General features: G+C 65.4%; 58 protein-coding genes and 1 pseudogene (2 of these 59 cut by a window edge). 11 read left to right on the top strand and 48 right to left on the bottom strand.

Annotated elements, in window-relative coordinates; translation table 11 throughout:
• From NG701_RS05535 to NG701_RS05525, 3 genes are all read right to left on the bottom strand, one after another.
• Positions 1-676 carry the start of an AAA family ATPase gene (locus NG701_RS05535; protein ID WP_252565190.1) on the bottom strand. 2,402 nt of this gene lie to the left of the window's left edge, so 676 of the gene's 3,078 nt are visible here — the first part of the coding sequence; it begins with the start codon at positions 674-676; the stop codon falls past the left edge of the window.
• Positions 673-1,854 carry an exonuclease SbcCD subunit D gene (locus tag NG701_RS05530; RefSeq protein ID WP_252565188.1) on the bottom strand — a complete coding sequence of 394 codons (1,182 nt, stop codon included), beginning with the start codon at positions 1,852-1,854 and terminating at the stop codon, positions 673-675. The genes NG701_RS05535 and NG701_RS05530 overlap by 4 nt, the downstream gene beginning before the upstream one ends.
• Before the next feature lie 71 nt (positions 1,855-1,925).
• Positions 1,926-2,891 carry an aquaporin gene (locus NG701_RS05525; protein ID WP_252565186.1) on the bottom strand — a complete coding sequence of 322 codons (966 nt, stop codon included), beginning with the start codon at positions 2,889-2,891 and terminating at the stop codon, positions 1,926-1,928.
• A gap of 142 nt (positions 2,892-3,033) precedes the next feature.
• Here NG701_RS05525 and NG701_RS05520 point away from each other — a divergent pair, with 142 nt between their 5' ends.
• Positions 3,034-4,116 carry an ADP-ribosylglycohydrolase family protein gene (locus NG701_RS05520; protein ID WP_252565184.1) on the top strand — a complete coding sequence of 361 codons (1,083 nt, stop codon included), beginning with the start codon at positions 3,034-3,036 and terminating at the stop codon, positions 4,114-4,116.
• Here NG701_RS05520 and NG701_RS05515 read toward each other — a convergent pair.
• Positions 4,103-4,621, bottom strand: a complete 519-nt coding sequence (locus tag NG701_RS05515; protein WP_252565182.1) for a DUF4395 domain-containing protein — start codon at positions 4,619-4,621, stop codon at positions 4,103-4,105. The genes NG701_RS05520 and NG701_RS05515 overlap by 14 nt on opposite strands.
• Positions 4,622-4,730: 109 nt before the next feature.
• Positions 4,731-5,723, bottom strand: coding sequence for a 3'-5' exonuclease (locus NG701_RS05510; RefSeq protein WP_252565180.1), 993 nt, complete (start codon positions 5,721-5,723; stop codon positions 4,731-4,733).
• 127 nt (positions 5,724-5,850) lie between these two features.
• Between NG701_RS05510 and NG701_RS05505 the strand changes: the two genes are divergently transcribed.
• Positions 5,851-6,627 carry a VTT domain-containing protein gene (locus tag NG701_RS05505; protein ID WP_252565258.1) on the top strand — a complete coding sequence of 259 codons (777 nt, stop codon included), beginning with the start codon at positions 5,851-5,853 and terminating at the stop codon, positions 6,625-6,627.
• A gap of 120 nt (positions 6,628-6,747) precedes the next feature.
• On the opposite strand, the gene NG701_RS20940 is transcribed toward NG701_RS05505, so the two are convergent.
• From NG701_RS20940 to clpS, 9 genes and pseudogenes are all read right to left on the bottom strand, one after another.
• Complete coding sequence (locus NG701_RS20940) at positions 6,748-6,870, bottom strand: hypothetical protein (RefSeq protein ID WP_256475553.1); 123 nt, start codon at positions 6,868-6,870, stop codon at positions 6,748-6,750.
• An 87-nt stretch (positions 6,871-6,957) separates the two neighbouring features.
• Positions 6,958-7,101: pseudogene (locus NG701_RS21345) on the bottom strand (VOC family protein); the annotation flags it as partial.
• Positions 7,032-7,427, bottom strand: a complete 396-nt coding sequence (locus NG701_RS05500) for a VOC family protein (protein WP_252565178.1) — start codon at positions 7,425-7,427, stop codon at positions 7,032-7,034. The pseudogene NG701_RS21345 and the gene NG701_RS05500, both read right to left, overlap by 70 nt.
• Before the next feature lie 154 nt (positions 7,428-7,581).
• The gene (gene rdgB / locus NG701_RS05495) at positions 7,582-8,238 is read right to left on the bottom strand and encodes an RdgB/HAM1 family non-canonical purine NTP pyrophosphatase (RefSeq protein ID WP_252565256.1); all 657 of its coding nucleotides are present in this window, start codon (positions 8,236-8,238) and stop codon (positions 7,582-7,584) included.
• Between the two features lie 26 nt (positions 8,239-8,264).
• Positions 8,265-9,023 carry a ribonuclease PH gene (gene rph / locus NG701_RS05490; RefSeq protein ID WP_058932038.1) on the bottom strand — a complete coding sequence of 253 codons (759 nt, stop codon included), beginning with the start codon at positions 9,021-9,023 and terminating at the stop codon, positions 8,265-8,267.
• 87 nt (positions 9,024-9,110) lie between these two features.
• Positions 9,111-9,908, bottom strand: coding sequence for an MBL fold metallo-hydrolase (locus NG701_RS05485; RefSeq protein WP_252565177.1), 798 nt, complete (start codon positions 9,906-9,908; stop codon positions 9,111-9,113).
• Positions 9,905-10,972 carry a glutamate racemase gene (murI, locus tag NG701_RS05480; RefSeq protein WP_252565176.1) on the bottom strand — a complete coding sequence of 356 codons (1,068 nt, stop codon included), beginning with the start codon at positions 10,970-10,972 and terminating at the stop codon, positions 9,905-9,907. The genes NG701_RS05485 and murI overlap by 4 nt, the downstream gene beginning before the upstream one ends.
• 69 nt (positions 10,973-11,041) lie before the next feature.
• Entirely contained in the window at positions 11,042-11,608 is a 567-nt protein-coding gene (locus NG701_RS05475) for a DUF2017 domain-containing protein (protein ID WP_252565175.1), read from the bottom strand.
• Entirely contained in the window at positions 11,601-11,993 is a 393-nt protein-coding gene (clpS, locus tag NG701_RS05470) for an ATP-dependent Clp protease adapter ClpS (protein ID WP_252565173.1), read from the bottom strand. The genes NG701_RS05475 and clpS overlap by 8 nt, the downstream gene beginning before the upstream one ends.
• Positions 11,994-12,089: 96 nt before the next feature.
• Between clpS and NG701_RS05465 the strand changes: the two genes are divergently transcribed.
• Both NG701_RS05465 and NG701_RS05460 read left to right on the top strand, forming a co-directional pair.
• A complete protein-coding gene (locus tag NG701_RS05465; protein ID WP_252565171.1) occupies positions 12,090-13,418 on the top strand; it encodes a nicotinate phosphoribosyltransferase in 1,329 nt (442 codons plus the stop codon).
• Positions 13,418-14,050, top strand: coding sequence for an isochorismatase family protein (locus NG701_RS05460; RefSeq protein WP_252565169.1), 633 nt, complete (start codon positions 13,418-13,420; stop codon positions 14,048-14,050). The genes NG701_RS05465 and NG701_RS05460 overlap by 1 nt, the downstream gene beginning before the upstream one ends.
• 3 nt (positions 14,051-14,053) lie before the next feature.
• Here the strand turns inward: NG701_RS05460 and NG701_RS05455 are convergent, their stop codons facing one another.
• From NG701_RS05455 to NG701_RS05420, 8 genes are all read right to left on the bottom strand, one after another.
• Complete coding sequence (locus NG701_RS05455) at positions 14,054-15,838, bottom strand: DEAD/DEAH box helicase (RefSeq protein WP_252565167.1); 1,785 nt, start codon at positions 15,836-15,838, stop codon at positions 14,054-14,056.
• Entirely contained in the window at positions 15,838-16,179 is a 342-nt protein-coding gene (locus NG701_RS05450; protein WP_056349372.1) for a DUF3039 domain-containing protein, read from the bottom strand. Before NG701_RS05450 ends, NG701_RS05455 begins: the two co-directional genes overlap by 1 nt.
• A gap of 122 nt (positions 16,180-16,301) precedes the next feature.
• On the bottom strand, positions 16,302-17,084 hold the full coding sequence (gene nagB / locus NG701_RS05445) for a glucosamine-6-phosphate deaminase (protein ID WP_252565165.1): 783 nt from the start codon (positions 17,082-17,084) through the stop codon (positions 16,302-16,304).
• 30 nt (positions 17,085-17,114) lie between these two features.
• Positions 17,115-18,686 (bottom strand): transporter, encoded by a 1,572-nt coding sequence (locus NG701_RS05440; RefSeq protein ID WP_252565163.1) that lies wholly within the window; start codon positions 18,684-18,686, stop codon positions 17,115-17,117.
• Positions 18,668-19,474: an ABC transporter ATP-binding protein gene (locus NG701_RS05435; protein WP_252565161.1), complete on the bottom strand. Its 807-nt coding sequence runs from the start codon at positions 19,472-19,474 to the stop codon at positions 18,668-18,670. Before NG701_RS05435 ends, NG701_RS05440 begins: the two co-directional genes overlap by 19 nt.
• A gap of 71 nt (positions 19,475-19,545) precedes the next feature.
• Positions 19,546-20,643, bottom strand: a complete 1,098-nt coding sequence (locus NG701_RS05430) for an NADH:flavin oxidoreductase/NADH oxidase (protein ID WP_252565159.1) — start codon at positions 20,641-20,643, stop codon at positions 19,546-19,548.
• On the bottom strand, positions 20,643-21,650 hold the full coding sequence (locus NG701_RS05425) for a tetratricopeptide repeat protein (protein ID WP_252565157.1): 1,008 nt from the start codon (positions 21,648-21,650) through the stop codon (positions 20,643-20,645). Before NG701_RS05425 ends, NG701_RS05430 begins: the two co-directional genes overlap by 1 nt.
• A gap of 65 nt (positions 21,651-21,715) precedes the next feature.
• Complete coding sequence (locus tag NG701_RS05420) at positions 21,716-23,413, bottom strand: DUF8094 domain-containing protein (protein ID WP_252565155.1); 1,698 nt, start codon at positions 23,411-23,413, stop codon at positions 21,716-21,718.
• A gap of 294 nt (positions 23,414-23,707) precedes the next feature.
• Between NG701_RS05420 and NG701_RS05415 the strand changes: the two genes are divergently transcribed.
• The gene (locus tag NG701_RS05415) at positions 23,708-24,949 is read left to right on the top strand and encodes an AI-2E family transporter (protein ID WP_252565254.1); all 1,242 of its coding nucleotides are present in this window, start codon (positions 23,708-23,710) and stop codon (positions 24,947-24,949) included.
• Positions 24,950-24,975: 26 nt separating this feature from the next.
• Here the strand turns inward: NG701_RS05415 and NG701_RS05410 are convergent, their stop codons facing one another.
• Both NG701_RS05410 and NG701_RS05405 read right to left on the bottom strand, forming a co-directional pair.
• On the bottom strand, positions 24,976-25,776 hold the full coding sequence (locus NG701_RS05410) for an alpha/beta hydrolase (RefSeq protein WP_252565153.1): 801 nt from the start codon (positions 25,774-25,776) through the stop codon (positions 24,976-24,978).
• A 79-nt stretch (positions 25,777-25,855) separates the two neighbouring features.
• The gene (locus NG701_RS05405; RefSeq protein ID WP_058932022.1) at positions 25,856-26,212 is read right to left on the bottom strand and encodes an Rv1322 family protein; all 357 of its coding nucleotides are present in this window, start codon (positions 26,210-26,212) and stop codon (positions 25,856-25,858) included.
• Between the two features lie 37 nt (positions 26,213-26,249).
• Here NG701_RS05405 and nucS point away from each other — a divergent pair, with 37 nt between their 5' ends.
• Both nucS and NG701_RS05395 read left to right on the top strand, forming a co-directional pair.
• Entirely contained in the window at positions 26,250-26,945 is a 696-nt protein-coding gene (nucS, locus tag NG701_RS05400) for an endonuclease NucS (RefSeq protein ID WP_058933052.1), read from the top strand.
• Positions 26,946-27,239: 294 nt separating this feature from the next.
• The gene (locus tag NG701_RS05395; RefSeq protein ID WP_011692441.1) at positions 27,240-27,443 is read left to right on the top strand and encodes a cold-shock protein; all 204 of its coding nucleotides are present in this window, start codon (positions 27,240-27,242) and stop codon (positions 27,441-27,443) included.
• A gap of 142 nt (positions 27,444-27,585) precedes the next feature.
• Here NG701_RS05395 and NG701_RS05390 read toward each other — a convergent pair whose 3' ends face one another.
• The 14 genes from NG701_RS05390 to NG701_RS05325 form a co-directional block, all read right to left on the bottom strand.
• The gene (locus NG701_RS05390) at positions 27,586-30,135 is read right to left on the bottom strand and encodes a bifunctional lysylphosphatidylglycerol flippase/synthetase MprF (RefSeq protein WP_374208653.1); all 2,550 of its coding nucleotides are present in this window, start codon (positions 30,133-30,135) and stop codon (positions 27,586-27,588) included.
• Entirely contained in the window at positions 30,132-31,439 is a 1,308-nt protein-coding gene (locus NG701_RS05385; RefSeq protein ID WP_252565151.1) for an alpha/beta hydrolase, read from the bottom strand. The genes NG701_RS05390 and NG701_RS05385 overlap by 4 nt, the downstream gene beginning before the upstream one ends.
• Positions 31,440-31,443: 4 nt before the next feature.
• Positions 31,444-31,875, bottom strand: a complete 432-nt coding sequence (locus NG701_RS05380) for a DUF2550 domain-containing protein (RefSeq protein ID WP_252565149.1) — start codon at positions 31,873-31,875, stop codon at positions 31,444-31,446.
• A gap of 10 nt (positions 31,876-31,885) precedes the next feature.
• Complete coding sequence (locus NG701_RS05375) at positions 31,886-32,170, bottom strand: F0F1 ATP synthase subunit epsilon (RefSeq protein WP_056349400.1); 285 nt, start codon at positions 32,168-32,170, stop codon at positions 31,886-31,888.
• Position 32,171: 1 nt separating this feature from the next.
• Complete coding sequence (atpD, locus tag NG701_RS05370) at positions 32,172-33,626, bottom strand: F0F1 ATP synthase subunit beta (RefSeq protein ID WP_252565147.1); 1,455 nt, start codon at positions 33,624-33,626, stop codon at positions 32,172-32,174.
• An 80-nt stretch (positions 33,627-33,706) separates the two neighbouring features.
• Entirely contained in the window at positions 33,707-34,600 is an 894-nt protein-coding gene (locus NG701_RS05365) for a F0F1 ATP synthase subunit gamma (protein WP_248759992.1), read from the bottom strand.
• A 74-nt stretch (positions 34,601-34,674) separates the two neighbouring features.
• Positions 34,675-36,312, bottom strand: coding sequence for a F0F1 ATP synthase subunit alpha (gene atpA / locus NG701_RS05360; RefSeq protein WP_252565251.1), 1,638 nt, complete (start codon positions 36,310-36,312; stop codon positions 34,675-34,677).
• Positions 36,313-36,395: 83 nt separating this feature from the next.
• Positions 36,396-37,223, bottom strand: a complete 828-nt coding sequence (locus tag NG701_RS05355) for a F0F1 ATP synthase subunit delta (protein WP_252565145.1) — start codon at positions 37,221-37,223, stop codon at positions 36,396-36,398.
• Positions 37,223-37,780 (bottom strand): F0F1 ATP synthase subunit B, encoded by a 558-nt coding sequence (locus NG701_RS05350; RefSeq protein ID WP_185260923.1) that lies wholly within the window; start codon positions 37,778-37,780, stop codon positions 37,223-37,225. The genes NG701_RS05355 and NG701_RS05350 overlap by 1 nt, the downstream gene beginning before the upstream one ends.
• Positions 37,781-37,836: 56 nt before the next feature.
• The gene (atpE, locus tag NG701_RS05345; RefSeq protein WP_056349415.1) at positions 37,837-38,052 is read right to left on the bottom strand and encodes an ATP synthase F0 subunit C; all 216 of its coding nucleotides are present in this window, start codon (positions 38,050-38,052) and stop codon (positions 37,837-37,839) included.
• 79 nt (positions 38,053-38,131) lie between these two features.
• Positions 38,132-38,932: a F0F1 ATP synthase subunit A gene (gene atpB, locus NG701_RS05340; protein WP_056349417.1), complete on the bottom strand. Its 801-nt coding sequence runs from the start codon at positions 38,930-38,932 to the stop codon at positions 38,132-38,134.
• 81 nt (positions 38,933-39,013) lie between these two features.
• Positions 39,014-39,352, bottom strand: coding sequence for a hypothetical protein (locus NG701_RS05335; RefSeq protein WP_252565143.1), 339 nt, complete (start codon positions 39,350-39,352; stop codon positions 39,014-39,016).
• Positions 39,345-39,827: a Cg1360 family ATP-synthase-associated protein gene (locus NG701_RS05330; protein ID WP_252565141.1), complete on the bottom strand. Its 483-nt coding sequence runs from the start codon at positions 39,825-39,827 to the stop codon at positions 39,345-39,347. The genes NG701_RS05335 and NG701_RS05330 overlap by 8 nt, the downstream gene beginning before the upstream one ends.
• Before the next feature lie 93 nt (positions 39,828-39,920).
• Positions 39,921-41,033 (bottom strand): MraY family glycosyltransferase, encoded by a 1,113-nt coding sequence (locus tag NG701_RS05325; RefSeq protein ID WP_252565138.1) that lies wholly within the window; start codon positions 41,031-41,033, stop codon positions 39,921-39,923.
• A gap of 293 nt (positions 41,034-41,326) precedes the next feature.
• Here NG701_RS05325 and NG701_RS05320 point away from each other — a divergent pair, with 293 nt between their 5' ends.
• A complete protein-coding gene (locus NG701_RS05320) occupies positions 41,327-42,223 on the top strand; it encodes a glycosyltransferase (protein ID WP_252565136.1) in 897 nt (298 codons plus the stop codon).
• On the opposite strand, the gene NG701_RS05315 is transcribed toward NG701_RS05320, so the two are convergent.
• The 10 genes from NG701_RS05315 to argS form a co-directional block, all read right to left on the bottom strand.
• A complete protein-coding gene (locus NG701_RS05315; RefSeq protein WP_252565134.1) occupies positions 42,220-42,978 on the bottom strand; it encodes a WecB/TagA/CpsF family glycosyltransferase in 759 nt (252 codons plus the stop codon). The two genes, NG701_RS05320 and NG701_RS05315, sit on opposite strands and share 4 nt — an antisense overlap.
• Positions 42,975-43,763 carry an L-threonylcarbamoyladenylate synthase gene (locus NG701_RS05310; RefSeq protein ID WP_252565132.1) on the bottom strand — a complete coding sequence of 263 codons (789 nt, stop codon included), beginning with the start codon at positions 43,761-43,763 and terminating at the stop codon, positions 42,975-42,977. Before NG701_RS05310 ends, NG701_RS05315 begins: the two co-directional genes overlap by 4 nt.
• A complete protein-coding gene (gene prmC / locus NG701_RS05305) occupies positions 43,760-44,647 on the bottom strand; it encodes a peptide chain release factor N(5)-glutamine methyltransferase (protein ID WP_252565130.1) in 888 nt (295 codons plus the stop codon). Before prmC ends, NG701_RS05310 begins: the two co-directional genes overlap by 4 nt.
• A 12-nt stretch (positions 44,648-44,659) precedes the next feature.
• A complete protein-coding gene (gene prfA / locus NG701_RS05300; protein WP_252565128.1) occupies positions 44,660-45,733 on the bottom strand; it encodes a peptide chain release factor 1 in 1,074 nt (357 codons plus the stop codon).
• A 107-nt stretch (positions 45,734-45,840) separates the two neighbouring features.
• Positions 45,841-48,042 (bottom strand): transcription termination factor Rho, encoded by a 2,202-nt coding sequence (rho, locus tag NG701_RS05295; RefSeq protein WP_252565126.1) that lies wholly within the window; start codon positions 48,040-48,042, stop codon positions 45,841-45,843.
• Positions 48,043-48,338: 296 nt separating this feature from the next.
• Positions 48,339-49,313 (bottom strand): homoserine kinase, encoded by a 975-nt coding sequence (thrB, locus tag NG701_RS05290; protein WP_252565124.1) that lies wholly within the window; start codon positions 49,311-49,313, stop codon positions 48,339-48,341.
• Between the two features lie 2 nt (positions 49,314-49,315).
• The gene (thrC, locus tag NG701_RS05285; RefSeq protein WP_252565122.1) at positions 49,316-50,422 is read right to left on the bottom strand and encodes a threonine synthase; all 1,107 of its coding nucleotides are present in this window, start codon (positions 50,420-50,422) and stop codon (positions 49,316-49,318) included.
• Positions 50,423-51,739: a homoserine dehydrogenase gene (locus NG701_RS05280; protein WP_252565120.1), complete on the bottom strand. Its 1,317-nt coding sequence runs from the start codon at positions 51,737-51,739 to the stop codon at positions 50,423-50,425.
• Positions 51,732-53,237, bottom strand: a complete 1,506-nt coding sequence (gene lysA, locus NG701_RS05275) for a diaminopimelate decarboxylase (protein ID WP_252565118.1) — start codon at positions 53,235-53,237, stop codon at positions 51,732-51,734. The genes NG701_RS05280 and lysA overlap by 8 nt, the downstream gene beginning before the upstream one ends.
• Before the next feature lie 5 nt (positions 53,238-53,242).
• Positions 53,243-54,892, bottom strand: coding sequence for an arginine--tRNA ligase (argS, locus tag NG701_RS05270; RefSeq protein ID WP_252565116.1), 1,650 nt, complete (start codon positions 54,890-54,892; stop codon positions 53,243-53,245).
• Between the two features lie 170 nt (positions 54,893-55,062).
• On the opposite strand from argS, the gene NG701_RS05265 reads away from it, so the two are divergent.
• The 3 genes in view from NG701_RS05265 to NG701_RS05255 are tightly spaced (at most 3 nt apart) and all read left to right on the top strand, a layout consistent with a single transcriptional unit that may run on beyond the window.
• A complete protein-coding gene (locus tag NG701_RS05265) occupies positions 55,063-55,536 on the top strand; it encodes an FMN-binding protein (RefSeq protein ID WP_252565114.1) in 474 nt (157 codons plus the stop codon).
• A gap of 3 nt (positions 55,537-55,539) precedes the next feature.
• A complete protein-coding gene (locus NG701_RS05260; RefSeq protein ID WP_252565113.1) occupies positions 55,540-56,406 on the top strand; it encodes an FAD:protein FMN transferase in 867 nt (288 codons plus the stop codon).
• A protein-coding gene (locus NG701_RS05255; protein ID WP_252565112.1) for a ferredoxin--NADP reductase crosses the window boundary here: on the top strand, positions 56,403-56,780 show its 5' portion. Its footprint extends 1,185 nt past the window's final position; only the first 378 of its 1,563 coding nucleotides appear in the window; the start codon lies at positions 56,403-56,405; the stop codon falls past the right edge of the window. Before NG701_RS05260 ends, NG701_RS05255 begins: the two co-directional genes overlap by 4 nt.

Below are 56,780 nucleotides of genomic sequence, written 5' to 3'. Positions count from 1 at the left end.
CCAGCGCGGTGGCCTCGGCTTCGGCCCGCGCCGCCAGCAACTCAAGCTCGCTGTTCAGCCGGGCAACATCGTTCCGCGCGGCCTGCGCCTGCGCCGCCAATTCCTGTTCCAGGGCCTCGAACCGCTGGGTGCCGAAGAGCTTCTGCAGCAGTTCCAGGCGGTCGGCTGCCTTGGACCGCAGGAAGGCCGCAAAATCGCCCTGCGGCAGCATCACCACGCGGGTGAACTGTTCCCGGTCCATTCCCAGCAGGGCGGTGATTTCAGCGCCGGCTTCGTCATTGCGTCCGGATCTCTCCGTCCACGTCCCGCTGATGCGTTCCCGGAGGAGCGTTTTGGCCTGCTGTGTGGTGAAGCCGTTCTTCCCCCGGGCACTGGGTTTATCCCAGGCCGGCGACCTGGTGACTTCGAAGTGGCGGCCCTGAGCGGAAAACTCGCAGGTTACCGCCGGTTCGAGCGACGGCTCGGCATGATCGCTGCGCAGGCGCTTACCCTCCTGGCGCGCCCCGGGCACGGATCCGTACAGCGCAAAGCAGACAGCGTCCAGCACGCTGGTCTTGCCTGCTCCGGTAGGGCCGTTGAGGAGGAAGAGCCCGTGGGCGCTCAACCTGTCGAAGTCGATTTCCTCGGTGCCCGCAAAGGGTCCGAAGGCTGAGATGGCAAGGCGGTGGATCCTCATAGCGATGCCTCCGTCAGGCGTACGTTATCCAGCGCCGCAGCGATAGCCGACCGCTCGGCGTCGTCCGCGTCCCGCCCCCGCACATGATCGAGGAATCCGCAGCAGAGCGAGAGATCATCCTGGGCTTCGGCGAGCCGGCTGCTGTAGCTCTTGGACGCCTTGACGGCGCCGCCCTGCGGATCAAACCCGAGTACCAGCGTGTCCGGAAACCGGGCCCGCAGCCGCTCCATGGCCTGCGCGGGCCGCTGCTCATCCGTCAGGGTGATCTGGCAGTACGCCCCTTCGGCCCAGGAATGTTCTGCGGACTCCAGGAGCTCCAAGATATCGCCGCGGAGCACGGCCAGCTTCCGCGGGGCTTCCCACGACAGTTCCGATACGCCGGTCACACCGTCCGGGCCGACGTCGATCAGCCAGCTTCCCTTGGTGTGCTTGGCTTCGGAGAACGAGTAGGCCAGGGGCGAACCCGAGTACCTGACCTGCGGCGACAGGGTCTGGCGGCCGTGCAGGTGCCCCAGCGCGGTGTAGCTGAATCCGTCGAAGAGGTCCAGGGGCACGGCTCCGACTCCCCCGATGCTGAGGTCCCGTTCGCTGTCTGAGCTGATCCCTCCGCTGGCGAACGTGTGGGCGAGGACCACCGAATGGACGGTTCCCGCTGCGCTGCGCTCCGCGAGGTCTGCCCGGATGCGGTCAGTGGCGGCGCGGGTGACTTCGAAGTGGCTGGCGGTTTCTACACCGAGCTGTTCGGCGACGAGGCGCGGTTCCAGCCAGGGGATTCCATAGATGGCCAGGACGGCGCCCGGCGTCCCGCCGTCACCCGTCTCCAGGGGCAGGACGACTGGCTGGTCCAGGTCCGACAGCCGGGTCCGCAAGTGGACGCCGCCACGTTCCAGCAGCCGGGAGGCGAAGCCCAGCCGGATGGCGGAGTCGTGGTTGCCGGATGTCAGCACCACAGTGGCGCCGGCCGCCGTGAGCCGCACCAGGGCATCGTCCAACAGCCCCACGACGTCGACGCCGGGCAGGGCGCGGTCGTAGACATCGCCGGCGATCAGGACAACGTCAACGGCGTTTCCGGTGACGGCGCTGACGAGCTGATCAACAAATGACCGCTGGGCGTCCAGCATCCCGACGCCATGGAAGGACCTGCCCAAGTGCCAGTCCGAAGTGTGCAATAACCGCATATTCTTACGCTAGCGGCTGCCACCGACAGTTTAGGAAACCGCCGCAACAGGCCGTTGCCCAGTCAGGCAGCCTAGCCGCGCTTTCCGTTGAAGAATTCCTGGGCCTCGTCGCTGCTGTCCGGCTCGTCCGCGGCGGCATGAACCGGCGCGGGCTTGGCCGGGGCAGCGACGTCGGCATCCTCGTCGTCGAAATCCTCAATGTCGTCGACAGCACTGTCGTCAAATACTGATCCGTCAGCGGCTGATCCAGCGCCTGAAGCAGTTACGGAAACAACCGGCTCGGCGAACCCACGGAAGACCATCCCGGCGATGGCTGCGCCCGCCAAGGGAGCAACCCAGAAGAGCCACAGCTGCTCAAGGGACCAGCTGGAGCTGAAGACGGCCGAGGCCGTAGCGCGGGCGGGGTTGAACGGCGCATTGCCCACGGACAGGCCCAGCTGCAGCAGGACGGCGAATGCGAGGCCCACGGCTACGGCGGCTGCCGTCTTGTTGACGTTGTTGCGCGCAGTGGTGCCCAGGAAGACGGCAACCAGGATGGCGGCCCCAAGTACTTCCAGCAGGAGCACGCCGGCGAGGGGCGCCTGGATGATGGAATGCTCGCCGAATCCGGCGGTCACGGTGTCGAACGCCGTGCGGCTGTCCTGGATGCCCGGCAGTGTGCGCAGGATGCCGAAGAGTGCGAGGGCGCCCAGGAGCCCGCCCACCAACTGCGCGCCGATGTAAGCAGCGGCGTCACCGAGCCGGATCCTGCCGGCAACGGCGTGGCCAACGGTCACCGCCGGGTTGAAGTGTCCGCCGGAAACGTAGCCGAAGGCCAGCATCGCCGCGGTCACTGCCAGGCCTGCTGCGAGCGCGGCGGGCAACGGGCTGGACTGCGGGATGGAGAACAGCGGCACGCCCAGGCCTGCCACCACGATGAAAAGGCTGCCAAAGGCTTCGGCAGACAGCCTGGACACCAGCCCGTGCCGGATTTCGGCACCGCTGCCGGCAGTCAGCCCGGGGGCGGGATCACGGTGGACGGGCACAGGCGTGGTCATGGTGGGGCAATCCTTTTCGTTGGGGTGTGGTGCCTTTGCATTCTGCCAAGGGATTCTGGGCGTTGGCTGAGTCCGAGCTTAGTGGACGGACGGCGTGGCGCCCCGGCGCGTTCCACCTCCGCCCCACGGTAAATTTACTGTCATGAGCATTGAACCGGGCGCCGTTGCCGCGCCCCCGCTGAAGTCCCGCATCCACGGCTGCCTCCTGGGCGGCGCGCTGGGGGACTCGCTGGGCTACGCGGTGGAGTTCGACCCGATCGAGGCCATCCGCCGGCGCTTCGGGCCCGAGGGCCTGACGGACTTCGCAGCGCTTGACGGCGGCAGTCACTTTTCGGACGATACGCAGCTGACGCTGTACACCGTGGACGGGCTGGTGGAGGTGCTCGAATGGGCCAATGACGGCGTGGGTGCCGATGCGAACGCCTGCGTGTGGCTGGCATATCTGCGCTGGCTGGACACCCAGGGCGAGTCCGTACCGCCGCAGGCCCCGTCGCAGCCGCCGCGGTGGATAGACGGCAACGAGGTCCTGAGGCACCGCCGCGCGCCGGGAAAGGCGTGCATCAGCGGGCTGTCCACCGGCGAAATGGGGACTGTCTACCGGCCGGTAAACCCTGAGTCGAAAGGCCGCGGAACGGTGATGAGGTCGGCACCGTTCGGCCTGATTCCCCTCATAGCGTCCGACGCCGTCTATAAGTTGAGTGCCGACGCCGCCTCCCTGACGCACGGCCATCCGTCCGCACGGCAAAGTGCCGGCAGCTTCAGCCTGCTGATCCACCGCCTGGTGGCCGGTGACACCCTGGCGGACGCGGCGGCGGCGGTCCTGGCCGAAGTCCGTGGCCTGAAGGATGTGGCAGCGGAACTTCCCGAGCGGCTTGAAGCGGCCATCCGCTGTGCGGGAACAGGCATCCTGTCGCCGGAGGAACTGGTTCGGCAGCTCGGCGAGGGCTGGGTCGCGGAGGAGGCGTTCGCCGTCGGGCTTTACGCTGTCCTGGCCACAGCGCCGGATGCGGACTCCACACTGTCGCCGCAAGACCATTTCCGGGCGGCCATGGCGCTGGCCGTCAACCACAGCGGCGCCAGCGATTCCACGGGATCCATCGGCGGAAACATCCTGGGCGCCTACTACGGCGAAGAGTGCCTGCCCCCGGAATGGCTCGACGCACTCGAAGGGCCGGACGTCATCCGCGGCATGGCCGACCTTCTGGTGGGCGTTACGACCGCTTGAGCGCGACGTTGTTGCAGGCCTCGCAGATGTCCTCCGGGATCAGGCCCCGGCGCTGCAGCACTCCGAAGATGACGCAGCCCAGGCAGAATCCGGCGAAGGCCTCCAGCGAGGCAGCCGCGATGAGTATTGCCAGCGCAATCCACGCTGCCGGGGCGGCACCGGCAAGGAACAGGATCAGCGCCGTGGTGGAGACTACAGTCCCCATGCCCTGGGCAAAACGCTTGGGCGGTCCGGGAACCAGGCGAACGCGGCCCAGACGGGGTGCCAGGACCTTGACGGAGAGCAGGGCCAGCGGCGAAATCCGTGGGCCGAAGAGCACCCGCAGCCAGAAGCCCGCGGCGATCAGCACGAGTCCCCAAAAGGACCCGCTCAGCAGTGTGGCGCCCGCGAGGAGCACCACCAGGCCGGCGGTGATCCGGGCCGCGTACTCGTTGACGGGGTTGGGGAAGGCGAACACGGCGGACCAGTTGATTCCGGTTGTTTGGCCGTCCGTTAGTTTGCTCATCCTGCAAGGCTAGGAGCCGGGCACGCCGCAGGGAAGATTTGTTGCGCCGGATGAACACCGGGCCGGATCCGTGCAGCCGGAATCACCGCAGCCGGACAAACCGTGAGGCTCAGCCGCCCACCATCTGCAGGAACTCGCCTTCGGAGAGTACTTCGATGGGCTGGCCGCGGTCGTGGAGCTCCAGGACGCGCCGGGCCTTGCCGGTCAGCCTGCCGGACCGCAGGTCCGCGGCCACAAAGCCGTCACCCACAACCAGCACCGTGGTGCGGGCGGTTACCCGGCTTTCCGGCCGGGCACCCAGCTCGGCCGAACGCACCTTCGCTTCCGGCCGCGCCATGGAGAGCTCGCCGGTGAAGACAACGGTCTGGCCGTACAGCGGGTGGGAGGGTTCGGCGTCGGCATTGGGTACGGGGTTGTCGCCCTCCTCCGGCCACCCGGACAGGAACGGGCGCACCAGCGCGGCGCTGCCTCCGCCAGCAGCACCGGCAAGGGCGGTAAGGCTGGCTTTGGACAGGACATCGTGCGCAGGGTCAAACGCCTCCTGATGCGGCAGGACCAGGCCCAGCGACAGGTAGAGCTCGGCAATGCTGTTGGCGTTGTTCCGCGCAGCGATGTCGATCAGGATGCCGGCGCAGGCGCGGGCGTCTTCTGCGGCGTCGTGGTGGTTGACCAGCGGCACGCCGGCTTCCTCTGCGGCGAACGGCAAGGAATTGGAGACGAGGGAGTAGCACCGCCGGGCCAGCATCACCGTGCAGACGTAGTCGTAGGCAGGGCCGGGCAGGCCGGAGACCTCAAGCCCTGACCGGATCACTCCAAGGTCAAAGGCCGCGTTATGCGCCGCCAGGATGTCGTCCCCGATAAAGGCACCAATCTCCGGGAACAGCTCACCGAAGCGGGGACGGCCGGCCACGTCCGTGGCCTTGATGCCGTGGACCCTGACGTTGTGGTACTCGAAGTGGTCGTGGTTGACCGGCGGCCGCATCAGCCACGACGCCTCATCCACCACGCGCCCGCCCCGCACCTTCGTCAGGCCAACCGCGCACGGTGAACCCCGGAAGCCATTGGCCGTCTCGAAGTCGATCGCCGTAAAGTCCAAACCCACGGCCCATACTTTACCGCCGGACAGGGCCGTTCCCGCGTCACCAAGGCGGCCCTGTCGCGCATATCACGCGGACGACGCCGGGTAGCGAGGGTGCGTCAAGTACCCTGAGTAGGTGAACTTTCTTGCGATCAGCGACCTTGCCGTGCCCATGCTGGGTGGTGCAGGACCGGTCCAGCCGCAGCTGGCATCCTTCCTGCCCGACTGGCTGAACCCCCAGATTTTCTTGGCCGATCCAGCACTTGCACCCTGGGTGGTGCTGCTGGTCTGCGGAATTGTCTTCGCCGAAACGGGCCTGCTGGTGGGATTCTTCCTTCCCGGCGATTCGATGCTGTTCACGGCGGGGCTGCTGGTGGCAACGGACACCATCCAGTTCAATGTCTGGCTCCTGGCGCTACTGATCACCATATCCGCCATCATCGGCAACCAGACCGGCTACCTGATCGGTTCCAAGGCCGGCCCCGCCATCTTCAACAAGCCGAACTCCCGCCTCTTCAAGCGCGAAAACGTGGAGAACGCACACGCCTTCTTCGAAAAGCACGGCGGCAAGGCACTGATCCTCGCCCGCTTCGTGCCGATCATCCGGACCTTCGTGCCCGTGATCGTTGGCGTGGCCCAGATGGACAAAAGGAAGTTCTTCCTCTTCAACGTGATCGGCGCGGTCCTGTGGGGCAGCGGCGTCACGCTGTTGGGCTACCTGCTCGGTGACAGGGTCCCGTGGGTCCGGGAGAACCTGGACATCATCTTCATCGTCATCGTGCTGGTCTCCGTGATTCCGATCGGCATCGAAGTACTCCGCGGAATTTCCGCCAAGCGCCAGGCCGCCAAGTTCGGCACGGACGCCGTCGAGGAATTCATCGAGGAACACGAACCCGAAGCCGAGCGGAAAACCCACCGGGACCACTGAGCCCTCACCACGCAGCCTGTCACTACTCCCCGGCCACTCCCCCGGTGTTGTCAAGATATCGGCATTTTGAACGGCTTTTTCGCGCGATATCTGGATAAAACTCCGTGGCACTCCGACGGTTCAGTCCTCGGCGTGCCAGGCATCGATCATCACGGTGCCGCGCGGCGAGTTCAGTGTGGCGCTGAGCGGCGCGGCGTGGGCAAGCCCCACGGGGGTCGCTCCCACTTCTGGCAGCTTCGACACGTCAAAGCGCCTGCTGCGGCACCCCAGCAATACCAACTCCTGCAACGCCAAGAGCTTCGGCGGGAGGTGATCACAGGGATGTGCTCCCGTCCATTCGATCAAAGTCGGCAACGCGCCAGCGCATTCGGTGCGGCCATCGTCGCGTACTGTAATGCGCCACTTCAACAGGCCTTGCGGCGTATCGCGCTGCGCTGCCAGTGGTACGCCGGGGTCGAGGTCGACGTTGGCCAGGCGCTGCACAGCATTTCCATCATGCCCGTCTGCGCGACTGCGTGCACCAGTAGAGGACATTGGCGCACCGCCTCGCGCAACGTTGGCTGGTCCAGCCCGAACCAACGCGGCCGACCCGGGGCCGGCGCTTCAGGGTCAATCGCGATGATCTCCAGATAGCACTGCGGGTAGCGCACCGTGCTGATGTCCAACACTCGATTGTGCGTGCCCATCAAGGCGTGTTTGCCTCCACCGGAGGGCTGAACGCCGAATGTGGCCCCGCACCAGGCGACGCCCTGTTCGAGCGGATCTGCGGCGATGACCAGGTGATCGATGCGCGCGTTCACAGCGACATTATGTCGGCCCGCCCCAAATGCTGCCTCCGCGGCCCTGCCGAAGGATGCCGGCGGAATGACGAATGTCTCCCCAGGCGTTTTTGTCCAGATATCGCCCGTTCGAGCCTCACTTAGTCGCGATATCTGGACAACAACTCCCGTAAGGTCACTGGCGGGCGAGCGCGCCGACAATGGCCGGCACGAGCGCACGGAAGGCCTGCCCGCGGTGGCTGATGGCGTTCTTTTCCGCCGCTGACAATTCAGCGCAGCTGCGGTCCTCGCCGGCGGGCTGCAGCACGGGATCGTAGCCGAAGCCACCCTCACCGCGGGGTTCGCGCAGGAGGGTCCCCTCAAGCTGGCCGTACTCCACCACTTCGCGGCTCCCGGCACCCGGCCCCGGGACCGCCAAGGCCGCAGCGCAGACAAATGCGGCCCCCCGGTGCCCGTCCGGGACATCGGCGAGCTGGTCAAGCAGGAGCCTCAGGTTGGCGGCGTCGTCACCGTGCCGGCCGGACCAGCGCGCGGAAAAGATTCCCGGCGCCCCGCCGAGCACGTCCACGGCGAGCCCCGAATCGTCGGCAATGGCCACCAGGCCTGTGGCTTCGGCCACGGCCCGCGCCTTCAACAGCGCATTCTCGGCGAACGTGACACCGGTTTCGACGACGTCTGGCGCACCTACCGCCGCGGCGTCCACCACCTGCGTGTCGACGTCGAGCCCGGGGACCTGCCCGCGCAGCAGCTCCCGGAGCTCCCTGAGCTTGCCCTTGTTGTGCGTGGCCAGGACGAGGCGCGCTACAGGCGCGCCGCCATGTTCCGCGTTCATGGCGTTGCTGTTCACGGTGTTCAGGTTCACAGTGCGTCGGCGAGGGTTTCGCGCTGGATCGCCGCCAGGGCGGTGGTGCCCAGGAGGGCCAGGTCCAGCAGCTGGTTCAGCTCGTCCCGGTCGAAGGGAGCACCCTCTGCGGTGCCCTGGACTTCCACGAACTTCCCGGATCCGGTGACCACCACGTTCATGTCGGTTTCGGCGCGGACATCCTCAACGTAGGGCAGGTCCAGCATGGGCACGCCGTCGATGATGCCCACCGAAACCGCTGCGATCGTGTCGATGAGGGGCTGGGCGTTCTTGGCGATCAGCTTGTTGTCGCGGGCGAAGCGGATGGCGTCCGCCAGTGCCACGTAGGCGCCGGTGATGGCCGCGGTGCGCGTTCCGCCGTCGGCCTGGAGGACGTCGCAGTCCAGTACGATCGTGTTTTCGCCCAGGGCCTTGGTGTCAATGATGGAACGCAGCGAGCGTCCGATCAGCCGGGAAATCTCGTGGGTCCGCCCGCCGATTTTCCCCTTGACCGATTCGCGGTCGGAACGGGTATTGGTGGCCCGGGGAAGCATGGCGTACTCCGCCGTGACCCAGCCGCGGCCTTCGCCCTTGAGCCAGCGCGGCACGCCTGCCGTCAGGGACGCCGTGCACAGGACCCTGGTGTTGCCGAACTCGATGAGGGCCGATCCCTCGGCCTGCTTGGACCATCCGCGGGTGATGCTGATGGGGCGGAGCTGGTCGGGGGCGCGGCCATCGGCGCGCACTACGGGCACTGCGGTTGCTTCAGAAGTCATGCCTTTAGCTTATCGACTCACGGCGAGCCGTCCCGCCGCAGAGCGCGCAGCGGACCAGCCAGCGCCGTGTGCCAGAGGGGCAGCGGGTCAGACGGTGTAGTGCACACCGGCCACGGCAACGGCCACGTCGCCGCCGAACACGGGGCGCGCTTCGGCCATAACAGTGGTGGGCGATGTCCAGACGGGGATGTGCGTGAGCAGCAGCCGGCGTGCGCCCGCGCTCTCTGCCGCCTCGCCAGCGCGTTTTCCGGTCAGGTGGACATCCTTGATGTCGTCGTCGCGGCCTTCCTCAAAGGCGGCCTCGCACAGGAACAGGTCAGCGTCCTTTGCCGCTTCCTCCAGCCCGGCACAGGAATCGGTGTCCCCGGAATAGGTCAGGACCCGGCTGACCGGGTTGCCCTGCTTGTCCGGTTCGGTCACTTCCACCCGCAGGGCGTAGGCCTCCTCCACGGGGTGGTTCACCGCGAACGGCGTCACCGTGAACGGCCCCACCGTGACGGATTCCCGTTCGGTCCAGTTGGTGAAGTCGAATTCCTCGTGCATCCCCGGATCCAGCTCCAGGCCGTAGGCGGTGGCCATCCGGTCCGCCGTCGCGGCGGGGCCCCACACAGGAATCCTGCCTCGTCCCCAGCCGCCGGGCTTCCAGCGGACCGCCACGTGCAGGCCGCACAGGTCCATGCAGTGGTCCGGGTGCAGGTGGGTCAGGAAGATCGCGTCGATGTCCTCAAGGTCCGTGTAGCGCTGGATGGCACCCAAGGCTCCGCTGCCAAGGTCCATCACGATCTTCCACGTCCGCTCGCCGTCGTTGGCGGTCAGGAGGTAGCAGGACGCCGGGGAGCCCGGGCCGGGAAACGAGCCGGTGCAGCCGACGATGGTGAGCTTCACAGGGCAGGTCCTCCGGCCCGGTGGGCGCCCACAAAGTTCGAAATCCGCGGTCCCGACGACGACTGCCGGGCGCTGGCGGTCTGCGCGGCCGCGATCATCTCGGGGGTGATCCGCGCCAGGCTGCCGGTGGGGTACTGGGCCGCCACATGGTCCACGTGCCGGACGGACAGGACCTCTGGCCCCAGGAAACGGCGGGCCAGCGTTTCGAACTGGCCGGCGTCACCGGTGGCGATGAAGTGGTGTTCCGGCGGTGTTAGAGCAGTGCGCTGAAGGTCGTGGGTGGCGAGGGCCCGGTACACGTCCTTCGCCGTTTCCTCCGCGCTGGACACGAGCGTCACGGCGTCGCCCATCACGAACGAAATGACGCCGGTCAGCAGCGGATAGTGCGTGCAGCCCAGCACCACGGTGTCCACGCCTGCCGCCTTCAGCGGTGCCAGGTACTCTTCGGCAATAGCCAGCAAGGCGGGTCCGGTGGTGATCCCGGCCTCCACGTAGCTCACGAACTCAGGGCAGGCCACGGACGTGATCGCCAGGTCCGGCGCGGCGGCGAACGTGTCTTCGTAAGCCCGTGAACCAACGGTGGCGGAGGTTCCGATGACGCCGATTCGCCCGCTGCGGGTGGCAGCGACAGCCCGCCGGACGGCCGGCTGGATCACCTCGATGACGGGGATGCCGTATTTCGCCGTGTACCGCTCGCGGGCGTCCCTCAGGACAGCGGCCGACGCCGAGTTGCAGGCAATGGTCAGCAGCTTGACGCCGGAGTCCACCAGTTCGTCCATCACGCCCAGGGCGTTGGCGCGGACTTCGGCAATGGGCAAGGGCCCGTAGGGCCCGTTGGCGGTATCCCCCACATAGAGGATGGACTCGTTGGGGAGCTGGTCGATGATGGACCGCGCCACGGTCAGTCCTCCGACACCGGAATCAAAGACGCCGATGGGTCGGGACCCCATCTGGCCGGTGGTGCTACTGGCTGCGGAGTCCGATGTGGCTGCGGCTGACGGATCCATGCTCGAGGCTGTAGTCATGATTATTCGAGGATAGGTCTTCCCCGGGGCCGCAGCCATCACATTGTGGCGCCCGACTCATGTCAAATTTGTCACATTGGCGATCGAATCCCGGAACAGGACAGCTGTTCAGGCCCGTGAGTCCAGGGACTGAAGCATCGCTTGGACCAGTGATTCCTGAAGCCACGTGGTGAAGTTGTACACCAGGGCGAGGTAACTTTCCACGTCCTCGGCCTGGGACCAGTCCTGCATCAGGTGCACGTGTTCGGCGTCCTCTTCATCCCGGATATCCAGGCGTTCCGCCAGCACCAGGCGCACATCGTTCAGGGCCATGGACCAGAACCTTGCCCCTTCGGCGGTGAGGACCACTTCGTCCCTGTCCAGGTCCAGCGCGGCGGCGCGCAGCGCGCCGATCTTGGTTTCCCGCAGCGAGCGCTCGGTGAGCTGGCGGAACTCCAGGGACGCGCCGTCGTCGTTCTTCATCACGTTGGGCAGCAACCGCTTAACGGCACGGTCCGTCGGTTCCTGGACGTCCATATCCAGTCCGATCAGGGCAGCCAGCGGATCCTGGCTGGCGTGTTCGGCCGGCTGGAGCATGGAGATGACGTCGTCGATCAGGCTGCGGAGCAGTTCCCGTTCGGCAGGTTCCAGGAACCCGGTGATGCCCTTGAGCCCGGATTTGAATGCCTTAGCCACGTTTCCCCTTGCCCTGCCCGGACCCGCCGGTTTTTCCTGAGTTTTTGGAGTTTCCACCATTCCCGCCGGAGGCCTTTTCCACGGTGGCCCATAGGCCGAAGCCGTGCATGGCCACGGCATGCCGCTCAACCTGTTCCTTGCTGCCGTGGGCAACAATGGACCGGCCTTTCTTGTGGACTTCCATCATGAGCTTGTTGGCTTTGGACTCGGAGTAGCCGAAGTAGCTTTGGAAGACATAGCTGACGTAGCTCATCAGGTTGACGGGATCGTTCCAGATCACCAGGTTCCAAGGGATGTCCGGGGCGGTCAGGGAGTCGGTGGACGCCTCTGTCCCGGTCCGGGTGCCCTCCTGTGTATCAGGGCCGAGCGCAACGCTTAAGGTCATCTGTCCATTCTATGGGGATGCTGGGCCCACGCCGGCGAGGGCCCCGCGGCGAAGCGAAGCGAGACGCGGGAGCCGGTGGGGACTAGAGTGAATTTTGTGAGTACCTCCGCCGGCTGGGACCATCCCCGCACGTCCTTTTACACAGACCACTACGAGCTGACCATGCTGCAGGCGTCGCTGCACTCGGGCGCCGCGCACCGCCGTTCGGTCTTCGAGGCCTTTGCCCGGCGCCTGCCGGACGGCCGGCGGTACGGGATTGTGGCGGGAACGGGCCGCCTGCTGGAAGGCATCGCCGACTTCCGGTTCGGCGAAGCGGAGCTGGACTTCCTGGGCCGGACCGGCGTGGTCAACCAGGACACCCTGGAATACCTGGCGAACTACCGTTTTTCCGGTGACATCTGGGGCTACCCGGAGGGCGAGGCGTACTTCCCCAACTCCCCCATCCTGATTGTCGAATCAACATTTGCCGAAGCATGCATGCTGGAGACCTACCTGCTCTCGGTCCTGAACCATGACAGTGCCATCGCCTCCGCCGCATCCCGCATGATCACCGCGGCCGGCAACCGGCCCTGCATCGAGATGGGGTCCCGCCGCACGCACGAGGAATCGGCAGCAGCGGCCGCCCGCGCCGCCGTCATCGCCGGATTCGACAGCACCTCCAACCTCGAGGCCGGCATCCGCTACGGCATCAAGACCGTCGGGACCGCCGCGCACTCCTTCACGCTCCTGCATGACACCGAGCGGGACGCCTTTGAGGCGCAGATCGCCTCCCTCGGACCCGGCACCTCGCTGCTGGTGGACACTTACGACGTCGAAGCAGCCGTGCGTGCCGCCGTCGAGTTGGCTGGGCCCAAGCTGGGAGGCGTCCGGCTGGACTCCGGGGACCTCGTGGCCCAGGCCCAGTGGGTCCGGCGTCTCCTGGACGAGCTCGGCAACGTTAACACCAAGATCGTGGTCACCTCGGACCTGGACGAATACGCCATTGCCGCGCTGCAGTCCGCCCCCGTGGATTCCTACGGTGTGGGCACCTCGCTGGTCACCGGCTCCGGTGCGCCCACCGCCAGCATGGTCTACAAACTCGTCAGCCGCACCGACGACGCCGGCAACTTCGTCTCCGTTGCGAAGGCCGCCAAGAACAAAACCAGCATGGGCGGCCGGAAGTACGCGCTGCGCAAGCTCAACGAGCGGGGGGTGGCCACCCAGGAAATTGTGGGCATCGGCCACCGCCCCGAAGACGACGGCAACGACCGGCCGCTGCTTCAGCAGTTTATGAAGAACGGCGAGCTGCTGCCGGGCTGGACCGGACACGAGGGTGTGGTCCGCGCCCGCCAGCGGCACGCGGACACCATGGCCGAACTGCCCGGCGTCGTCAACCGCCTGCAGCGCGGCGAGCCTGCCATCCCCACCACCTACGAGGAGAACTGATGTCCCGCGCCCTGATCATCGTTGACGTCCAGAACGACTTCTGCGAGGGCGGCTCCCTTGCCGTGGCCGGCGGTGCCGATGTTGCCGGCGCCATCAGCGAGTACGTGGACGCCCATCAAAATGAGTTCGACTATATTGTTGCCACCCAGGACTGGCACATCGATCCCGGCGCGCATTTTTCCGACACGCCCGATCTCAAGGACAGCTGGCCGCGGCACTGCGTGGCCGGCACGCGCGGCGCAGAACTCCATCCGGACCTGGACAGCGAATACATCCAGGCCTACTTCCAGAAGGGCCAGTTCGCCGCGGCGTACTCCGGCTTTGAGGGCCTGCTGGCACCTGAGGATGCCGTCCCCACCGGGGAACGCCAGCCGGGCGCCATGCCCGCTGACGCAGAAGCCTACGCACCGGCGGACAACGCCATCGGACTGGACGACTGGCTGCAAAGCCACGATGTGGAGGACGTTGTAGTGGTGGGGATCGCCACCGACTTCTGCGTGATGGCCACCTCGCTGGACGCGGTCCAGGCCGGCTACTCCGTCACGGTCATCCGCTCACTCACCGCCGGCATTGCCGAGGACCTGGAGGATGCCGTCGCCGAAATGGAGCTGGGCGGCGTCGAAGTCGCGTAAGTACTACTTCCGGCCGATGAACCAGTCCTGGAGCTTCCGCAGCCTGGACTGAAGCTGTTCCTCGTTCGCCTGGGCCACTGGAGGGCCGCCGCAGACGGTCCGCAGCTTCGTGTGCACCACACCGTGCGGGGTTCCGGTCCGCGCCGACCAGGCCGCCACATTCTTGGCCAGTTCGTTGCGCAGGTCCATCAGCATCCGGTGGTCCGGTATGGCCGGCGCCGCGGCGGCCGGCTCGGCTGCCGGTGCGCGCCGGTTCTTGCGGTTGAGCTGTTCGTGCTGGCGCTGCCGCAGCAGCGTCCCCACCTGCTCGGCATCCAGCAGCCCGGGGATGCCCAGGAAGTCCAGTTCGTCCTCCGAGCCCACTTCTCCCCCGGTGCCGAACTCGCCGCCGTCGAACAATACCCGGTCGAAGGACGCCTGTGAGTCGAGGGCCTCGAACTTGCCCTTGGTGAGGCTGTCGGACGCCTTGTCCTCCCGGTTGGCCTCTTCCATCAGCGAGTCCTCGGGATTGAACAGGCCGTCGCTGTCCTCTTTCTCGGGGCGGTCCAGCGCGTGGTCGCGTTCGGCCTCCATCGAGTTGGCCAGGGCCATCAGCTGCGGCACGGACGGCAGGAAGACCGAGGCCGTTTCGCCGCGTTTCCGGGCGCGCACAAAGCGGCCCACGGCCTGGGCGAAGAACAGCGGTGTGGAGGTGGACGTCGCGTAGACGCCGACGGAGAGCCGGGGCACGTCCACGCCTTCTGACACCATGCGGACGGCCACCATCCACCGTTTCTCGCTCACGGTGAATTCCTCGATCTTGCTGGAGGCCTTGGCGTCGTCGGAAAGGATCACGGTGGGCGATTCGCCGGTGATCCTTTTAAGCTGTCCGGCATAGGCCCTGGCATCCTCGTGGTCCGTGGCGATGACCAGCCCGCCGGCGTCCGGAACGGTGCGGCGCACTTCGCTGAGGCGTTTGTCCGCCCCCGCCAGGACAGCGGGAATCCATTCCCCGGCCGGGTTCAGCGCCGTCCGCCACGCCTGCGATGTGATGTCCTTGGTGACCGCGGACTCGCCCAGTGAGGCCGCCATTTCCTCGCCGGCGCTGGTGCGCCACCGCATCTGGCCCGAGTAGGCCATGAACATGACCGGGCGCACCACGTGGTCACGCAGGGCATTGCCGTAGCCGTAGGTGTAGTCCGCTTTCGAGCGCCGGATGCCGTCCTTGTCCTGTGCGTATTCAACGAACGGGATGGGCGAGGTATCGGAGCGAAACGGCGTACCGGTCAGGGAGAGGCGCCGTGCCGCAGGGTCAAACGCTTCGCGGAGGCCGTCGCCCCAGGACAGGGCTTCGCCGCCGTGGTGGATCTCGTCAAGGATCACCAGCGTGCGGGCGGCCTCGGTCTTGGCGCGGTGCAGCATGGGTTTGCTGGCCACCTGCGCGTATGTGACAGCAACGCCAACAAAACCGCGGCCGTGCTGGCCATCGGAGTTCTTGAAGTTGGGGTCGATGGCGATGCCCACCTTGGCAGCGGCGTCGGCCCACTGCCGTTTCAGGTGGTCCGTGGGCGCCACGATGGTGACGCGGTTGACCGCCCCCGATTCGATGAGCATGGAGGCCACGCGCAGCGCGAAGGTGGTCTTGCCGGCGCCGGGAGTTGCTACGGCCAGGAAGTCGCGGGGATCGGTCCTGAAGTAGAGGTCAAGGGCTTGCTGCTGCCAGGCACGGAGTTTTTGGGCGGTTCCCCAGGCTGCGCGTTCCGGATAAGCCGGTGGCAGGGTGGGGCCGCCAAAGAGCGTCTCCGTCACTACTTGTTGTTGCCCGAGTCCCCTCCGGGACCCTTGCCGCCGTCGTTCCCCGGGCGGAGGCCGTCATAAACCTCTTTGCACATGGGGCACACCGGGAACTTCTGCGGATCCCGGCCCGGCGTCCACACTTTGCCGCACAGGGCAATGACAGGATCACCCGTCAGCGCGGATTCCATGATTTTTTCCTTGCGCACGTAGTGCGAGAAGCGTTCCCGGTCACCGGGCTCCACTTCCTGGCGCAGCTCTTCGCGCTCGATGGTTGCCGTGGACGTTCCAGCCCCGGAAAGCTCGCGCATCGGGTCGTTTTCGAGAGGGTCCGTCATGCTAGTCATGGCATCCATCTTAGCGTCCCGGGACGGAGGACGTTCCACGGCGGGAGGACCGTTTTGCGCTCACTGCACCCGCCGCCGTCGGCTGTTCCGCGCAACGCCGCTACGCACCCGCCCGTGGTGTGTGGCCGGAATTACAGCTCCTGCCAGTCAGGTTTGTGATCGTACGTGTGCCGGTAGAAGTCGGCGAGCTTCAGCGACGATGCCGCGGCCTGATCCACCAGGACGGTGGCGTGCGGGTGGAACTGGAGGACCGAGGCCGGGCAGATGGCGGCGACGGGTCCTTCCACGAAGTCGCGGACGGCCGGTGCCTTCTGTGCCCCGGTAGCGATGAGGACAACGTGCCGGGCCTCGAGAATGGTGCCCAGCCCCTGGGTCACCACATGGTGCGGCACCTCTGCCAGGCTGCCAAAGAACCTGGCGTTGTCCCGGCGGGTCTGCTCGATCAGCGTTTTGATGCGGGTCCGGGATGCGAGCGAGGAACCGGGCTCGTTGAAGCCGATGTGGCCATCCGTACCCACGCCCAGGAGCTGCAGGTCCACGCCGCCCGCTGCCTGCATGGCCTCCTCGTAGGCGGAACAGGCCGCGGGCAGGTCCGCGGCCGCACCGTCAGGCGTATGGACGTTGCCTTCGGCGATGTTGACCCGACTGGTGAATTCCCGCCGGATGACTTCCCGGTAGGACTCCGGATGCCCGTGGTCCAGCCCAACGTATTCGTCCAGGGCAAAGGCATGGGCATTGCTGAAGTCCAGCCCATCACGCTGGTGCCGCGCCGCCAGCTCGTCGTAGACCGGCAGCGGCGATGACCCGGTGGCGAGGCCCAGTACGGCGGTGGGCTTTCGCCGGAGAAGGGCCTCGACGGCATCGGCGACGAGCTGTCCGATCTGTTTGCTGCCCTGGAGGATGACAACTTCCATGTCCGGCCGCCTTTCTTGTGCTTTACCGAATCAGCGGTTGACGGTCAGTTGGGCCAGCAGTTCGGGTCCGCGGGCATCAAGCCACTTTCCACCCAGCCGAATGCCCGCCCCAAACAGCGCCAGTCCCAGCATCAGGCCGACGGCCAGGTTGGCCCACCCGAACATGGCATTCCCCGTGACCAGCTGCGCGATGAGCAGGCCCACCTCGGGCAGGACCAGCAGGCTCAGGACGCCCATACCGGCAAACTGCACCACCAGGGTCTGCCCTACATTGCCCGGGGGCTTCTTGAACGGGCTGTCCCCGGGCAACGGGACGGCCACCGTGTAGCGTGCCGACACCACGGACGACAAGCCAAGCCCGGTGAACAGGATGCCCAGGCTCAAGCCCAACTGGCCGGGCAGTTCCGACCAGCTGCCGGTAAAGAAGTACTGGCCCACTGCAAAGATCAGCACCACGGGCAGGGCAAAAGCCAGGCAGGCCAACGCCCTGCCCAGCCGGTCGTCCACACCGCGGACGCCCGTGGCCACATGCAGCGCGAATGCCGTGCTGTCGTAGGAGACGTCCGCTGAGATGGACCAGGCCAGCAGGAAGGCAGCCAGCGGTGCAGCCACCGCCAGTACTCCGTAGTCACCGGACTGGCTGCCCTGGAACACCAGCAGGATGGGGAGCAGCGGGACCACCACCAGGGAACCGGAATAGCGGGGATCGCGCAGCCAGTAGGTCAGCGCCCGCGCTGTTACTGCACCGGCCGGTGTGGCCGGCAGCAGGTCGAACAGCCCCAGTTTGCCACCCTTGCGGCTCCCGCTGCCGGCGTAGGGCGGGTTGACCAGGGCCCGTTCAAGGAGCAGTTTCCAGCACCAGGACAGGACTGCGAGGGTTGCAGCGGCGATCACGAGTTTCAGTGCGGCCGCTCCCGGGCGGCCAACCGCAACATCACCACCGAGGGACCACGCGGCACCAAGTGGCGTCCAGGACAAGGTGGCAGCCAGCTCCGGCAGGAAACCCGTCGAGGCGGTGATGCCCCTGCCCACGCCAGCGACGATCGGGCCCATCAGGACCAGCGGGACCATAAATGCGATGGCGCTGACATCCTTGAACCGGCGCGACGACGCCAGGCTGGCGGTGGCGGTGGTGACCACTTTGGACAGGACAATACATGTCAGAACGCCGACGGCGGCGCCCACCAGTGCGGCAACCGCGGGAAGGGGGCCACGGGCCCAGGTCCACACGGTGGCGAGCGCTGCGAGCGCGGTGGCCAGGCCGGGGATGCCGATCAGCCCGCCGAGGGCCAGCCCCGTGAGCAGTTGGCGCATGGGGATGGCGGAGGTGGTGAAGCGGGCAGGGTCCAGGGTCAGGTCCGCGGCGGACGCGACCACCGGAATGAGGCCCCAGCCCAGGAGGGCCGCTGAACCACCAAGCACCACAACCGTCCGGGCCAGTTCGGGGTCTACAGTGCGCAGCAGGATCAGTGCCACGACCACTAGGCCCACCAGCCCCAGGGCATAGAGACCGCCGAACGCCAGGCCGACAAGCTGCCAGGGGCTGCGGCGAAGGCCGTTCCGCAGCAGGGTCAGTTTGAGCCTTAGGAGGTGCGCAACCATTCCAGGCCTTCCGTGTGGTTTCGTCCGCCGACCAGCTGGACAAACCTTTCTTCCAGCGTTGCCCCGGCGCGGACTTCGTCCACGGTCCCGGCAGCGAGGAGCCTTCCGGCCGCCACCACGGCGACGTGGTCGCACATGCGCTGGACCAGGTCCATGACGTGGCTCGAGACCATCACCGTCCCGCCGGAGGCTACATAACTGTCCAGGATGGACCGGATGTTGGCCGCCGAGACGGGATCCACGGACTCGAAGGGTTCATCGAGCACCAGCAGCCGCGGGGCGTGGATCAGGGCCGAGGCGAGGGCGATCTTTTTTGTCATGCCGGCCGAATAGTCCACCACGAGGGTCCCGGCGTCCTCGTTCAGGTCCAGGGCGGACAACAGCTCCCCCACGCGGGAGGCCACCACGTCTTTGTCCATGCCACGCAGCAGCCCGGCGTAGGTGACCAGCTGTTCGCCGGTGAGCCGGTCAAAGAGGCGGACACCGTCAGGGAGGATGCCCATCAGCTTCTTGGCCTCCAGCGGCCGGGCCCAGACGTCCACCCCGTGGACAACGGCTGTCCCGAAGTCAGGCCGCAGCAGGCCGGTGGCCATGGACAACGTGGTGGTCTTGCCGGCGCCGTTGGGCCCCACGATGCCAAAGAATGAGCCTGCCGGGACGTCGAGGCTGATGCCGTCCACGGCGATTTTTCCGCCGAAACGCTTGGCGAGGCCGCGGATGGACAAGGCAGGAACGGGCCCGGCGTGCACCACCGGATCAGAGCGGGGATCAGGATGGGCAGCAGTCATGATGCCAGCCTAGACCCAGGGCCCTGCCTAAGGGGTCCTCCCGCAGGAGTAGGCCAAAGGCGTAGGGAAGCCTAGAACGAATGCCGCGGAATGGCCCGTTCGTACTGCGGCGCCCAGGGGAGGTTGTGCCCCAGTTCATACGCCGCCCGGAGCCACCAGTGCGGATCCCGGAGCGCGGCCCGGGCAATAAACACGCCGTCGGCCTGTCCGGTGGCCACGGCATGCTCGGCCTGGCCTGCGGAAGTCAGCAAGCCCACGGTGCCCGTGAGGACCCCGGCTTCCCGGCGGATGCGTGCGGAGAACTCCGTCTGGTAGCCCGGACCCGGCCTGATGTCCTGATGGGCCACGGCTCCTCCGCTGGAGACGTCGATAAGGTCCACCCCGTGCTCCGCCGCCTGGGCGGCCAGCCGGACCGAAGCCTGGACATCGACGCCGCCCGGCGCCCAGTCGGTGGCTGAAATCCGCAGCAGCAGGGGCATGGATTCGGGGATGACGTTGCGGACGGCATCAACCACGGCGAGCATCAGCCGGTTCCGGCCGGCCTCGTCCCCTCCCCAGGAATCGGTCCGGGTATTGATCAGCGGGCTTTGGAACTGGTGCAGGAGGTAGCCGTGCGCGCCATGGATCTCCACGGTGTCGAAGCCGGCGTCCACGGCACGCGCAGCGGCCGCTGCGAAATCGGCAATGACGTCCTGGATCTGCGCCTCGGTCATCGCGGCGGGTTCGGCAAAGCCGTCGAAGGCCAGCCCTGACGGACCCACCGTGGGCCAGCCGCCGTCGGACTCCGGGACGCTGCCCCGCTGCCCGGCGAACGGCCAGTAGGCGGACGCTTTCCGGCCGGCGTGGGCAAGCTGGGCGCCGATCTTCGCTTCCGCGGCACCGTGCCGGTGCACAAAGGACGTGATCCGCTGCCAGGCCTCGGCCTGTTCGTCGTTGTACAGCCCGGCGTCGCGGGGGCTGATCCTGCCGGCCGCATTCACGGCGGCCGCCTCGGTGAGGATCAACGCCGCGCCGCCCGCGGCGAAGGAGCCCAGATGCATCAGATGCCAGTCGTTCGGAACCCCCGGGGCGCCGTCGGGACCGCAGCTGTACTGGCACATGGGTGATACCCAGCCGCGGTGCGTGAGCTCCAGGGAGCGGAGCTTGAGCGGCTGGAACAGGGCCGGCACTAGAACAGGACCCGGGCGAGACCTTGGCGTGCCTTGGCAACACGGGGGTCGGACGTGCCCACCACGTCGAAGAGTTCCAGGAGCCGTACGCGGGCGGTCTCCCGTTCCGGGCCGAAGTTCCGGCCGATGAAGCTGACCACGCGGTTCAGCGCGTCCTCCACGTGGCCGCCGGACACGTCCAGGTCCGCCACGCCCAGCTGGGCGGCCAGATTGTCAGGTTCGTTAGCGGCGAGGGTACGCAAGGCTTCCGAGTCCTCGGCGGAGAGCGGCTGGAGCCGGGCCATCAGCTCCACCTGGGCCAGGCCGGCCTTGGCCTCGGCGTCGGCGGGCATTTCCAGCAGGAGCTGGCGGTAGGCCACGGCGGCTGCCTCATAGTCGCCCGCCTCAATGGCGTCGAACGCGGCCTGGTGCAGCGGCGGAAGAGGTGCTGGTTCAGTCTCCATGGGCGCACTGCCCCCGCCGAGGCTGCCCGTAACGCCGTTGGCGGCCGCGACCTTCAGCAGTTCATCCAGGAGGGGCCGGATCTGGGCTTCCTCGGCGCCGCCCTGGAAGAGCGGTACGGGCTGGCCCTTGAGGACGGCGACGGCTGTGGGGACGGCCTGGACCTGGAAGGCCTGTGCCAGCTGCGGGAACGCTTCGATGTCCGCCGCACCCAAGACCAGGCGGCCGCCGTAGCTGTTGATGACCCGCTCCAGCGAGTCGAGCATCGCGGCGGATTCCGGCGAGTACGCGGCCCATAGCGCGAAGACCACCGGAACCTGGGCGGAGAGCTCCACGAGTTCCTGGAAATTGCCTTCGGTGACAGTGACCCGCAGCGGTGCCGCGCCGTCGTCGGGCGATACCGCACCTGCTTCTGCGCTGGCACCCGCATCCCCGGGAACCGGCGGATTGCCGGGAGCCGCAGGCGGCGCCTGGCGCTGTTTCAGGGATGAAAGGTCGACGGCGCCACGCAGGTTAAGCAGGCTGGCAGCGGCTGGAGGGACTGGGCGGGAAGCTGGCGAACTCATGCTTTCCACTCTAGCCACTCCGGCCGCTGCCGGGGGTACTGCATCAGGGAATGGACCCTGCGGACCTATTTGAAGCTTGCGCCTACCAGCCCGCGCGTTGCGGCCACCAGCTTGATGGGATCAGTAGATCCTGCCGGCGGAACGTAGACCGCCATTGATTCAGCAAAGTTCAGGACCATGCCGGTGGTGGTTTCCTTGCCGCCGGCGAGCGCCGCGGCGTCGTCGCCGATGGTGAGCTTGTCACCGGAGGCTTTGGGCGTGCCATCAAAGCCGAAGTTGATCCGGCCCAGCACCAGCGCCCCGCCGTCGGCCGTCCGGAACACCACAGTGCTTTCCGGTACTACCTTGTGGGTGAAGGAGAAGTTGCCGTTTTCGCCGGACTTGACTACCTCGGCCTGGTAGGAGAGCGTGTCGGCGATGTACGGCGAGGATGCGCCCTCCACCAGCTTGTCCTTGAAGCTCGACTCTGAATTCGTCAGGCGGTCGGCCAGCCCGGCCAGGGCTTCATCGCCGCTGTACAGCAGGCCGGATTTGTCGTTGGCAGCCAGCGTGTCGGTGCCGTTCCGGCCGATGGCGGGGAACGTAGTTCCCGGCTGCAGCGGGGTGGTCTCGGTCAGCTTGTAGTTCTCCCGCGGGGAGGGCTGGACCAGGGTGAGCAGCTGCGGGACGACGTTGCCGTCACCCTGCGTAACGGCGAGGACTGAACGCGGCCAGCTGCGGTCGCTGGTGACCACCGTGGTGAGGAGCTTGGTGGAACGGACGGGCATCCGGGCTTCATAAGTGCCCACCTGGGAACGGATCTTGTAGTTCTGCGTACGGACCTCAAGCTCCGTCCCGGCTACGCGCTCTGCGAGCTTGGCTGCGTCCTTTGCGGCGTCACCGGCGTCGGCGGTGCTGGAGACCTGCTCCAGGATCCTGCGGAACTGGGCGTCCAAGAGGACCGGCGCGGCGCCCTGGGCGGCCTCGGACGACGTGGATTCCGTGGGAGCAGGCGCGGGCGTGGTGGCCGCGTTGGCGACGGCACCCGTGCCAGCTACCACGAGGGCGGTCACAGCGGCGGTGACAATGCCGCCGGACACCATGCCGAGCCGTGAGGCGGACCTTGCCTCGGCCTTGGCCCGGGCGCGCCGGGCGAACAGGCTACCCGTGCCGTTGCCTTCGCCGTCCCGCTTGCGTGCGGACAGGACCACCAGGGCAATGCCGGCGAGGATCAGCAGGCCACCAATCACCATGAGCGGGATGGCCCACGGGGTGGAGGTGTCATTCGGGAACGTCATGGAGATCGACGACGGTGCGGGCTTGGTGCCATCGGACGCCAGCAGCAGCGACCATTCGCCGTCAGCGGGGGGCGTCCACGAGTACTCCAGCTCACCGCTCGCGTTCTCAGTGGAAACCCAGAGATCGGATCCGGACGGATTCGGCGCCGTGGCGTCGCCGTCGGCGTGCTCAACCTGCAGGGATTTGTTGTCCTCGGAAACCCCAGTGATGGTGTTGTGGGCCGTCGGGCCTACCCAGGCGTCCACGTCGTCAGGCCGGCCGGCCGCGAGCAGGAAGTTGCCGTCGCCTTCGATCTTGATCTTCACCGTTCCGCCCTGCGCGGTGCGCAGGTTCTGGTCGATGACGGTCAGCGGCGCCTCCGCGGCATTTGCCGGGGCGGAAGCCGTAAAGGTCTCGGAGGGAGCCCAGATTGTCTTCTGGCCAATACCGGCCAGAAGTGTCAGGAGGCCGAGCAGCACGAGTGCAACTGCAGTCTTGAAGCGCAAAGGAAACACCTATCATTCGCGGGGGTTTACTTTCAATAGTAACCGTTTTGTTACCAGAACCCCCGATTGGGCGCCAGCGGAGTCCGGAATCGGCGGCGCCCGGGCGGCCCGGCGGGCGCCCTCGCTCCTGTTGGCAAGGCTGCTGATAGTGTTTGCGATGATCATCACACCGGCGCGCAAATGCGGCGCCACGCACGGAACAGGCCCCAGAATCCAGTGACTGACAAGACGGAAGAGTCCTCCACGGGACACGAAAATCAACCGGCCGCTGGCGCTTTGGAATCCTCGCCGGACATGCCTGGGACGGCGAAGCGACGGGGCTCCGCAGCTGCGGCCCTGGGCCAGCTTGTGCGTCGCCTGCGCCAGCCGCTGCCGGGCGCCCAGCCCAGGCTCCGGTTTGAGATCCCGCCGGATTACAACCACACCGAAGTTCCTGCCGCCACCGAAGACGGCGGGACTGGCGGGACAGCCGCGCAGTTTGGCCGTCCGGGTCCCCGGATGTCGATGCAACATCCCCTTTACATGGGCTTCATGGGCACCGTAGGAGTGGGCCTTGCCCTGCTGGTCTACTGGATCGGCTCCAACACCACGCAGCTGCTGCTGTGGATTGTGGCTGCCCTGTTCATTGCCCTTGGCCTGGAACCCGTGGTCGGCTGGCTGGAGAACCGCCGGATTCCCCGCCCGGTCGGCATTCTTCTGGCCGTCCTGGTCCTGGTGGTGGCTGTGGGAGGGTTCTTCGCTACCCTCATCCCCACCATCGTGGAACAGGTCACCCAAATTGTGGTGCAGGCACCCACCTGGGTACGGGACTTCATCGACTCTGAGTTCTTCCGCAACGTGGATGACCAGTTTGGTGTGCGCGACCGCATCAACGAGGAACTCGACAAGTTCGTCAACAACCCCGAGGCGATGGGCGGGATCTTCGGTGGCGTGGTTGGCTTCGGTTCCACCCTGGCCAACGGTCTCTTCGGCACGTTGATCGTCCTGGTTCTGAGCCTCTACTTCCTCGCAGCCCTCCCGGCCATGAAGAAGTGGGGCTACCGGCTGGCGCCGCGGTCTCGCCGGGCCCGGGTTGAAGCCCTCTCCGAGGAGATCACCCGATCCGTCGGCAACTACGTGATCGGGCAGGCCTGCGTGGCATTGCTCAATGCCACGTTCGCGTTCATCGTGATGTCCATTGTGGGTGTCCCGTACGCCCTCTTGCTGGCCTTCGTTGTGGCACTGCTGGCATTCATCCCCTTGGTGGGCGGCATGATCGCCGGCATCGTGGTCCTGCTGGTATCGCTGACGGAGGGCTGGCAGACCGCCGCCGTCTACGGCATCTGCTACTTCGCCTACCTCCAGTTCGAGGCCTACTTCATCTCGCCGCGCATCATGCAGAAAGCCGTGGCCGTGCCGGGCGCCGTGGCCGTGATCTCGGTCATTGCCGGCGGCAGCCTGCTCGGAGTCCTGGGCGCGCTGATCGCTATCCCGACGGCGGCGGCCATCCTGCTGCTGGTCAAGGAGATCTACATCGTCCGCCAGGACAAGCACTAGCGGACAGGCACTAGTAGCGGCAGCCGCTAGGCGGCCGCAGTGGCCACCGGGCCGTTCCACACCTGCGGCAGGCCTTCGGGACCGGAGCCTGCCTCCGTCACCTCATCGACGATTTCGTTGAGCACGCGCGAAGCGTATTTCTCCCCCACCCAAAGGTGTTTGGCGCCGTCGACACCCACCACCCGGGCCTGCGGCACCAAGCTGAAACGTTCAGCGGCGGCGGCGGGCTGCAGGTAGTCGTCATGCTCTGGCACGAGGACGGTGAGCGGCTTGGCGGAGTCCGCCCAGAGGCGCAGGTGGGCGTCGGTGGCGCGGTGCAGCGGAGGCGACAGCAGGACGGCACCTTCAATCTGGCTCGCCACCGGCTCAACGGCACCGTACATCAGCGCCAGTTCGGTGCCGAAGGACCAGCCCACAAGCCAGCGGTTGGGCAGTTGGCGTTCGACGGCGAAACGTACCGCCGCCTCAACGTCCTGCCGCTCGCCGATCCCCTCTTCGAAGGAACCTGCGCTGGTTCCCCGCGGCGACTCCGTCCCGCGCGTGTTGAAACGAAGCACAGCCACGCCGGCCAGGGCCGGAAGCCGGTAGGACGCCTTGCGGTACACGTGCGAGTCCATAAAACCGCCGTGCGTCGGAAGCGGATGCAGGGTGATCAACGTCGCCGTGATCTGGCCGGACTCGGGCAGCGCCAGCTCCCCCACCAGCGTGTGGCCATCTTCGGTGCGGAGCTCGATGTTCTCGCGCCGGGCCGGCAGCACCGTTGACGCGCGGATGGGTGCGGGCCCTGTTGGCCGGCTGAATTCGTACGACGCGGGATCAAAAGTCATGCCTGCCAGCTTAGCGACTCCCGGCGTCCGCAGGCGCAGCGCGCTGGCTCTTAACGCGGCTTCTCCGGGGCGCCGGCTGTCAGCGGTAACGGTACGTCCGGGACAGCCAGCAGTTGGTGTGCCAGTGGCGGCGCTCAGCCAGGCCTGCGGCCGCACCGAATATGTGATCGTCCTTCCAGACCACCAGGTGGGCGATGCCGGGGACCACAGCGGTGGAACAGCCGGGGCAAATGTAGGTCTTTTCCGCGTTCCTGGCGGTCATCGTCCTGACCGTCCACTCGCCGTCGGGCGCGCTTTCCCGGCGGGCGATTCCAGCCCGCGCCCGCTCCAAATCCAACTCCGGAACGTCGCCGTTGCCCTTCTTGCCTACCGGCTTTCCGCCAGCTATGCCCGGCTTTCCGGAGGCAGGGCGGCGGGGACGGTTGGAACGCGGCATGCCTCCATTCTGCCCCAGCCCCGGTAGTGTGTACGGCGTGCGACTTGTCATAGCCCGATGTTCAGTTGATTATGTTGGCCGGCTCAAAGCCCATCTCCCCCTTGCCACCAGGCTCCTGCTGGTCAAGGCCGACGGCTCGGTGCTGGTTCATTCCGACGGCGGCTCCTATAAGCCGCTGAACTGGATGAGCCCGCCTGCCACCCTGCGGGTGTCCTCGCCGGAGGACATTGACCTGGAGCTTGGCGTCACGGAACAGTGGACGGTCCAGTCCGCCAAGACCGATGACCGCCTGATCATCAACATCCACGAGCAGCTGCACGAGTCCTCCCACGACCTTGGGGTGGACCCCGGTCTCATCAAGGACGGCGTCGAAGCCGACCTCCAGCGCCTGCTTGCCGATCAGATCGAGACCCTGGGTTCAGGCTTTTCGCTCATTCGCCGCGAGTACTTCACCGCCATCGGCCCGGTGGACATCCTGGCTCGTGACGCCAGCGGAGCCACCGTGGCCATCGAGCTGAAGCGGCGGGGCGACATTGACGGCGTGGAGCAGCTCACGCGCTACCTTGAACTCCTGAACCGCGATCCGCTGCTGGCCCCGGTCCGTGGCATCTTCGCTGCCCAGCAGATCAAGCCCCAGGCCAAGGTGCTGGCCAACGACCGCGGCATCGACTGCATCACGCTGGACTACGACGCCATGCGCGGCGTGGACGACAGCGACTCCCGGCTTTTCTAACGCTGGTATCCGCTCCGGTGACGCCTGCGGCCCCCTGACAAGGGGATTCATCCGGTTTTTCGGCGAAATTTGCCGTATTGGCCGTTCAGAGGCGTTGACCTGACGGAATCGGCATGAAATTCTTAGACCAGTCTTTGTGTAGGTGTTTTTTCATGCTCGCAAGACATGTTGCGAGCGCGAAGCTCCTGCAGCGCAGGTTCCCAGGAACGGCATTGAAGGATTCTTCTCGCGGAGTGACCGAGTCCGGCACGAGGTGTGCCGGACTTAGACAAGTTCCATAATGAGGAGAAATAAATGGCACAGGGAACCGTCAAGTGGTTCAACGCTGAAAAGGGCTTCGGCTTCATCACCCCGGATGACTCCGATGGCGATGTCTTCGTTCACTACTCGGAAATCCAGACCGGTGGCTTCAAGACCCTCGACGAGAACCAGCGCGTTCAGTTCGAAATCGGTCAGGGTGCCAAGGGCCCCCAGGCTACCGGCGTAACGCTGGTCTAGTCCCCCGCCCGGCGGCCGCCATCTGCGTGGCCTCCAGCGAAGAAAAGATCCCCGGCATCCGTGCCGGGGGTCTTTTCTTTGTCCGCAATGTCTTTGTCCACCGTGACTTTCCAGTCGCAAATCGTTCGTGCCGCTGTGAGGATCAGCTTCCCTGGCCAACCAGGTCCCGGACCAGCCGGGCCCCCTGCCGCAGCGAAAGGCCGGGCAAATAGGCCCGCGTGAGCGCCCGTCCGATCGCCGGCAGCTGCAGAGGATCCTGGTAATACAGGTAAAGTGCCCGGTACTCGGGTTTGAAGCGTGATTTGAAAGCCGCCAGGGACCGGAATCCGTAGACCGGTTCGAGGGCGTGGCCCACCACATCGAGGATGCGGACAAGGTTCTCTGCGGGCACCGGCTCCCCCGGCGTTTCGTCGCCGGGCCGGCTGGCGAGCGGGGACCCGGAGAGCGAGATCACCTCCACGGATTCGCGCAACTCCAGGACCGCCGAAGCAATGAGGAACTCCATCACCCCGGGAAATCCGTCAGCACCCCGGCGCATAACGTCCAGTGTGCGGCTGACCAGCGTCCCGCCGTCGTAAACGGGCAACCAACTGGTCACCCCGTGCACGTGGCCGTCGCCATCCACGGCCAGGCAGCACAGCACTTCGTCGTCCATCAGCTCATCCATGCCGCCGAGCGTGAATCCCATTTCCGGAACTGATTTTCCTGCCGCCCATTCCTCCGACACTTCGCTGAGCCGGGCACGCAGGGCGGACGGAAGCCCGTGGTACGTACCCCAGACGGCCTTGACGCCCATCTTGGCGGCGCGGTTCCGCGCAGTCCTGACGTTCTGCCATTCCTTGCCCGTGAATTCAAGTTGCCGGACGGACAGCCTGGTCTCCTGCGCCACTGACACGCGCTGGAAGCCCCGGTCCTGCAGGAGGGGCCACAGCGTGTCATCGCACGAGTAGAAGGCCGGGATGAGCGCGCGGTTGCCGCAGTAGGAAAGAAACCCTTCGGCGGTCCGCTGACGGGAGTCGGCCGCACCGAAGGGGCCGGCCAACGTCAGGGCGACACTGCCATGCAGCTGGTAGGCGATGGCGCCGCGTCCATCCGGGCTGAACCAGTACCGGTTGGGCTCCCAGAGGGCCATCCACGACAGTGAATCGCCGCCCTCATGCAACAGCTTCCGGGCCGCGGCCCTGTCGTCGTGGCCCGAATCGCTGCCATGGTGCCGGCCCAGGAGCACGGACCAGACGCCCGCCAACGCAACAAGCCAGAAGACCGGTCCGGAATAGCCAAAGATCAGGGACTCGAGGCCGTCCCGTTCAGCAAAAACCCGGTGGTAGAGATTCGGCAGTGGAACCGGCAGATACTGCCTGGACAGTTCGGCCAGCAAGCCCAGCAGGCCGCCGTCGCGCGTCATTCCCCCAGCGGCAAACCAGGCCAGGGCGTAGCTCCCGGCCAGGAGGAGCCAGACGCCAACGACCACCGCCAAGAGCCGACGGCGGGCGGCAGGGATCGTCTCGACGCGGAACTGGCGGCGGTTAGCCCAGAGCAGGACCGCCAGCAGCAGTGGGACGATCACCAAAGGCAGGATGTGGGCAAAACCTGAACCCATGGCGGCTGTGTGCGGCCGCGCGGGATAGTGCGGGATCAGCGCGAACAGGGCCAGGTAGACGGCGGCCATCGCCGTGACGGCCAGCTGAAGGGCCAATGTGATGCGCAGTGCCATGCGGCGGCCGCGGCGCATTCCGTCAGCACAGATGAGGAGCAGAACCACCGGCACTACTGCCAGGGCGAGGCCAAAGGGTCCGGCGAAGCCCGTCCGCCCCACCTCCAGGCAGGATGCCTCCACTGTTGCTCCACAGTTTGCTTCGAGCTGACCCAATGTGGGCATGGGGTTCAACACCACGTCCCGGAGCAGCGCAAGCGGGCCGGTGGGCGTCCGGGCAACAGCGGTAAGAATGGGTCCCACCGCAAACACGGCCACCGTGAGGGCGAGCAGGTTCCTGGTTTCCCTGCCGCTTGAGCGGGCCGGATGAAGCTGGCCGTGGTCGCCCTGGTTCCACCAGCTGGCTGCGAGACCCACCGCTGCACCTACCAGGCCGATGACGGTCTCGGCATGCCCCACATACAGGACCAGCAGGAGCGACACCGAGAGCAGCGCCGTCCGCAACCGGCGCCGCCACAGAACAGGGATCCTGCCGCTCGCGGCCAGCGACGCCGCAAGGATAGCGGCGTAGGGACCGATCAGGCTGTTGTCGGCCATCAGCCCCAGCCAGCCGTCTCCCGCATACCTCGCCAACTGGGTCAGGAGCAGGAAGACTGTGACAGCAACAAACTGGCCACCGACGAAATACGCCGCAGTCTGAAGGGGCCCAAGGTTCCTCTCGGCCAGGCCCAGCAGCAGCAGGATCATCAGGGACGCCACCAGGTAGGCCAGCGGGTTCGTGGCAAAGAACAGTGACGTCACCAGTGCCCACCAGTTGCCGGCCTTCAGACCAGGGGCGCTGACGCCTGCGAGGGATAGAAGCTCTTCCGGCGGTCCGCTGAGGAAGCTGCCGGTTGCCGCCCCGACCAACAGGAAAATGCCGAGGATGCTGAGGGTCAGTGGCACCGACCGCAGGTAGCCCCGCATTCTTCGGCCAACCGGAAACAGGACGGCTGACCAGAGCAGGGCCGGCGCACGGGATTCGCCAGCTTCCCTCATTTCGCCCACCCCCAGTGAGCAGCCAGCAGCTCAAGCCCGTTGTCCATGCCGGGAGTCAGCACGTCCCACGAATGGCCGGTGTGAGCCACCACGTCCGAGCCCACGGTGAGACCTGCCCCGCGGGCCGCCGCCTCAAGGGTCCGCAGATTTGCGACGAACTCCGCATCTGTGGCCCCGGCCGCGAAATACGCCACGCTGCCAGGATATTTGCGCTCCTTCAACAGCGTCAGCGGTATCTGGGCATCAAAGGCAGCAGTGTCGCCGTGGAAGGCCGCATCAACCGTTTTCTGGCGTTCCTTGGCCAGCGCAGGCTCGCTCTCGCTGGAAAAGGCGAGAACACCCGTGTACAGCTCCGGGTGGCGGGTGGCCATCTGAACTGCGCAGGTGGCACCAAAACTGAAACCGCCGATGGCCCATTGCCGGTGGTCGGAGTCCACGTCCAACGTTCCCGAGATCCATGCCGGCACATCGACAGAGAGGTAAGTGTCTGCCTTGGCGATGGCGCTGTCCATGCAGAGATTGTTCGCTGACTGGTTGCCGTTGGGATCAACCACCACAACAACAGGCGCCGCTCCCCCATGCCGGGCGGCGAAAGTGTCCATGCGTGCCGGGAGCGACCCGCCGGTCAACCAGTCGGCAGGGCCGCCGGGCTGGCCGGGGACCAGAACCAGGACCGGAAGGCTGGGACGATTCGAAGCAAAGTAGGCCGGTGGCAGGTAGATGTACGAGTCGCGTGCCTGGAGACCCGAGGACGTTCCTGGAATGGATGCGGTGCGAACAACGCCGTCGGCAGGGATCTCATTGGAGGGTTTCCATCCGTCCAGGGGCGTGGCAGGGCTGTCCGGCTGGCGCATCAGCTCCTGTTCCAGGGCCGGGATGCGGCTCAGCGCCGTTCCTGTCAGGTCCGCAACTGTCCGGTTGAGGCCGAAATACGCGTTGATCTGAACCGCAGCCAGCAACACCACGGCCAGGAGGGCGAGCACATCGAGCGCACGGCGGCGCCACGACGCCGTGGAGAGCCGGAGCAACACCAGCAGGAGGGCGGCCACGGCCGGGAACACCCAGGCCAAGACGTCGAACGGCAGTTCTTCGGGGAAGGCAGAGGCCCAATAGATAAGGATCCAATGGACCAGGAGCACCACGGCGGCGGCTGCGGCAACAGCGGCGGCAACACTGAGGAACCAGCGGCGGCGGCCAAGGGCGCGCGGAGGCCAGATCAGGGACAGAGCCGCGGCGGCACCAAGGACCCAAGCGGCCCAGTACACCGGTCCGTCGGTCAACCGGATGTCAGCAATCCAGTCCACGTGGCTAGCGCCAGGTACCCACGCCGATGACCGGCCCGGCTTCCAGCCAGGAGGACAGCCCCGTGTACGCATCGAATTTCATGGCCAGCCGCAAATCCTGGCCTTCGTACCGCAGTTCAACAATCACGACGTCGGGCTGGACCTTCACGGCCTCGGCCTCGGTGGGCTTGCGGCGGCCCAGCAGCTCCAGGGAGCTGCGCTTGAACTTATGTTTGGGACGCACATTCAGGGACAGCAGGCGGAACCATTCAAGGTCGTTGTCCTGATAACGACAAACCCCCATCTGCCAGCTGTTTCCAGCAACGCAAATGGAGGCGTCCACTGTGCCAAGGGCGCGCCGCAGATTGAAGCGGCGCACCCCCGAAAGGCACAGTGCGAAAATCAGCAATCCGAAAACGATTGCCAAGGCGATGAACGTAAAAGTCGGAGCGTCCATCAAGGTCGTGCTAGCGGATCCCAGCAGTAGCCGCGTCACCCAGTTGGGCGTTGTCAGCAACAATCACCACGCGGTTGTTGTCGACGGAGAAGAATCCGCCGTCAACAGCCACGGCAATGCGGTTCCCGGAAACCGGCTCGATCGCCAGTTCACCTTCGGCCAGGATCGCCAGCAGGGGCGAGTGGCCGGGCAGGATTCCGATCTCACCATCGCTGGTGCGGGCCTTGACCATCTTGGCCGCTCCGGACCACACGAAGTGATCCGCTGCGACAATCTCAACCTCAAGCTCAGCCATATTACTTGGTCTGTTCCTGGATCTTGGCCCACTGGCGCTCAACATCGTCCAGGCCGCCGACGTTGAAGAACGCCTGCTCTGCAACGTGGTCAAGGTCGCCGTCGCAGATAGCGGTGAAGCCTTCAACCGTGTCCTTGATGGTCACAGTGGAGCCCTCGACGCCGGTGAACTGCTTGGCGGTGTAGGTGTTCTGGGAGAGGAACTGCTGGATACGGCGTGCACGCGACACGACGATCTTGTCCTCTTCCGACAGTTCGTCAACACCAAGGATGGCGATGATGTCCTGGAGTTCCTTGTTCTTCTGCAGGATCTGCTTTACACGGACAGCCGTGTTGTAGTGGTCCTGACCGATGTACTGCGGGTCCAGGATGCGGGACGTCGACGTCAGCGGGTCAACGGCCGGGTACAGACCACGGGAAGCAATTTCACGGGACAGTTCCGTGGTTGCGTCGAGGTGCGCGAAGGTCGTGGCCGGGGCCGGGTCGGTGTAGTCATCTGCGGGAACGTAGATGGCCTGCATCGAGGTGATCGAGTGGCCCTTGGTGGACGTGATGCGCTCCTGGAGGAGACCCATCTCGTCAGCCAGGTTGGGCTGGTAGCCCACGGCCGACGGCATGCGGCCGAGGAGGGTGGAAACCTCGGAGCCTGCCTGGGTGAAGCGGAAGATGTTGTCGATGAAGAGCAGCACGTCCTGGTTCTGCACATCGCGGAAGTACTCCGCCATGGTCAGGGCGGACAGTGCAACACGCAGGCGCGTTCCCGGCGGCTCATCCATCTGGCCGAATACTAGGGCGGTGTCCTTGAGGACGCCTGCCTCTTCCATTTCAACCCAGAGGTCGTTACCTTCACGGGTACGCTCGCCAACACCGGCGAATACCGAGGTACCACCGAAGTTACGGGCCACACGGGTGATCATTTCCTGGATCAGAACCGTCTTGCCCACGCCGGCGCCGCCGAAGAGGCCGATCTTTCCACCCTTGATGTACGGGGTGAGAAGGTCAATGACCTTGATGCCGGTTTCCAGCATCTCGGTGGAGCCTTCGAGCGTTGCGAAGGCCGGGGCCTTGCGGTGGATCGGCCAGTAGTCCGCAGCCTGGATCTCGGACTCGTCAACATCCAGCGGCTTGCCGAGGACGTTGAAGATGTGGCCCTTGACGCCGTCGCCGACGGGCACGGTGATCGGAGAACCGGTGTCCACTACGTTGGTGCCGCGGACGAGTCCGTCGGTAGCCTGCAGGGCAATGGCGCGGATGAGGTTGTCGCCCAAGTGCAGGGCAACCTCGAACGTGATGGTCTTGGTCTCACCGTTGAGGGTAATCTCCGTGGTGAGGGCGTTGTAAATCGAGGGGATTGCGTCAGCCGGGAATTCGACGTCGACAACCGGGCCAATAACACGTGCAATACGGCCGGTCGCACCGGACGTTGCGGCTACGTGTTCGGTAGCAGTGGCAGTCATCTCTCTCACTTCACTCAGTAGATGGCGTGGGGTTTAAGTTTGTTCTTTAGTGCAGGTACAGCTGGACCGGACCGTGCAGGCTAGGACGCGTTCAAGGCGTCAGCACCTGCAACAATTTCGGAAAGCTCCTGCGTAATTTCAGCCTGACGGGCAGTGTTGCGCAGACGCGTGTACTTCTTGATGAGGTCCGTGGCATTGTCACCGGCGGACTTCATCGCCCGCTGGCGGGCTGCGAGCTCGGAAGCTGCTGCCTGCAACATGGCGGCGAAAATGCGTGACTCGATGTAGCGCGGGAGCAGGGCATCAAGAACCTGCTCCGCTTCCGGCTCGAATTCGTAGAGCGGCAGGAGGTCCGACTCGGACGCCGCCTGCTCTTCGACAACCTCAAGCGGAAGAAGACGGATAACCGTCGGCTCCTGCGTCACCATGGACTTGAAGCGGGTGTAAACGACATGGATCTCGTCCACGCCGCCCTCTTCGTAGTCTGCAGCGAAGGCTTCGAGCAATGCCGCGCCGACCTCACGTGCAGTTCCAAACTCCGGCGCGTCAGTGTTGCCGGTCCACACGCGCTCGTAAGAAAGGTTGCGGAAGTCGAAGTACGCCTGAGCCTTTCGGCCCATCACGTACGTCTTGACTTCTTTGCCCTCCTCGTGGAGCAGCTCGGTGAGACCGACCGCCTGCTTAAGCACGGTCGCCGAGTAGGATCCTGCAAGGCCGCGGTCTGCACTGATAACCAGGACAGCTGCCCGGCGGATTTGCGTCGGCTCGGTGACCAGCGGGTGGTCGATTTCGCTCTGGCTTGCGACAGCAGAAACGGCACGCGTAATCGCGTTTGCGTAAGGCAGTGAAGCCGCTACGCGTGCGCGGGCCTTGCCAATGCGCGAGGTAGCGATCAGTTCCATCGCCTTGAAGATCTTGCGCATCGACGTGGTCGAGCTGATCTTCTGGCGGTAGACCCGAATCTGGGCTCCCATACTTTTCCTTTCCTAAGATCCCGGTGGCCGGGACTGCCGGAACCTCGGGGTTCCGACAGTCCCTGCCAGCGAAACTAGCGCTTCTGCTTGACGATCTTTTCCTGGTCTACATCGGCTTCCGAGATAGCTTCGTGCTCCTCGTGGCCAGCGCCTACCAGGCGGTTGTCACCCTCACCGAAGAAGCCCTTTTTGAAGGCCACGATTGCGGTCTTCAGTGCAGCAGCGGTGTCATCGTCCATAACGTTGGTCTGCGCCAGCGTGGTCAGGATGGAAGACTTGTGCTTGAGGTGCTCCAGGAATTCGGTCTCGAAGCGGTTGATGTCCTCAACCGGAACCTCGTCGAGGTGGCCGTTGGTACCGGCCCAGATGGACACAACCTGGTTCTCAATCGGGAACGGTGAGTACTGGCCCTGCTTCAGCAGTTCCATCAGGCGGGCGCCGCGGGTCAGCTGCTGGCGCGATGCGGCATCGAGGTCAGATGCGAACATGGCGAAAGCCTGCATGTCGCGGTACTGGGCCAATTCCAGCTTCAAAGTACCGGAGACCTTCTTCATGGACTTGACCTGAGCAGCACCACCCACGCGGGACACAGAGACACCCACGTCGACGGCCGGACGCTGGTTGGCGTTGAAGAGGTCCGACTGCAGGAAGATCTGGCCATCGGTAATGGAGATCACGTTGGTCGGGATGTAGGCAGAGACATCGTTTGCCTTGGTTTCGATGAGCGGCAGGCCGGTCATCGAGCCGGCACCGAGCTCGTCGGAGAGCTTGGCACAACGCTCCAGCAGGCGGGAGTGCAAGTAGAAGACGTCGCCCGGGTAGGCTTCGCGTCCCGGCGGGCGGCGCAGCAGCAGTGAAACTGCACGGTAGGCCTCGGCCTGCTTGGAGAGGTCATCGAACACGATGAGGACGTGCTTGCCGCCGTACATCCAGTGCTGTCCGATGGCCGAACCGGCGTACGGTGCCAGGTATTTGAAGCCTGCGGGGTCAGACGCGGGGGAAGCCACAATGGTGGTGTATTCCAGTGCGCCGTTGTCCTCAAGGGTCTGACGGACAGCCGCAATGGTGGACGCCTTCTGACCGATTGCCACGTAGATGCAACGCACCTGCTTGGTCACATCGCCGGAAGCCCAGTTGGTCTTCTGGTTGATGATGGTGTCGATCGCGATAGCCGACTTGCCGGTCTGGCGGTCACCGATGATCAGCTGGCGCTGGCCGCGGCCGATCGGGATCATGGCGTCGATAGCCTTCAGACCGGTCTGCATCGGCTCGTGGACCGACTTACGCTGGGTCACGCCGGGCGCCTGGAGTTCCAGGGCACGGGTGGTTTCGGCCTTGATCTCGCCGAGGTCGTCGATGGGCTGGCCCAAAGGGTCAACCACGCGGCCGAGGAAGGCGTCGCCTACCGGTACGGACAGAACCTGACCCGTGCGGTGGACTTCCTGGCCCTCTTCGATTCCGGTGAAGTCACCGAGTACGATGACACCGATCTCGCGGACGTCAAGGTTCTGGGCCAGGCCCAGGGTGCCGTCTTCGAAGCGAAGCAGCTCGTTCGCCATGACCGAGGGAAGGCCCTCAACACGGGCGATGCCGTCACCTGCGGTTGTTACACGGCCAACCTCTACGCGCTCAGCGTTTCCGGGTTCGTAGGACGCCGCGAACTCGTTCAACGCAATACGGACGTCGTCGGCGTTGATGGTCAATTCGGCCATCTGCAGTCCCTGCTCTCCTGTTTTCGTGATCATCGTTGCTCACGATGACCGGGGTTTCGTTTCGTTAAGTTGTGCTTGTCCGGCTATCCGGCCAGTTGGCGGTGAAGCTGTCCCAGCCGGGTGATAACCGAAGCGTCGAGCACTTCGTCACCCACCTGGACACGGATTCCGCCGATCAGTTCAGGATCAACGGTGAGGTTGATCTTGAGCTCGCGACCGTACAGGGAATTAAGCCCTGCCTGGAGGCGGGCGAACTGCATCTCCGTCAAGGGACGGGTGACGCTGACCGTTGCAATCCAGCGCTGCTGCCGTTTGGCTGCCAGCTCGGCGAACCGGGCTACGAGCCGCGTCGCCTTGATGCCGCGGGGCTGGGAAACTGCCTGCGCGATGAGGACTTTTGCTTCCTCGCCTGCGCCGGGATGCAGCTTCTGCGCCAACGCGGTCTTCGCTGCAGCACTGGCCTGCGGCTCCGACAGAGCACGTTGTACCTCGTGGTTGGAGGCAACGGCCTGGTTGAAGGAGAACAGATCGTTCTCCAGCTCTTCCAGCCCAGAGATTCCGGAGGCAGAAACGGCCGACTTGTTTTCAGCAACGGCGATAACCACCGTTGCGGCAAGCGTCTCGAGTGCATCGCCGATGTCTCGGGCCGATGCCCAGCGTGAACTGGCCAGTCCGCCCGCGATGTCCGCAGCCTCAGCGGAGACTTTTCCGCCAACAAGCTGCCTGACAAGCGCCGACTTTTCGTCACCGGTGCGGGACGGGTCAGTCAGGGCGCGGCGCAAGCCAGCCGAGCTGTCCACCGTTCCCAGGATTCCGAAGAGTTCCTTAGCCAACTGCAGCGAGGCCAACGGAAGCTTTGCTTCCAGTTGGGTCAGCGCCGTGGTCAGCGATTCGCTCGATACACCTGACATTACTTAGCTGCACCTGCGTTCTGGTTCTCCAGATCTGCCAGAAAGCGGTCAACCACACGGGCTGAACGCTCGTCATCGTTAAGTGCTTCGCCAACGATGCGGCCTGCCAGCGTGGTGGCCAGCGTGCCTACCTCGGAGCGCAGGGACACAACTGCGGCCTGGCGCTCCGATTCGATCTGCACGTGTGCCTGTGCCGTGATGCGGGCAGACTCAGCGGCAGCCTTTTCCTTCAGATCTGCAAGGATCTGGGCGCCTTCAGCACGGGCTTCCTCGCGGATGCGGTTGGCCTCGGCACGGGCATCGGTCAGCTGCTGCTTGTACTCTTCGAGTGCTGCAGAAGCCTCTGCCTGCGCCTTTTCTGCCTTGGCAATGCCACCTTCAATGGCCTCGGCACGCTCTGCAAACGTCTTCTCGAACATCGGGACAACGAACTTGACCACGATGTACATGAGGACAGCAAAGCCGGCGAGAACGACGCCCATTTCCCAGACGTTGGGAACGAGCGGGTTGGTCGCCTCGGCGCCTTCCACGGCGGCTGAGATGATCGTTTGATACATAATTCACCCGTCCTTATCTACTCGGTTCTGGATGTTCGCTTGGTTCTGAAGTCAGACTAGAGAACGAAAGCGAAGACCAGGCCGAGGATGGCGAGGGCTTCAGTCAGCGCGAGGCCGAGGAATGCGATCGGCTGCAGGACGCGCTGGGCTTCCGGCTGACGTGCTACGCCGTTGATGTAAGCAGCGAACACGAGGCCAACACCGATACCACCGCCGATTGCGGACAGTCCGTAGCCGATGAGGTTGAGGGAGCCGTTGATGGTGCCTTCCATTTTTCTTCCTTTCAAGATGCCATCTATGTGGCAGGTTGTTTGGGTTGCTTCATCCCCGTGAGGGGAAGTTTGTGGGTGCCTAGTGGCTGTCCGCGTGCAGGGCGCCTTCGATGTAAATGGCGGTCAGCAGCGTGAAGACGTAGGCCTGCAGGGCCATGATCAGTGCTTCCAGCATGTACATGGCAACTGCGCCGGCGATGACCAGAAGGGAGGTTCCCTTGAGCAGGATGTTCTCCTGCATCACCAGGAACTCAATGCCGGAACCGGCGATCATGACGATCAAGTGTCCTGCCAGCATGGTGGCAAAGAGACGGAGGCTGTGTGTGACCGGCCGGACCAGGAAGTTCGAGATGATCTCGATCGGGATCACAATCGGGAGAATGTAGACCGGGACGCCGGACGGCACGGTGGCCAGCTTGAAATACTTCAGGCCGTTCTTCTTGATGCCGATGGCAATCCAGGTGACGTACACAATGCCCGCGAGGACATAGGCGCCGCCAACGTGCGAGAAGCTTGGGAGCTGGATCACGGGAATGGCGCCGTAGATGTTGTTCACCAGAATGAAGAAGAAAAGGCTGAACAACAGCGGGACATACTTCATGAAATCTTTGCCGCCGATAATGTCTTTTGCAATGCCGTTTCGGACAAAGCCATAAGCCATTTCACCAGCGAACTGGAGCTTGCCGGGAACAAGCTGCTGCTTCCGTGCAGCTAGCAGAAAGAATGTGGCGATAATGACGACCGACAGGATTACCAGCAGCATCTGCTTGGAGAATCCGTCAGCCACCCCCCACGGCAGGATTGCCGGCAGGTGCATTTCTTCAATTCCAGGAGGATTGAACTCTCCTGAATCTTGGGCCGGGAGCGCAAGCGCGATCAACGCGTTTCCTCTCTGCAGTGTCCATCATTGGGCGTTGGTCGAGGACCCGCGGAATTGTGCTCCGCAGCTCCCCCTGTGAAATTATTTGGCATTTGTGTTTCCGTCCGCGGACGGGCCGCTGTCTGCGCCGCTCTTACCTGCCGTGGTTCTGGAACTGGTAAGGCCATGCATGTGGGAAAGATAGAAACCTCCGAGAGCTCCAAGCAGAGCGCCTGCGAGCACGATCCAGCGGGTTCCCCACAGATAATCCAGACCCCACCCTATCAAACTCCAGACGATGATTCCGCCAATAATGTAGCTAAAGACGGCCATTCCGGCGTTGTATCCGCCGTCGTTGTTTTCGGCCGACACCCCCGGCGTGGGCGCAGCGTACCTGGGCACGGAGGAACCGTTTTTCGCTGTTCGTTTCCGATCAGGCATCGTTCGGCTCCTTGGTCTCGGGGTCGTTGTAAATCTGCAGGCGCGCCTTGCTGAAGCCATAGATTTCGGCAGCCTGCCAGAAGACAACAGTGGCAACGGCACCAATCAGGAACCATCGGTCGTGAAGCCAGGCAGGTGCTCCGATCACAAACAGGACAACCGCGAAACCCACGACCTTGACAAAGTAGGTGGCCGCGAACATTCCGATGGCACCGGAGGGGTTGTTGCGCCCCACGAAATGGCCCACGAGAAGACTGATGGCGAAGAAGAGCATCACCAGGAGGCCGCCCAAAGTACTGGATAGAACGCCGGTGGGGCCGTTCAGGATCACAGCCGGGATGCCCGCCAGAATCAGTGCGCCTGCACCGGCAGCTGAACTGAGTGCGAGGAGGCGAAGCCACAGCGAGCGCGTGGGACCGGAAACACCAACGGGTCCGCTGCCGGACGAACGTCCGGGTTCGGCGTTGGAGGTCATAAGATCCCAATCGTCGGCGCCCTGGGGCTGGGTGGAGGGGCAGCTTGGGCTGCCCCTAAATTCTACACGAGATAGAAATAAATTCGAACGCCGTTACGCCGGCGACTGGTCACTGTGGCGGCGCAGGTATGGCCAGGCCGTAATCAGGCCCATGACCAGCGTGGCGAAGATGTCGGCGGCCAATACAACTTGCCAAGGGAAGACTGCAAAGGCCAATCCCCCGAAGGACAGGACGGCGGTCCAGAGGTACATCAGGATGACGGCCGTCCGGTGCGAGTAACCGATATCCAGCAGCTTGTGGTGGAGGTGGCCGCGGTCTGCGGACCATGGCGAACGTCCCCGCGCTGTCCGGCGGACGACGGCGAGGCCCAGGTCAAGCAGTGGCAGGAACAGCACGGCGAAGGGCAGCAGAATCGGTATGACTGTGGAGATACCGTTGGCGCGGTCGTACAGCCCTGACGTGATCTGGCCCGTGGAGACGATGCCGGCGGCCGCCATCAGCAGGCCGATCAGCATGGCACCGGAATCGCCCATAAAGATCTTGGACGGGAACCAGTTGTGCGGCAGGAAACCGATGCAACTGCCAACGACGACGGCGGTGAGGAGGGTGGCCAGGTCCGAGTAGTCCAACAGGACGGCGTTCCGGTGCACCCAATACGCCGTGAAGAAGAAGGCAGTTCCGCCGATGATGGCCACGCCGGCGGCCAGTCCGTCGAGGCCGTCAATGAAGTTGAAGGCGTTCATGGTGGTGACGATGAGCCCGGCCGTCAGCACGACGCGGAGCAGTTCGTTCTCCAGGTAGATCGGCTCCGGAACCCACGGGACAATGGTCATCCGGACGCCCCAGATGGCCACCACCAGGGCTGCGGCGCTCTGGCCGATGAGCTTCACCCACCAACGGATGTCCAGGAGGTCATCCGCGATCCCCACGAGCACGATCAGTGCCGCGCCCGCCAGGACGCCCCATGGCGAGAAGTTGTTCCGGTAGATGTCCTTGACGAAGAAGGACTGGCTGGCCACGAGGAGGGCCACCAGCACGCCGAGGAAGATGGCCACCCCGCCCAGCCGGGACACCGGCGTCGTATGCATGTCACGGCTGCGGATGGGGGCGTGGAGTTCAAGCCGGTGCCCGATGACGCGGGCACCCCAGGTGGCTCCGTAGGACACGACGGCAGCCGTCAGCCCCATAAGCAGGTACATAATCATGCGATAGCGGCCGTTTCGTCGGTGTGCGGCGCAACCCTGCGGGTGCGCACAGGCATGGACAGCGGCCCGAACAGGTGGTCCTCGATCGACGGGCTCACTGGCGGGGAATCTGACTTTCGATAAATGAAACTTCTCCGTCGCCGGGCGCGCAGCAGGCAGTGCTTGGTGCCTTACAGGGCTGTATTACAGTGGACTCTAGTCAAGATACTAGCGCCAACGGCTCCATGGCTTCGCGCCACACTGGCGCATTGCGAGCGGGGAATCCCCTGAAGGCCATGCTGAAAGGAATCCCCATGACCGTCCGGGTTGCAGTTGCCGCCGTGACATTTAACCGTCATAAAGAGCTGTCCGTCCTGCTGGACGCCATTAATACGCAGTCCGCGGCAGTGGACACCATCTGCCTTGTGGACAGCGGCACGGACCCCGCACGCGATGTTGCCGCGCGGCACACAAATGTTGATTACGTCCGTTCCGAAGCGAACCTCGGCGGGGCAGGCGGCTTTGCCCTCGCCGCGCTGAAGGCGGTGGCCAGCGGTGCCAAATGGGTCTGGATGATGGACGACGACGCCGAGCCGACAGATCCCGAATGCCTCGCCACGCTGCTGCGTGAGGCTGAGGCCCGCGACCTTGAAGCCGTGGTCCCGCTGGTGGTTGCCCCGGGCCATCCCGACCGGCTGTCCTTCTTCTTCCGGCTGGACGGGAAAGTCACCCACGACCGGGCCGAACTGGAAAAAGTAGGTTTCCTACCCAACGACGGACACTTCTTTAACGGTGCCCTGATCAGGTCCGACGTGTTTTTCAAGGTGGGCCTGCCGGACATGCGCCTCTTTATCCGCGGCGACGAGGTGGACTTCACCATCCGCCTCCGCAAGGCGGGCATCCGGTTCGGCACGGTGACCACCACCGCCATCACCCACCCGCATGCGTTTTCCGAGACGCAGCACGTCTTTGGCGCACGCTGGCATGTGATCGTGCCGGATTCGGCGTTCAAACGTTACTACTACTACCGCAACCGCGGGTACCTGATCCGGCGCTATTTCCGGGTTAAGTCGCTGGTGGCCGACGTCGGCGGCTACCTTGGCTATTTTGCGCAGCGCCGTGACCTGAAGGGACTGCTCGCCTGGGCAAGTTCCTTCTCGAAGGGACTGCGGGGCAAGGGCTTCGCGCCGCTGGAGGACCAGAAGTTCTAGGACACGCGCCGCAGCCGGCGGCGGGCCAGCAGCCACAGCAGCACCCACGGCTCGCCAAACACACGGTACGCCACGCGGCGGGGATGCAGCAGCAGGCGCCATGCCCATTCCAGCCCGAGCCTCCCGAGCCATCGAGGTGCAAGTTTCTGGATTCCGGCCAGCTGGTCGATCGCGCCGCCCACGGTGCAGTAGATGGCCGGCGGGAGCGTGCCGAGCCGGCGCTGCAGCACTGATTCTTGCAGCGGCATGCCCAACCCGAGCAGGACGAGCTGGGGTTGCTGCTCCCCGAGCCAGCGCACAGCGGCCATTTCGACGTCGTCGTTCCAGCCTTCGCCGGGCAGGCCCGCTACCGTGGCACCGGGAACAAGGCTCCGGAGCTTTTCGACAGCCAAGGCGTTCGCCTCAGCGCCGGCGCCAACCACCGCCATCCGCTTCAGGCCGGCAACCCTGCCGAGGGACGGCAACCAGTCCGTGGAACCCAGCCGGTACTCCATGACCGGCCCCACGGCATTCCCCGTCCGGCTCCACAGCCAGAGCACCGGCGCCCCATCGAGGAGCACCACGTCGCTCTCCTCATAGACGGAACGAAAGCCGGCGTCGGAATGTGTCAGCGTGACACTGTGCAGGTTATGTCCGACGACGGTCCGCTTGGTCCCGTCGGCGACGAACCCCGCCAGCACCTCAAGCAGGTCGTCCACCTTGAGCGGCGTGACGTCCACGCCCAGGACGGGGATGTGCTGGCGTGCCAGGCTCACCCGTCAGTCTCCCGAACCGGCGCCGCCGGCTCGTCGGCAGCTTTTTCACCGGCCGGCTCTTCAGCGGCTGATTCAGCCGGCATAGCGACTGGTTCAGATTCTTCCTCGGGCTCAGCCATCGGGATCTCGCCCAGGCCCAAGACGCCCGGAACGTGTTCCCGGAGCTGCTCCAGGGACACGGCACCGGTGCGCACGACGCGCAGGAGCGTCCCGGTGGCATCCACGATCGTGGAGGGCACGGCGTCGGTTCCTTCCACCGGCCGGAAACCGCCTTCGAGGTAGACCTCCACGGACTCCGCGAGCTGGGCACGAGCCTCAGCGGCGGTCTGTGCCGGCGGCTGGCCGGTCCGGTTGGCGGAGGACACGGCCAGCGGACCGGTCAGCGTCAGGAGTTCCTGGGCCACCTCGTCGGCGGGCATACGCAGGGCCACCGTTCCCTGGGTCTCGCCCAGGTCCCAGTCCAGTGACGGCTGGGCGTGCAGGATCAGGGTCAGTCCCCCCGGCCAGAACGCCTCGGCGAGCTTGCGGGCATCAGCGGAAACATCTGTGGCCAGGCCGTCCAGCGCGTTGATCCGGGGAATCAGTACCGGCGGCGGCATGCTGCGGCTGCGCCCTTTGGAGGCCAACAGCATGGTGACGGCCTGCGGCGAAAATGCGTCGGCGGCAATTCCGTAGACCGTGTCCGTGGGGAACACCACGCACTTCTTTTCGCTGATGGCACGCTGGGCATGCTCCAGGCCAAGGGCGCGCTGATCCTCGGACGTGCAGTTGTAGGTTGTGGTCACTGGCCTATTCTTTCATCACTCGTGTGCGGACCGGCAAGGACGGCGCTCGTGGCGCGTTCCTTGCCGTTGAGGTCCAGATGCGTGGTGATCTCCCGCCAGGCACCCGTCCGCTGCATCATGCCGGCGATCCAGCCGGCCTGGACCTCCGCGTGTTCCATCACGAAGTAGCCGCCGGGAACCAGCAGCCGGGCAGCCGAGGCGGCCGCCGCCGTCGGAAGTTCCATGCCGTCCGCTCCCCCGCCGTACAGGGCTTCGGGAGGGTCGTGCAGGGCAACTTCGGGTTCATTCGGGACGGCTTCGGCGGGAATGTATGGCGGGTTGGAGATTACGACGTCGAAGGTTCCGTTAAGTTCCGGCAGCGCGTCGCGGAGGTCCCCCAGCACCAGATTAACGCCCAGGGGCGCCAGGTTTCTGGCCGCCCACGCGTGCGCGAACGGACTGTATTCCACGGCGTGGACTTCGGCGCCGGGCACCTCATGGGCGATGGAGCCGGCGATCGCGCCGGACCCCGTTCCCAGGTCCACAATCCGCGGGTGCGCCATCCCCTTGACGTGGTCGATGACCAGCTGCACAACGGACTCTGTTTCCGGCCGGGGGATAAAGACCCCAGGCCCAACCGCAAGCTCCAGGTACCTGAAATGCGCCACACCGGTGATGTGCTGCAGCGGGATCCGTTGGGCCCGTTCAGCGACAAGTTCGGCATAGCCAACAGGTGCTGGAGTGTCCCCCAGCATCATCGCCCGGAGCCTGCCGAGCCCCACACCGAGCAGGTGGTCCGCCAGGAGTTCCGCGTCGACGCGGGGGCTGGGGACCCCAGCGTCCCGGAGGATCACCGTGGCCTCGCTGACGGCAGCCGCGAGGGACTGCTCCGACCCGAGTGTCATGGAGGCCGGCGGCTAGTCGCCGATGGCGTCCAGGCGTGCCTGTTCGTCCATCTCGATGGCGGACTGGATGACCGGTTCCAGGTCACCGTTCATGACCTGGTCCAGGTTGTACGCCTTGTAGCCGGTGCGGTGGTCCGCGATCCGGTTTTCCGGGTAGTTGTACGTGCGGATGCGCTCCGAACGGTCCATGGTGCGGATCTGGGATTTACGCTGGGCCGAGTTCTCCGCGTCGATGATTTCCTGCTGGTGCGCCAGGATGCGGGCGCGGAGCACACGCATGCCTGCTTCGCGGTTCTGCAGCTGGGATTTCTCGTTCTGCATGGCCACCACGATGCCGGTGGGAAGGTGCGTGATACGGACAGCGGAGTCCGTGGTGTTCACAGACTGGCCACCGGGACCCGAGGAGCGGTAGACGTCGATCTTGAGGTCGTTCTGGTTGATGTCCAGCTCTTCGGGCTCGTCAACTTCGGGGAGGACCAGGACACCGGCGGCAGAGGTGTGGATGCGGCCCTGGGATTCGGTGACGGGCACACGCTGCACGCGGTGGACGCCGCCTTCGAACTTGAGCCGCGCGTAGACACCTTCGGCAGGATCGTTCGAGTTGCCCTTGACGGCCATCTGGACGTCCTTGTAGCCACCGAGATCGGATTCGTTGGCCGAGATTAGTTCGGTCTTCCAGCCGCGGGATTCCGCGTACCGGGTGTACATCCGCAGGAGGTCACCGGCGAAGAGTGCGGCTTCGTCGCCGCCTTCACCGCCCTTGACCTCGAGGATCACGTTGCGGGCGTCGTCGGGATCCCGCGGAATGAGGAGCCTGCGCAGCTTCGCAGAAGCCTGCTCCAGCGCGGCCTCCAGCACGGGAACCTCGGCAGCAAACTCAGGGTCCTCCGAGGCCATTTCCTTCGCAGCGGCGAGGTCGTCCTCCAGGGCATGCCACTTGTTGTATGCCTCCACGATGCCATTGAGCTGCGCAGAACGCCGCCCCAGCTTCCGGGCCAGCCGCTGGTCAGCATAAACAGCAGGATCGCCAAGCTGCGCCTGGATAGCATCATGCTCGTCAAGCAGGCCCTGTACGGACTCAAACATTTCAAAACCTCTTTCGACTCTTACAAGTCTAGTTTCACGGGACTTAACGACGAACCGCCCAAAACATGCCGGCCATCAGGCCGGCATGTTTTGAGCGGTGAGCGCAGCTACTTGTCGTTATCCGACTTCGCGCCAAGCGTTGTCTTCTGGACCTGCATGAGGAACTCGACGTTGCTCTGGGTCTCCCGGATCTTGTTGGTCAGCAGCTCAAGGCTCTGCTGCGTTTCGAGTCCGGAAAGGACGCGGCGCAGCTTCCACATGATCTTGACTTCCTCGGGGGAAAGCAGGTTCTCTTCGCGGCGGGTACCGGACGCGTTGACGTCCACGGCCGGGAAGATGCGCTTGTCCGCCAGCTGGCGGGACAGGCGGAGCTCCATGTTGCCGGTGCCCTTGAACTCTTCGAAGATGACCTCGTCCATCTTGGAACCGGTCTCCACGAGCGCGGTTGCCAGGATGGTCAGCGAGCCACCGTTTTCGATGTTGCGGGCTGCACCGAAGAAGCGCTTCGGCGGGTACAGCGCGGCAGAGTCGACACCACCGGACAGGATACGGCCGGAGGCCGGTGCTGCCAGGTTGTAGGCGCGGCCCAGGCGGGTCATGGAGTCCAGGAGGACCACCACGTCCATGCCCATTTCCACGAGGCGCTTGGCGCGTTCGATGGAGAGCTCGGCCACGGTGGTGTGGTCATCCGCGGGACGGTCGAAGGTGGAGGCAATGACCTCACCCTTGACCGTGCGCTGCATGTCCGTCACTTCTTCGGGGCGTTCGTCAACAAGCACCATCATGAGGTGGACCTCAGGATTGTTGGTGGTGATGGCGTTGGCGATGGACTGCAGGATGAGCGTCTTGCCGGCCTTCGGCGGGGAGACGATCAGGCCGCGCTGGCCCTTGCCGATCGGGGCAACCAGGTCGATGACGCGGGGGCCGATCTTCTTGGGATCCGTCTCAAGGCGCAGGCGCTCGGACGGGTACAGCGGAACCAGCTTGGCGAATTCGACGCGGTCCTTGAGCTCTTCCGGCGTCTTTCCGTTGACGGAGGTGACGCGGACCAGGGCGTTGAACTTCTGGCGGGCAGTCTGCTGGCTGCGGTCTTCGCCTTCACGCGGTGCACGGATGGCACCGACGCAGGCGTCGCCCTTGCGCAGGTTGTACTTCTTGACCTGGGCCAGGGAGACGTAAACGTCGTTCGGGCCCGGCAGGTAACCGGAGGTGCGGATGAACGCGTAGTTCTCCAGCACGTCCAGGATGCCGGCGACGGGCAGCAGGACGTCATCCTCGGTGACCTCGACGTCGTCGACGTCCGGTCCCTGGGTGCGTCCCCGACGGCGGTCATTGCGGTCGCGGAAACGGTCGTTACGCGAGTTGTCCCGGCTGTCCTGGCCGCCACCGGAGCGGTCGCTCCGGTCATTGCGGTCGTTCCGGTCGCGGCGGTTGCGGCGGTTCCGGCGGCTGCCGCCGTCGGAATCGTCGTTGTCGCGGCTGTCATCGCGACGGGCACCGTCACGCTGGCCGGCGTCACGGCTGCCCGCGTTGTCGCGGCCACCTTCGGTGGTCTCCCGGGCAGTGGTGTCACGAGCCGTGGTTTCACGAGCCGTGGTTTCACGGGCTGCGGTGTCACGGGCGCCACGGCTGCGGCCACTCTCACGGCGGTCAGCACGCTGGCCGTCGCCGGATTCTGCGCCCTGGGAATCAGCACGCTGGGTTTCGGTGCGGTCAGCCTGGCGCTGTTCAGCCGCGGGCTGCTCGGCCGGAGCCTCAGCGGCTTCTGCCTGCGTTGACGTGGCGGCCGCATCGCCGCGGCGGCGGTTGCGGGTACGCGGCTGGCGGCGTTCGCCTTCAACGGCGGCCTCAACAGGCGCCGTCGCCGGAGCCTCAACGGGTGCGGCGGCCGGAGCTTCGGCGGCTGCTGCCGCGGCAGGTGCCGCAACTACTCCGTCGCTGACAGCGCGGCGGCTGCGTCCACGGCCACGGGCACGGGTCCCCTCAGCGGCCGGGGCCTCCGAGGTTTCGCTTGCGGCGGCCACCGGTGCGGCAGCTGCAGGGGCTACGTGGTTTTCGGTCGCCTTCTCGGCAGCCTTGGCCGGGGCCTTGCTGGCTGACGTGCCAGCGCGATGGGCGGAAATGGCGGTCACCAGATCCCCCTTACGCATGCGCGATCCACCGGAAATCCCCAGCTGGCTGGCAAGTGCCTGCAGCTGGGCGAGCTTGAGGCCGGCGAGGCCACTGCTCTTGGCGGGTGCGGCCGTTGACGATCCGGCAGCAGAAGTTGATGGTTCCACAGCTGAAGACAGCTCAGTGGTTTCGGTCACGAAGGATCCTTCCCCCTCGACGGCGTCCAGACTGGGAGCTGGACGCGATGATTTGATCTGGGCTGCAGTTCAGATCTGCAGCCGCATTTTCGGTCTTGCCGGTTGGATTTCGGCCAGCAGGGCCGGATACTGATTCACCTCACGCACCGATTAATGGCGGGGCGCTGGGCTGACGGTTCAGGGGCAGACAATTTAGCTGCAGATTCCTGCGACAGACCAAGCAGGTGGCACCGGAAAATATTGCGCAGTAGGAGATCACTGACAACTGAATGCAGCTGCCGATCAGATAGGCGGAATTACCGCCGGTGCAAGTCCACCTTAGCACCTTCGACGTCCACTGCCAGCTTCAGCACGCGCCAGCCGATGCCCGGCGTGTTCGACTCTGTAAAGGACGCAATAAACCCAAGGACCTCGGCGGCTTCGGCTTCGCCGTCGGCGAGAACCAGGACCGTAGGTCCGGCACCCGAAACCACGGCCGCGTGGCCCGCGTTGCGCAGTGCCGTGATGAGGGACGCGCTGGGCCGCATCGCCTCGGCCCGGTAGCTCTGGTGCAGGTAATCCTCCGTGCCTGCGTGCAGGAACTCGGGCTTCTGCGTCAGCGCATGGATCAGCAGCGCCGCCCGGCCGGAGTTCATGGCCGCCGCATGATGGCCCACAGACGCCGGCAGCAGAGCTCGCGCTGCCTCGGTGGACAATTCGAAATCGGGGACGGCCACGATGGGAATCACGGAACCGGCCACGGTAGCGCACGTGCTGCTGTACTGGTCACTGTCCTGCCATGACAGCGCCAGTCCGCCGAAAATCGCGGGCGCGACGTTGTCCGGATGGCCTTCCATCTCGCTGGTCAACTGCAGGATCCAATCCCGCCCGCGACGCGCCGCTTCGGGCACCATCGCATTGGCGGCCGAGACGGCCGCCACCACTGCCGACGCCGATGATCCCAGGCCCCGGCCATGGGGGTTGACGTTCGTCGCCGTGATCCTGAGGCCGCCGTGCCGGTATCCGAGCCGGGAAAAGGCAGCCTCCATCGCCCTGACCACCAGGTGACTGGCGTCCTGCGGCAGCGTGTCCGCCCCCTCGCCGCTGAGCTCGAAGACGAGCTCAGCGGATTCGAGGCTTTCCACCGTCAGGGTGTCGTGCAGTGCAAGGGCGAGGCCCAGGCTGTCGTAACCCGGTCCAAGGTTGGCACTGGTGGCCGGGACCCTGACGGTGACGCGCTGACCTGCCTCGATGACGGGCAGGTCAACGGCGGTGGGCGAGGTGGTTTCCAAGGCTACTTTTCTTCCAGTCCCAGTTCAGCAGCGACTGTCACGACGTCGTTCGAGACCTTGACCGGCTGCACTTCACTGCCGTCCTCGGTCCGGAGGGCCCACTGGGGGTCCTTGAGGCCGTGGCCGGTCACGGTGATGACGATGGTCTTGCCGGTCGGAACTTCACCGGCGGCGTGCTTCTTGAGCAGGCCGGCCACACCGGCGGCGGAGCCGGGCTCCACAAAAACGCCTTCGCGGGCGGACAGCCAGCGGTGAGCATCCAGGATCTGTTCGTCAGTCACGGAGTCGATGAATCCGCCGGACTCGTCACGTGCCGCGATGGCACCGTCCCAGGACGCCGGGTTGCCGATCCGGATGGCAGTGGCGATGGTGTCCGGCTCCGTGATGGGGTGCCCCGCCACGAACGGTGCCGCGCCTGCGGCCTGGAAGCCCCACATCTGCGGGGTCTTGGTGGACACGGCGGGCAAGGTTCCGGCCGTGTCGGATTCGAACGGCGCCGAGTACTCCTTGTAGCCCTTCCAGTACGCCGTGATGTTGCCGGCGTTGCCTACGGGCAGGACGTGGATGTCCGGAGCATCGCCGAGCGAATCAACAATCTCAAACGCGCCCGTCTTCTGGCCCTGGATGCGGGCCGGGTTCACGGAGTTGACCAGGAACACCGGATAGGACTCCCCCAGCTTCCGTGCAATGTCCAGGCAGTTATCGAAGTTGCCGTCCACCTGGAGCAGCGTGGCGCCGTGCGCGATGGCCTGGCTCAGCTTGCCCATGGAGATCTTGCCTTCGGGGACCAGCACGGCGCATTTCAGTCCCGCTGCCGTGGCGTAGGCCGCGGCGGAAGCTGAAGTGTTGCCAGTGGACGCGCACACCACAGCCTTGGCGCCGGATGCAACGGCGGCCGTCATGGCCATGGTCATGCCGCGGTCCTTGAACGAACCGGTGGGGTTCATCCCCTCGACCTTCAGGTACACCGTGGAGCCGGTGAGCTCGGAGAGTTTCTGCGCGTGGACCAGCGGGGTGCCGCCTTCTCCCAGCGTGATGACCCTTGTGGATTCCGTTACGGGCAGACGGTCAGCGTATTCGCGGATAACGCCGCGCCATTGGTGAGCCACTTAGACTCCTTCTACCCGCAGAACGGATGTTACTGAATTGATGACGTCCAGGCCCTTGACGGCCTCGACGGTGGCTGCGAGGGCAGCCTCTGATGCGCGGTGGGTAACGATCCGCAGTTCGGCCGACTCCACGTTGGACTCTGCGTCCCGGTGGATGGTCTGCCGCATGATTTCGATGGAGACGCCATGCTCCGCAAAAAGCTGGGCGATCCGGGCCAGCACGCCGGGCTGGTCAGCCACATCCAGGCCGATGTAGTAGCTGGTCATGACCGCGTCGATGGGCAGCGCCGGGACGTGGCCCGTGGTGGTCTCCGTGCGTCCGGGGCCACCCAGCACAATGCGGCGGGCGGCCGAAACGAGGTCACCCAGCACGGCGGACGCCGTCGGAGTTCCGCCGGCACCCTGGCCATAGAACATCAGCTCGCCGGCGTTTTCCGCCTCAATGAAAACCGCGTTGAACGCGCCACGAACGGCGGCCAGCGGGTGCTCGCGCGGCAGCAGCGTGGGGTGCACGCGCACGGAAACGCCTTCGCCGCCGTCGGCATCCGTGAGCTTTTCAGCGATGGCCAGCAGTTTGATGACAAATCCGGCGTCCTTGGCTGCGGCGATGTCCGCCGCGCTGACGGACGTGATGCCTTCACAGTGGACGTTCTCCAGGGCGAAGCGGGTGTGGAACGACAGCGACGCGAGAATGGCGGCCTTGGAGGCGGCGTCGTGGCCTTCGACGTCGGCGGTGGGGTCCGCTTCCGCGTAACCGAGCCGCTGGGCCTCTGCGAGGGCGTCCGCAAACTGGGCGCCGGTGGAGTCCATCTGGTCCAGGATGAAGTTGGTGGTGCCGTTGACGATACCCAGCACGCGGGTGATGCGGTCTCCGGCCAGGCTGTCCCGGATGGGGCGCAGGATGGGGATGGCACCGGCTACGGCGGCTTCGTAGGACAGCTGCACGCCGGCCTTGTCGGCCTCTTCGTAGAGGGTGGGGCCGTCCTGGGCGAGCAGGGCCTTGTTGCCGGTGACAACACAGGCGCCGTTGCGGAGCGCGGAGAGGATCAGCGTGCGGGCAGGCTCGATCCCGCCCATGAGCTCGATCACCAGGTCGGCGTCCTTGACCAGGGTGTCGGCGTCGGTGGTGAAGAGGTCCTGCGGCAGGTCCACATCCCGCTTGGCATTGACGTTGCGCACCGCGATGCCGCTGAGCTGCAGGCGGGCCCCGGTACGGGCGGCAAGGGCGTCGGCGTCCTCAATGAGAATCCGCGCAACCTGGGCCCCAACGTTGCCACAGCCCAGCAGGGCTACTTTCAGGGTTCGCAATTCAGTCATTCGGCACTCCCATGTCGCGGTTAAGCAGATCTTCTTCGGTTTCCCCGCGGACAATCAGCCGGGCAGATCCGCCGCGCACCGCGACAACGCCCGGCCGGGCCAGATAGTTGTAGTTGCTTGACAGGGCCCAGCAGTAGGCGCCGGTCCCCGGTACAGCAAGCAGATCACCGGCTGCCACGTCCTCGGGCAGATATACATCTCTAACAACTATGTCGCCGCTCTCGCAATGTTTGCCCACCACGCGGGACAGCTGCGGGGACGCGGCGGACGTGCGGGAGGCCAGAATCGCCGAATAATCCGCGTCGTAGAGCACCGGGCGGGCGTTATCGCTCATGCCGCCGTCCACTGACACATAGCGGCGCGGATGCGTAACGTTCTCCTGGCCCGCTTCGCCGGCCGGAGCGTCCACCCGCACGGTTTTCAGGGTGCCCACCTCGTACAGCGTGAACGTGGTGCTGCCCACGATCGCGCGTCCGGGTTCGATCGAAATCCGGGGAGCGGTGATGCCCAGCTCAGCACACGTGGAACGCACGACGGCGGCCATCGCCTGCGCGACGTCAGCTGCGGGGCGCGGGGTGTCCACCGGGGTATAGGCAATGCCGTAGCCGCCGCCGAGGTCCAGCTCGGGCATCACGATGGAGTACTTTTCCTGCATGGCAGCGTGGAAGCGCAGGAGCTTCTGCGCGGCGAGTTCAAAGCCGTCCGGCTCGAAGATCTGCGAGCCGATGTGGCAGTGCAGGCCCAGCAGGTCGATGCCGGCGTAGCCCGTGGCCGCAGCCACAGCTTCCTCCGCTGCTGACAGTCCGGCCTGCTCGGTGGAATCCCCGGCCATGGAGAGGCCGAACTTCTGGTCCTCGTGGGCGGTGGCGATGAACTCGTGGGTGTGCGCGTGGACGCCGGGAGTCAGGCGCAGCATAACGTTGGCAATTTCGCCGCGGTCCGAGGCGATTTTGGCAACGCGGTCCAGTTCGTCGAGGCTGTCCACCACGATGCGTCCCAGCTTCATATCCAGCGCGCGGTTGATCTCGGCGTCGGATTTGTTGTTGCCGTGCAGGCCCAGGTTTTCGCCCTTGATGCCGGCCCGGGCCGCCACCGCGAGCTCGCCGCCGGAACAGGTGTCCAGCCGGAGTCCTTCGTCTGCCACCCAGGCGGCTACGGCGGTGCACAGGAAGGACTTGCCCGCGTAGTAGACGTCCACTCCCCCGCAGATGTCGGCAAACGCGGCATCAAAGGCGTCCTTGAAGGAACGTGCGCGGGCCCGGAAGTCTGTCTCGCTCATCACAAAGAGCGGCGTGCCGAACTGCGCCTTGAGCTCGCTGACGGCGATGCCATCGATGGCGAGCTCACCGGCGTCGTTCTTCCGCACATCCTGCGCCCACATGAGCTCGTGGAGCGCATTCAGGTCCGCGGGAACGGCGAGCCACTCGGGAGCCAGCGGGGATCCGCTGTTGGTGTCCTGTGCTGACACCTTCTGCGTCGAAGTTTCCTGTGCCGACATCAGTTTCACATCCGTTCCGGTGCGGACACGCCCAGCAGGTCCAGTCCGTTGGCCAGCACCTGGCTGGTGGCGTCGTTCAGCCACAGGCGGGTGCGGTTGACATCGGTGACGGCTTCGTCGCCCTGTGGGGCAACACGGCAGGCGTCGTACCAGCGGTGGTAGGCGCCGGCAATTACCTCGAGGTGGCGGGCCACGCGGTGGGGTTCACGCAGTTCGGCGGCTTTGGCCACGATCGAGGGGTAGCTGCCCAGGTAGGAGAGCAGTTCGTTTTCCGTGGCGTGATCCAGAAGTGAAGCATCGAACGCGCTCCGGTCCACGCCGGCAGCCACGGCGTTGCGGGCGGTGCCACGGGACCGGGCGTGGGCGTACTGGACGTAGAACACCGGGTTTTCGTTGCTGTGCTTCTTCAGGAGATCGGGATCCAGGGTGAGCGGGGAATCTGCCGGGAAGCGGGCCAGAGAATAACGAACAGCGTCCTTGCCCAGCCAGTCGATGAGGTCCTTGAGCTCGATGATGTTGCCAGCCCGCTTGGACAGCTTGGCGCCATTAACGGACACCAGCTGGCCGATCAGCACCTCGATGTTCACATCGGGATCATCGCCCGCGCAGGCCGCAATGGCCTTGAGGCGGTTGATGTAACCGTGGTGGTCGGCCCCCAGGAGGTAGATCTTTTCGGTAAAGCCGCGGTCCTTCTTGGACAAGTAGTAGGCGGCGTCCGCGGCAAAGTACGTGGGTTCGCCGTTCGCGCGGATCATCACGCGGTCCTTGTCGTCCCCGAAGTCGGTGGTGCGCAACCAGACCGCACCGCCGTCGTCGAACACGTGGCCCTGCTCGCGAAGGCGGGCCACGGCACTTTCGATGTGGCCGGCGTCGTGCAGTTCCTGCTCCGAGAAGTAAACGTCAAACGCAACGCCGAAGTCGGCGAGCGTGTCCTTAATGTCCTTCATCTGTGCCTTGTAGGCAGCGGCGCGGATGACGGGAAGGGCGGCGACCTCGGTGAGTTCGCGGATGTCGGGGTGCTGGGTGAGGACGTCGTGGCCGAGGTCTGCGATGTACTGGCCCGGGTAGCCGCCGTCCGGCACCGGAAGTCCGTGCAGCCGCGAGTAAACAGAGTTCGCGAACACGTTCATCTGCGAACCGGCGTCGTTGATGTAGTACTCGGCGGTGACCTCCGCGCCCGAAGCACGCAGCACGCGGGCGATGGCGTCGCCCAAGGCGGCCCAGCGGGTGTGGCCGATGTGCAGCGGACCAGTGGGGTTCGCCGACACAAATTCCATGTTCACCACGTGACCGGCGAGCGTGGTGGTGGTGCCGTAGTCCCGTCCGGCTTCCACGATGGCCTTCGCCAGGGCACCCGCCGCGGCGGCGTCCACGGTGATGTTCAGGAAGCCGGGGCCAGCAATATCCACGGCAGCGACGCCGTTGATGGACTTCAGCCGGGCGCTCAGGACGGTGGCGAATTCGCGCGGGTTGGTGCCGGCCTGCTTGGACAGCTGGAGGGCGATGCTGGTGGCCCAGTCGCCGTGCTCCCGGTTCTTCGGTCGCTCCACGCGCACCTCATCAGGGACAGCTGATGCGGAAAGCGCGATTTCGCCAGCGGCGACGGCGTCTTTCAGGCAGGCGGATATGGCGAGGGAGAGTTCTTCGGGAGTCACCCCTCTAGCCTACCGGGGGCCGCCACTGGGACGAATTTGGGGGTGATGCGTGACTGTTTCCGCACAACTTTTCCTCACAGCGGACGCACTGCTGATTCACAGGGTGAACCATTACGCTGAATCCGACGTTGAGTACACGTAAGCACCCAGCCCACGAAACGAGCCCCATCATGAGACCGTCAGTCCGCGAAAGTGTTTTCGTCGGCATCGCCGGCCTGTCCCTCGCTGGAACGGTGGCCGGCTGCGCGCCGTCGGCCACGCCTGCGGCGCCCGCTGCGACTTCCGACAGTATGTCCGGCGCCACCACGGCCCCTTCCGGCACGGCATCATCGCTGGCCAGCAGCGCCTCCCTCTACCAGGACGGCACGTACAGCGCTGACGGCACCTATGTTTCCCCCAACGGCACCGAAACCGTGGGGGTTGAGCTGACGCTCGCCGCAGGCACGGTCACGGCCGTGAACATCACCCAGCACCCCTCGAACCCGAACACGCGGAAATTCCAGGGAGAATTCGCCGGCGGGATCGCAGCGCAGGTTGTGGGCAAGAGCATCGACGAACTCAACGTCTCCAAGGTGGCAGGATCCTCGCTCACCAGCGGCGGCTTCAACCAGGCCCTGGACAAGATCAAGGCCGAGGCCCAGTAGGCCGTGCCGAACCCGGAGGGCTTCCGCTTCGACGGGATCGGAACCCGTTGGGAAATCTCCACCCCCCGTCCGCTTGATGCCAGCGTCCGTGCCCGGCTGCTCGCCTTGGTGGAGCGGTACGACGGCGACTGGTCCCGGTTTAGGTCCGATTCGACCGTCGGTGCCATGGCCCGCCAGCCCGGGCGGTATGAGCTGCCGCCGGAAGCGGCGGACCTTGGCCGGCTGTACCGCTCGCTGTATGACATCACCGGCGGTGCAATGACGCCGCTGATCGGCGGCAGCCTGGAGCGCCTCGGGTACGACGCCGACTATTCCCTGCGGCCTGCGGGGTCCGCGCTTCCGGCACCCCGCTGGGAGGACGTCCTGGCGTGGGACGGGAGTGTGCTGACCACCTCCGCTCCCCTGGTCCTGGACATCGGTGCCGCCGGTAAGGGGCAGCTGGTGGACCTTCTCGCCATTGAGCTGCGGTCCTGCGGCGTGGACTCCTTCGTGATTGATGCCAGCGGCGACCTGCTGCACCGCGGTCCTGATCCGGTGTCCGTGGCGTTGGAGCACCCGTACGATCCTGCGAGGGCCATCGGGACCGTGCCGCTGGCAGGCGGCGCCTTGTGCGCATCAGCTTCCAACCGACGGGCATGGGGCGACGGCCTGCACCATGTGCTTGATGGCACCACCGGGCTGCCCGTCAGCACGGCGGTAGCCACGTGGACCATGGCGGAAAGCACCATGGTTGCTGATGCTCTGGCCACCGCCCTGTTCTTTGTTCCGGGCAGCGAGCTGGAACAGAGTTTCGATTTTTCCTGGCTGACGGTTTTTTCTGATGGAAGTGCTGCCTACTCGGCCGGATTTGAAGGGACACTGTTCTCATGAGCCCCGTTGACGCCCCCAAGGCAACTGCCGTTTTCACTGCCGGCCGGCTGGGCACCCTGTTGGGCAAGTACACGATGTACCGGCTGATCCTGCTGGTGCTGGCAGCCCTTGCCGCATACAGCCTCCTGCTCAATGCCCTTGGCTGGCTCACGTTCGGCATCCCGCAGATGCTCGTCCACTTGGTGCTGTGCCTTGGCCTGACCTACGTGTCCAACCGCGCGCTGGCTGCCCTTTTCCACGTCCGCCCCCATTCCGAATCGTCGCTGATCACCGGCCTGCTGCTGTATTTCCTGTTCTGGCCCTCCTTTATGCCCCTGGATGTGGCGGGAGTGGCCCTGGCCTGTGTGCTGGCCTCCGCCTCGAAATACGCACTG

The organism is Pseudarthrobacter cellobiosi (genome assembly GCF_023913815.1).
In the GTDB taxonomy this organism is placed as follows: Bacteria; Actinomycetota; Actinomycetes; order Actinomycetales; family Micrococcaceae; genus Arthrobacter; species Arthrobacter cellobiosi.
This window is presented reverse-complemented; position numbering and strand designations above follow the sequence as displayed.

Coding starts and splice junctions, on each gene's coding strand:
- NG701_RS05450 (WP_056349372.1), bottom strand. CDS start 16,179: ATGGATGCCATGACTAGCATGACGGACCCTCTCGAAAACGACCCGATG.
- nagB (WP_252565165.1), bottom strand. CDS start 17,084: ATGGAAGTTGTCATCCTCCAGGGCAGCAAACAGATCGGACAGCTCGTC.
- prmC (WP_252565130.1), bottom strand. CDS start 44,647: ATGACACTCGGGTCGGAGCAGTCCCTCGCGGCTGCCGTCAGCGAGGCC.
- NG701_RS05425 (WP_252565157.1), bottom strand. CDS start 21,650: ATGAGTTCGCCAGCTTCCCGCCCAGTCCCTCCAGCCGCTGCCAGCCTG.
- rph (WP_058932038.1), bottom strand. CDS start 9,023: ATGACTTCTGAAGCAACCGCAGTGCCCGTAGTGCGCGCCGATGGCCGC.
- NG701_RS05435 (WP_252565161.1), bottom strand. CDS start 19,474: ATGACTGCTGCCCATCCTGATCCCCGCTCTGATCCGGTGGTGCACGCC.
- NG701_RS05375 (WP_056349400.1), bottom strand. CDS start 32,170: ATGGCTGAGCTTGAGGTTGAGATTGTCGCAGCGGATCACTTCGTGTGG.
- NG701_RS05380 (WP_252565149.1), bottom strand. CDS start 31,875: ATGGACGCTCCGACTTTTACGTTCATCGCCTTGGCAATCGTTTTCGGA.
- NG701_RS05280 (WP_252565120.1), bottom strand. CDS start 51,739: ATGACTGAATTGCGAACCCTGAAAGTAGCCCTGCTGGGCTGTGGCAAC.
- NG701_RS05335 (WP_252565143.1), bottom strand. CDS start 39,352: ATGCCTGATCGGAAACGAACAGCGAAAAACGGTTCCTCCGTGCCCAGG.
- atpD (WP_252565147.1), bottom strand. CDS start 33,626: ATGACTGCCACTGCTACCGAACACGTAGCCGCAACGTCCGGTGCGACC.
- NG701_RS05515 (WP_252565182.1), bottom strand. CDS start 4,621: ATGAGCAAACTAACGGACGGCCAAACAACCGGAATCAACTGGTCCGCC.
- atpE (WP_056349415.1), bottom strand. CDS start 38,052: ATGGAAGGCACCATCAACGGCTCCCTCAACCTCATCGGCTACGGACTG.
- NG701_RS05415 (WP_252565254.1), top strand. CDS start 23,708: ATGCCTGGGACGGCGAAGCGACGGGGCTCCGCAGCTGCGGCCCTGGGC.
- NG701_RS05395 (WP_011692441.1), top strand. CDS start 27,240: ATGGCACAGGGAACCGTCAAGTGGTTCAACGCTGAAAAGGGCTTCGGC.
- NG701_RS05390 (WP_374208653.1), bottom strand. CDS start 30,135: ATGAGGGAAGCTGGCGAATCCCGTGCGCCGGCCCTGCTCTGGTCAGCC.
- NG701_RS05530 (WP_252565188.1), bottom strand. CDS start 1,854: ATGCGGTTATTGCACACTTCGGACTGGCACTTGGGCAGGTCCTTCCAT.
- NG701_RS05365 (WP_248759992.1), bottom strand. CDS start 34,600: ATGGGAGCCCAGATTCGGGTCTACCGCCAGAAGATCAGCTCGACCACG.
- NG701_RS05520 (WP_252565184.1), top strand. CDS start 3,034: ATGAGCATTGAACCGGGCGCCGTTGCCGCGCCCCCGCTGAAGTCCCGC.
- murI (WP_252565176.1), bottom strand. CDS start 10,972: ATGGCTGCGGCCCCGGGGAAGACCTATCCTCGAATAATCATGACTACA.
- NG701_RS05265 (WP_252565114.1), top strand. CDS start 55,063: ATGAGACCGTCAGTCCGCGAAAGTGTTTTCGTCGGCATCGCCGGCCTG.
- clpS (WP_252565173.1), bottom strand. CDS start 11,993: ATGACCTTAAGCGTTGCGCTCGGCCCTGATACACAGGAGGGCACCCGG.
- NG701_RS05325 (WP_252565138.1), bottom strand. CDS start 41,033: ATGATTATGTACCTGCTTATGGGGCTGACGGCTGCCGTCGTGTCCTAC.
- NG701_RS05355 (WP_252565145.1), bottom strand. CDS start 37,223: ATGTCAGGTGTATCGAGCGAATCGCTGACCACGGCGCTGACCCAACTG.
- atpA (WP_252565251.1), bottom strand. CDS start 36,312: ATGGCCGAATTGACCATCAACGCCGACGACGTCCGTATTGCGTTGAAC.
- prfA (WP_252565128.1), bottom strand. CDS start 45,733: ATGTTTGAGTCCGTACAGGGCCTGCTTGACGAGCATGATGCTATCCAG.
- NG701_RS05440 (WP_252565163.1), bottom strand. CDS start 18,686: ATGGTTGCGCACCTCCTAAGGCTCAAACTGACCCTGCTGCGGAACGGC.
- NG701_RS05410 (WP_252565153.1), bottom strand. CDS start 25,776: ATGACTTTTGATCCCGCGTCGTACGAATTCAGCCGGCCAACAGGGCCC.
- rdgB (WP_252565256.1), bottom strand. CDS start 8,238: ATGAACGCGGAACATGGCGGCGCGCCTGTAGCGCGCCTCGTCCTGGCC.
- NG701_RS05320 (WP_252565136.1), top strand. CDS start 41,327: ATGACCGTCCGGGTTGCAGTTGCCGCCGTGACATTTAACCGTCATAAA.
- NG701_RS05350 (WP_185260923.1), bottom strand. CDS start 37,780: ATGTATCAAACGATCATCTCAGCCGCCGTGGAAGGCGCCGAGGCGACC.
- NG701_RS05405 (WP_058932022.1), bottom strand. CDS start 26,212: ATGCCGCGTTCCAACCGTCCCCGCCGCCCTGCCTCCGGAAAGCCGGGC.
- NG701_RS05525 (WP_252565186.1), bottom strand. CDS start 2,891: ATGACCACGCCTGTGCCCGTCCACCGTGATCCCGCCCCCGGGCTGACT.
- NG701_RS05460 (WP_252565169.1), top strand. CDS start 13,418: ATGTCCCGCGCCCTGATCATCGTTGACGTCCAGAACGACTTCTGCGAG.
- lysA (WP_252565118.1), bottom strand. CDS start 53,237: ATGTCGGCACAGGAAACTTCGACGCAGAAGGTGTCAGCACAGGACACC.
- NG701_RS05330 (WP_252565141.1), bottom strand. CDS start 39,827: ATGACCTCCAACGCCGAACCCGGACGTTCGTCCGGCAGCGGACCCGTT.